55 protein-coding genes and 1 pseudogene (2 of these 56 running past the window's edge) are annotated in these 55,150 nt (G+C 65.3%); 25 read left to right on the top strand and 31 right to left on the bottom strand.

Going from position 1 to position 55,150, the window contains the following annotated elements; translation table 11 throughout:
- The 4 genes in view from AC25Z0_RS14035 to AC25Z0_RS14020 are tightly spaced (at most 37 nt apart) and all read right to left on the bottom strand, a layout consistent with a single transcriptional unit that may run on beyond the window.
- Positions 1 to 1,568, bottom strand: partial view of a ribonuclease J gene (locus tag AC25Z0_RS14035; RefSeq protein WP_488120271.1) — the 5' portion only. The gene continues 109 nt to the left of window position 1, outside the view; 1,568 of the gene's 1,677 nt are visible here — the first part of the coding sequence; its start codon is at positions 1,566 to 1,568; its stop codon lies beyond the left edge, outside the window.
- Positions 1,569 to 1,600: 32 nt separating this feature from the next.
- Positions 1,601 to 2,578, bottom strand: a complete 978-nt coding sequence (gene dapA, locus AC25Z0_RS14030; RefSeq protein WP_488120270.1) for a 4-hydroxy-tetrahydrodipicolinate synthase — start codon at positions 2,576 to 2,578, stop codon at positions 1,601 to 1,603.
- A 37-nt stretch (positions 2,579 to 2,615) separates the two neighbouring features.
- Positions 2,616 to 3,488 (bottom strand): SDR family oxidoreductase, encoded by an 873-nt coding sequence (locus AC25Z0_RS14025; protein ID WP_488120269.1) that lies wholly within the window; start codon positions 3,486 to 3,488, stop codon positions 2,616 to 2,618.
- The gene (locus AC25Z0_RS14020) at positions 3,485 to 4,066 is read right to left on the bottom strand and encodes a dihydrofolate reductase family protein (RefSeq protein WP_488120268.1); all 582 of its coding nucleotides are present in this window, start codon (positions 4,064 to 4,066) and stop codon (positions 3,485 to 3,487) included. Before AC25Z0_RS14020 ends, AC25Z0_RS14025 begins: the two co-directional genes overlap by 4 nt.
- Before the next feature lie 201 nt (positions 4,067 to 4,267).
- Here AC25Z0_RS14020 and AC25Z0_RS14015 point away from each other — a divergent pair, with 201 nt between their 5' ends.
- A complete protein-coding gene (locus AC25Z0_RS14015; protein ID WP_488133595.1) occupies positions 4,268 to 5,359 on the top strand; it encodes a DUF2510 domain-containing protein in 1,092 nt (363 codons plus the stop codon).
- 183 nt (positions 5,360 to 5,542) lie between these two features.
- On the opposite strand, the gene AC25Z0_RS14010 is transcribed toward AC25Z0_RS14015, so the two are convergent.
- Complete coding sequence (locus AC25Z0_RS14010) at positions 5,543 to 6,190, bottom strand: TetR/AcrR family transcriptional regulator (protein WP_488133594.1); 648 nt, start codon at positions 6,188 to 6,190, stop codon at positions 5,543 to 5,545.
- Positions 6,191 to 6,269: 79 nt separating this feature from the next.
- Here AC25Z0_RS14010 and AC25Z0_RS14005 point away from each other — a divergent pair, with 79 nt between their 5' ends.
- From AC25Z0_RS14005 to AC25Z0_RS13960, 10 genes are all read left to right on the top strand, one after another.
- Positions 6,270 to 7,772, top strand: a complete 1,503-nt coding sequence (locus AC25Z0_RS14005) for an APC family permease (RefSeq protein WP_488133593.1) — start codon at positions 6,270 to 6,272, stop codon at positions 7,770 to 7,772.
- Complete coding sequence (locus AC25Z0_RS14000) at positions 7,765 to 9,414, top strand: amidohydrolase (RefSeq protein ID WP_488133592.1); 1,650 nt, start codon at positions 7,765 to 7,767, stop codon at positions 9,412 to 9,414. The genes AC25Z0_RS14005 and AC25Z0_RS14000 overlap by 8 nt, the downstream gene beginning before the upstream one ends.
- Complete coding sequence (locus tag AC25Z0_RS13995; RefSeq protein WP_488133591.1) at positions 9,414 to 10,436, top strand: nitrilase-related carbon-nitrogen hydrolase; 1,023 nt, start codon at positions 9,414 to 9,416, stop codon at positions 10,434 to 10,436. Before AC25Z0_RS14000 ends, AC25Z0_RS13995 begins: the two co-directional genes overlap by 1 nt.
- 26 nt (positions 10,437 to 10,462) lie before the next feature.
- Positions 10,463 to 11,479 (top strand): agmatine deiminase family protein, encoded by a 1,017-nt coding sequence (locus tag AC25Z0_RS13990; RefSeq protein ID WP_488133644.1) that lies wholly within the window; start codon positions 10,463 to 10,465, stop codon positions 11,477 to 11,479.
- Positions 11,480 to 11,516: 37 nt separating this feature from the next.
- Positions 11,517 to 11,765: a LapA family protein gene (locus tag AC25Z0_RS13985; RefSeq protein ID WP_488133590.1), complete on the top strand. Its 249-nt coding sequence runs from the start codon at positions 11,517 to 11,519 to the stop codon at positions 11,763 to 11,765.
- A gap of 84 nt (positions 11,766 to 11,849) precedes the next feature.
- Positions 11,850 to 13,094, top strand: a complete 1,245-nt coding sequence (locus AC25Z0_RS13980; RefSeq protein ID WP_488133589.1) for an amidohydrolase — start codon at positions 11,850 to 11,852, stop codon at positions 13,092 to 13,094.
- A 51-nt stretch (positions 13,095 to 13,145) separates the two neighbouring features.
- Positions 13,146 to 13,724: a thioredoxin family protein gene (locus AC25Z0_RS13975; protein ID WP_488133588.1), complete on the top strand. Its 579-nt coding sequence runs from the start codon at positions 13,146 to 13,148 to the stop codon at positions 13,722 to 13,724.
- Positions 13,705 to 14,301 (top strand): DUF4395 domain-containing protein, encoded by a 597-nt coding sequence (locus AC25Z0_RS13970; RefSeq protein WP_488133587.1) that lies wholly within the window; start codon positions 13,705 to 13,707, stop codon positions 14,299 to 14,301. The genes AC25Z0_RS13975 and AC25Z0_RS13970 overlap by 20 nt, the downstream gene beginning before the upstream one ends.
- Positions 14,302 to 14,409: 108 nt before the next feature.
- On the top strand, positions 14,410 to 14,835 hold the full coding sequence (locus AC25Z0_RS13965; protein ID WP_488133586.1) for an OsmC family peroxiredoxin: 426 nt from the start codon (positions 14,410 to 14,412) through the stop codon (positions 14,833 to 14,835).
- A gap of 77 nt (positions 14,836 to 14,912) precedes the next feature.
- Entirely contained in the window at positions 14,913 to 15,803 is an 891-nt protein-coding gene (locus AC25Z0_RS13960) for a TIGR01777 family oxidoreductase (RefSeq protein WP_488120257.1), read from the top strand.
- Between the two features lie 328 nt (positions 15,804 to 16,131).
- Here AC25Z0_RS13960 and AC25Z0_RS13955 read toward each other — a convergent pair whose 3' ends face one another.
- A complete protein-coding gene (locus AC25Z0_RS13955) occupies positions 16,132 to 16,407 on the bottom strand; it encodes a hypothetical protein (protein WP_488133585.1) in 276 nt (91 codons plus the stop codon).
- Positions 16,408 to 16,483: 76 nt separating this feature from the next.
- Here AC25Z0_RS13955 and AC25Z0_RS13950 point away from each other — a divergent pair, with 76 nt between their 5' ends.
- The 3 genes from AC25Z0_RS13950 to AC25Z0_RS13940 are packed head-to-tail and all read left to right on the top strand — an operon-like array spanning position 16,484 to position 18,668.
- On the top strand, positions 16,484 to 16,930 hold the full coding sequence (locus AC25Z0_RS13950) for a GntR family transcriptional regulator (RefSeq protein ID WP_488133584.1): 447 nt from the start codon (positions 16,484 to 16,486) through the stop codon (positions 16,928 to 16,930).
- Positions 16,927 to 17,835, top strand: a complete 909-nt coding sequence (locus tag AC25Z0_RS13945) for an ABC transporter ATP-binding protein (RefSeq protein WP_488120254.1) — start codon at positions 16,927 to 16,929, stop codon at positions 17,833 to 17,835. Before AC25Z0_RS13950 ends, AC25Z0_RS13945 begins: the two co-directional genes overlap by 4 nt.
- Positions 17,832 to 18,668 carry a hypothetical protein gene (locus AC25Z0_RS13940; protein WP_488133583.1) on the top strand — a complete coding sequence of 279 codons (837 nt, stop codon included), beginning with the start codon at positions 17,832 to 17,834 and terminating at the stop codon, positions 18,666 to 18,668. The genes AC25Z0_RS13945 and AC25Z0_RS13940 overlap by 4 nt, the downstream gene beginning before the upstream one ends.
- Positions 18,669 to 18,784: 116 nt before the next feature.
- Here the strand turns inward: AC25Z0_RS13940 and AC25Z0_RS13935 are convergent, their stop codons facing one another.
- From AC25Z0_RS13935 to dapB, 3 genes are all read right to left on the bottom strand, one after another.
- Entirely contained in the window at positions 18,785 to 20,425 is a 1,641-nt protein-coding gene (locus AC25Z0_RS13935) for an acid phosphatase (RefSeq protein ID WP_488133582.1), read from the bottom strand.
- 243 nt (positions 20,426 to 20,668) lie between these two features.
- A complete protein-coding gene (locus AC25Z0_RS13930) occupies positions 20,669 to 21,118 on the bottom strand; it encodes a tetratricopeptide repeat protein (protein WP_488133581.1) in 450 nt (149 codons plus the stop codon).
- Positions 21,115 to 21,879, bottom strand: a complete 765-nt coding sequence (dapB, locus tag AC25Z0_RS13925) for a 4-hydroxy-tetrahydrodipicolinate reductase (RefSeq protein ID WP_488133580.1) — start codon at positions 21,877 to 21,879, stop codon at positions 21,115 to 21,117. The genes AC25Z0_RS13930 and dapB overlap by 4 nt, the downstream gene beginning before the upstream one ends.
- A 60-nt stretch (positions 21,880 to 21,939) precedes the next feature.
- Between dapB and AC25Z0_RS13920 the strand changes: the two genes are divergently transcribed.
- Both AC25Z0_RS13920 and AC25Z0_RS13915 read left to right on the top strand, forming a co-directional pair.
- The gene (locus AC25Z0_RS13920; RefSeq protein WP_488133579.1) at positions 21,940 to 22,449 is read left to right on the top strand and encodes a GNAT family N-acetyltransferase; all 510 of its coding nucleotides are present in this window, start codon (positions 21,940 to 21,942) and stop codon (positions 22,447 to 22,449) included.
- 44 nt (positions 22,450 to 22,493) lie between these two features.
- Positions 22,494 to 22,694, top strand: coding sequence for a hypothetical protein (locus AC25Z0_RS13915; protein ID WP_488120248.1), 201 nt, complete (start codon positions 22,494 to 22,496; stop codon positions 22,692 to 22,694).
- A 69-nt stretch (positions 22,695 to 22,763) separates the two neighbouring features.
- Here the strand turns inward: AC25Z0_RS13915 and AC25Z0_RS13910 are convergent, their stop codons facing one another.
- Positions 22,764 to 23,366, bottom strand: a complete 603-nt coding sequence (locus tag AC25Z0_RS13910; protein ID WP_488120247.1) for a histidine phosphatase family protein — start codon at positions 23,364 to 23,366, stop codon at positions 22,764 to 22,766.
- A 112-nt stretch (positions 23,367 to 23,478) separates the two neighbouring features.
- Entirely contained in the window at positions 23,479 to 24,870 is a 1,392-nt protein-coding gene (locus AC25Z0_RS13905) for a M16 family metallopeptidase (protein ID WP_488133578.1), read from the bottom strand.
- Between the two features lie 148 nt (positions 24,871 to 25,018).
- On the opposite strand from AC25Z0_RS13905, the gene AC25Z0_RS13900 reads away from it, so the two are divergent.
- The gene (locus tag AC25Z0_RS13900) at positions 25,019 to 25,609 is read left to right on the top strand and encodes a TetR/AcrR family transcriptional regulator (RefSeq protein ID WP_488133577.1); all 591 of its coding nucleotides are present in this window, start codon (positions 25,019 to 25,021) and stop codon (positions 25,607 to 25,609) included.
- Positions 25,610 to 25,638: 29 nt separating this feature from the next.
- On the opposite strand, the gene AC25Z0_RS13895 is transcribed toward AC25Z0_RS13900, so the two are convergent.
- Complete coding sequence (locus AC25Z0_RS13895; RefSeq protein ID WP_488133576.1) at positions 25,639 to 26,682, bottom strand: aldo/keto reductase; 1,044 nt, start codon at positions 26,680 to 26,682, stop codon at positions 25,639 to 25,641.
- A 170-nt stretch (positions 26,683 to 26,852) separates the two neighbouring features.
- Here AC25Z0_RS13895 and AC25Z0_RS13890 point away from each other — a divergent pair, with 170 nt between their 5' ends.
- The gene (locus AC25Z0_RS13890; protein WP_488133575.1) at positions 26,853 to 27,413 is read left to right on the top strand and encodes a glutathione peroxidase; all 561 of its coding nucleotides are present in this window, start codon (positions 26,853 to 26,855) and stop codon (positions 27,411 to 27,413) included.
- Here the strand turns inward: AC25Z0_RS13890 and AC25Z0_RS13885 are convergent.
- Genes AC25Z0_RS13885 through AC25Z0_RS13865 form a run of 5 tightly spaced genes read right to left on the bottom strand, consistent with a single transcriptional unit; the run spans position 27,410 to position 33,875 of the window.
- A complete protein-coding gene (locus AC25Z0_RS13885; protein WP_488133574.1) occupies positions 27,410 to 28,222 on the bottom strand; it encodes an HpcH/HpaI aldolase/citrate lyase family protein in 813 nt (270 codons plus the stop codon). The two genes, AC25Z0_RS13890 and AC25Z0_RS13885, sit on opposite strands and share 4 nt — an antisense overlap.
- Positions 28,219 to 28,731, bottom strand: coding sequence for a MaoC family dehydratase (locus tag AC25Z0_RS13880; RefSeq protein WP_488133573.1), 513 nt, complete (start codon positions 28,729 to 28,731; stop codon positions 28,219 to 28,221). The genes AC25Z0_RS13885 and AC25Z0_RS13880 overlap by 4 nt, the downstream gene beginning before the upstream one ends.
- Entirely contained in the window at positions 28,728 to 30,023 is a 1,296-nt protein-coding gene (locus tag AC25Z0_RS13875; protein WP_488133572.1) for an acyl-CoA dehydrogenase family protein, read from the bottom strand. Before AC25Z0_RS13875 ends, AC25Z0_RS13880 begins: the two co-directional genes overlap by 4 nt.
- Entirely contained in the window at positions 30,020 to 32,260 is a 2,241-nt protein-coding gene (locus AC25Z0_RS13870) for an acetyl/propionyl/methylcrotonyl-CoA carboxylase subunit alpha (protein WP_488133571.1), read from the bottom strand. Before AC25Z0_RS13870 ends, AC25Z0_RS13875 begins: the two co-directional genes overlap by 4 nt.
- A 7-nt stretch (positions 32,261 to 32,267) precedes the next feature.
- Complete coding sequence (locus AC25Z0_RS13865) at positions 32,268 to 33,875, bottom strand: carboxyl transferase domain-containing protein (RefSeq protein WP_488133570.1); 1,608 nt, start codon at positions 33,873 to 33,875, stop codon at positions 32,268 to 32,270.
- An 87-nt stretch (positions 33,876 to 33,962) separates the two neighbouring features.
- Between AC25Z0_RS13865 and AC25Z0_RS13860 the strand changes: the two genes are divergently transcribed.
- The gene (locus tag AC25Z0_RS13860; RefSeq protein WP_488120237.1) at positions 33,963 to 34,631 is read left to right on the top strand and encodes an SACE_7040 family transcriptional regulator; all 669 of its coding nucleotides are present in this window, start codon (positions 33,963 to 33,965) and stop codon (positions 34,629 to 34,631) included.
- 17 nt (positions 34,632 to 34,648) lie between these two features.
- Here AC25Z0_RS13860 and AC25Z0_RS13855 read toward each other — a convergent pair whose 3' ends face one another.
- The 4 genes from AC25Z0_RS13855 to pdhA all read right to left on the bottom strand — a co-directional run bounded on the left by AC25Z0_RS13855 (position 34,649) and on the right by pdhA (position 38,912).
- Positions 34,649 to 35,308 carry a VOC family protein gene (locus tag AC25Z0_RS13855; protein ID WP_488120236.1) on the bottom strand — a complete coding sequence of 220 codons (660 nt, stop codon included), beginning with the start codon at positions 35,306 to 35,308 and terminating at the stop codon, positions 34,649 to 34,651.
- A 48-nt stretch (positions 35,309 to 35,356) separates the two neighbouring features.
- On the bottom strand, positions 35,357 to 36,601 hold the full coding sequence (locus AC25Z0_RS13850) for a dihydrolipoamide acetyltransferase family protein (RefSeq protein WP_488133569.1): 1,245 nt from the start codon (positions 36,599 to 36,601) through the stop codon (positions 35,357 to 35,359).
- A complete protein-coding gene (locus tag AC25Z0_RS13845; RefSeq protein ID WP_488133643.1) occupies positions 36,601 to 37,560 on the bottom strand; it encodes an alpha-ketoacid dehydrogenase subunit beta in 960 nt (319 codons plus the stop codon). Before AC25Z0_RS13845 ends, AC25Z0_RS13850 begins: the two co-directional genes overlap by 1 nt.
- Before the next feature lie 128 nt (positions 37,561 to 37,688).
- Entirely contained in the window at positions 37,689 to 38,912 is a 1,224-nt protein-coding gene (gene pdhA / locus AC25Z0_RS13840) for a pyruvate dehydrogenase (acetyl-transferring) E1 component subunit alpha (RefSeq protein ID WP_488133568.1), read from the bottom strand.
- A 315-nt stretch (positions 38,913 to 39,227) separates the two neighbouring features.
- Here pdhA and AC25Z0_RS13835 point away from each other — a divergent pair, with 315 nt between their 5' ends.
- The 3 genes from AC25Z0_RS13835 to AC25Z0_RS13825 are packed head-to-tail and all read left to right on the top strand — an operon-like array spanning position 39,228 to position 41,255.
- Positions 39,228 to 39,986: a TetR/AcrR family transcriptional regulator gene (locus AC25Z0_RS13835; RefSeq protein ID WP_488133567.1), complete on the top strand. Its 759-nt coding sequence runs from the start codon at positions 39,228 to 39,230 to the stop codon at positions 39,984 to 39,986.
- Positions 39,983 to 40,732, top strand: coding sequence for an SDR family NAD(P)-dependent oxidoreductase (locus AC25Z0_RS13830; protein WP_488120232.1), 750 nt, complete (start codon positions 39,983 to 39,985; stop codon positions 40,730 to 40,732). The genes AC25Z0_RS13835 and AC25Z0_RS13830 overlap by 4 nt, the downstream gene beginning before the upstream one ends.
- Positions 40,733 to 40,778: 46 nt before the next feature.
- Positions 40,779 to 41,255, top strand: coding sequence for an Lrp/AsnC family transcriptional regulator (locus AC25Z0_RS13825; protein WP_488120231.1), 477 nt, complete (start codon positions 40,779 to 40,781; stop codon positions 41,253 to 41,255).
- A 180-nt stretch (positions 41,256 to 41,435) separates the two neighbouring features.
- Here AC25Z0_RS13825 and AC25Z0_RS13820 read toward each other — a convergent pair whose 3' ends face one another.
- Positions 41,436 to 43,715: a polyribonucleotide nucleotidyltransferase gene (locus tag AC25Z0_RS13820; RefSeq protein WP_488133566.1), complete on the bottom strand. Its 2,280-nt coding sequence runs from the start codon at positions 43,713 to 43,715 to the stop codon at positions 41,436 to 41,438.
- A gap of 436 nt (positions 43,716 to 44,151) precedes the next feature.
- Between AC25Z0_RS13820 and AC25Z0_RS13815 the strand changes: the two genes are divergently transcribed.
- Positions 44,152 to 45,171: a zinc-dependent alcohol dehydrogenase family protein gene (locus AC25Z0_RS13815; RefSeq protein ID WP_488133565.1), complete on the top strand. Its 1,020-nt coding sequence runs from the start codon at positions 44,152 to 44,154 to the stop codon at positions 45,169 to 45,171.
- Positions 45,172 to 45,251: 80 nt separating this feature from the next.
- Here AC25Z0_RS13815 and AC25Z0_RS13810 read toward each other — a convergent pair whose 3' ends face one another.
- The 9 genes and pseudogenes from AC25Z0_RS13810 to AC25Z0_RS13770 form a co-directional block, all read right to left on the bottom strand.
- Complete coding sequence (locus AC25Z0_RS13810; RefSeq protein ID WP_488133564.1) at positions 45,252 to 45,881, bottom strand: FMN reductase; 630 nt, start codon at positions 45,879 to 45,881, stop codon at positions 45,252 to 45,254.
- An 8-nt stretch (positions 45,882 to 45,889) separates the two neighbouring features.
- Positions 45,890 to 47,029: pseudogene (locus AC25Z0_RS13805) on the bottom strand (LLM class flavin-dependent oxidoreductase); the annotation flags it as partial.
- 61 nt (positions 47,030 to 47,090) lie between these two features.
- Positions 47,091 to 48,644 carry an amino acid permease gene (locus AC25Z0_RS13800; protein ID WP_488133563.1) on the bottom strand — a complete coding sequence of 518 codons (1,554 nt, stop codon included), beginning with the start codon at positions 48,642 to 48,644 and terminating at the stop codon, positions 47,091 to 47,093.
- A 54-nt stretch (positions 48,645 to 48,698) separates the two neighbouring features.
- Complete coding sequence (locus AC25Z0_RS13795) at positions 48,699 to 49,136, bottom strand: VanZ family protein (protein WP_488133562.1); 438 nt, start codon at positions 49,134 to 49,136, stop codon at positions 48,699 to 48,701.
- A gap of 81 nt (positions 49,137 to 49,217) precedes the next feature.
- The gene (locus AC25Z0_RS13790) at positions 49,218 to 50,270 is read right to left on the bottom strand and encodes an LLM class flavin-dependent oxidoreductase (RefSeq protein WP_488133561.1); all 1,053 of its coding nucleotides are present in this window, start codon (positions 50,268 to 50,270) and stop codon (positions 49,218 to 49,220) included.
- Between the two features lie 80 nt (positions 50,271 to 50,350).
- Positions 50,351 to 51,124, bottom strand: coding sequence for a fructosamine kinase family protein (locus tag AC25Z0_RS13785; RefSeq protein WP_488120223.1), 774 nt, complete (start codon positions 51,122 to 51,124; stop codon positions 50,351 to 50,353).
- A 319-nt stretch (positions 51,125 to 51,443) separates the two neighbouring features.
- Entirely contained in the window at positions 51,444 to 51,722 is a 279-nt protein-coding gene (gene rpsO / locus AC25Z0_RS13780; protein ID WP_488133642.1) for a 30S ribosomal protein S15, read from the bottom strand.
- A gap of 332 nt (positions 51,723 to 52,054) precedes the next feature.
- Entirely contained in the window at positions 52,055 to 52,546 is a 492-nt protein-coding gene (locus tag AC25Z0_RS13775) for an SRPBCC family protein (protein WP_488120221.1), read from the bottom strand.
- On the bottom strand, positions 52,543 to 52,899 hold the full coding sequence (locus AC25Z0_RS13770; RefSeq protein ID WP_488133560.1) for an ArsR/SmtB family transcription factor: 357 nt from the start codon (positions 52,897 to 52,899) through the stop codon (positions 52,543 to 52,545). The genes AC25Z0_RS13775 and AC25Z0_RS13770 overlap by 4 nt, the downstream gene beginning before the upstream one ends.
- Positions 52,900 to 53,078: 179 nt before the next feature.
- Between AC25Z0_RS13770 and AC25Z0_RS13765 the strand changes: the two genes are divergently transcribed.
- A complete protein-coding gene (locus tag AC25Z0_RS13765) occupies positions 53,079 to 54,302 on the top strand; it encodes a phosphotransferase (RefSeq protein ID WP_488133559.1) in 1,224 nt (407 codons plus the stop codon).
- A protein-coding gene (locus AC25Z0_RS13760; RefSeq protein ID WP_488133558.1) for an aspartate aminotransferase family protein crosses the window boundary here: on the top strand, positions 54,302 to 55,150 show its 5' portion. Its footprint extends 528 nt past the window's final position; the window shows 849 of its 1,377 coding nt (coding positions 1-849); the start codon lies at positions 54,302 to 54,304; the stop codon falls past the right edge of the window. Before AC25Z0_RS13765 ends, AC25Z0_RS13760 begins: the two co-directional genes overlap by 1 nt.

Below are 55,150 nucleotides of genomic sequence, written 5' to 3'. Positions count from 1 at the left end.
ACACCGTTGTGCGATGCCTCTTCGAGAGCAGCGGCGATCTTGGGGATGATCGCGTCGAAGACGGAATCCTGCTCGGCGAAGCCCTTAGCGTGGATCTCAGGGCCGGAGATGATCTTGCCGGTCTTGGCATCGACCACGACGATGATGGAGATGAATCCCTCTTCGGCGAGGACGCGGCGATCCTTGAGGTCGGCATCCGTTACGCCGCCGACGGTCGAGCCGTCAACGTAGACGAAGCCGAGGTCGAGCTGGCCGACGACGGTTGCGACGCCATCGAGCAGGTCGATGACGGTACCGTCTTCGGCGAGGATCGTGTTCTCGATCGGGATACCGCTCGAGACGGCGATCTTCTGCTGGGCGACCAGGTGACGGAATTCACCGTGAACCGGGAGCACGTTCTTCGGCTTCAGGATGTTGTAGACGTAGAGCAGTTCGCCTGCGGCAGCGTGTCCGGAGACGTGCACCTTGGCGTTGCCCTTGTGTACGACGTTGGCGCCGAGCTTCGTGAGGCCGTCGATGATGCGGTAGACCGCGTTCTCGTTGCCGGGGATCAGGCTGGACGCCAGGATGACGGTGTCGCCCTCGCCGACCTCGATCTGGTGGTCCTTGTTGACCATGCGGCTGAGCACTGCCATCGGCTCGCCCTGCGACCCGGTGGACATGTAGACGATCTTGTCGTCTGGGATGTCCTTGGCCTTCTTGAAGTCGATCAGCACGTTGGCCGGCACCTTGAGGTAGCCGAGGTCGGCAGCGATGGTCATGTTGCGCACCATCGAACGGCCGAGCAGGGCAACGCGGCGACCGTTGGCGTGAGCGGCGTCAAGCACCTGCTGCACACGGTGCACGTGGCTGGAGAAGCTGGCCACGATCACACGACGCGGCGCGCGGGCGATGACGTCATCGAGCACGGGGCCGATGGCGCGCTCGCTCGGCGTGAAGCCGGGAACGTCAGCGTTGGTCGAGTCGACCAGGAACAGGTCGATGCCCTCTTCACCGAGACGCGCGAAGTCGCGCAGGTCTGTGAGACGGTTGTCGAGCGGCAGCTGGTCCATCTTGAAGTCACCGGTGTGCAGCACTGAGCCACCATCGGTGAAGATGGCGACGGCAAGCGCGTCGGGGATCGAGTGGTTGACGGCCACGAACTCCAGCTCGAACGGGCCGATGATTTCTTCCTGCCCCTCCTTCACTGTGAGCGTGAACGGCTTGATGCGGTGCTCCTTGAGCTTTGCTTCGATGAAGGCGAGCGTCAGGGCAGAACCGATCAGCGGGATGTCGGCGCGCAGCTTGAGCAGGTAGGGAACCGCACCGATGTGGTCTTCGTGACCGTGCGTCAGAACGATGCCGAGCACGTCGTCAAGACGGTCACGGATCGGGCTGAAGTCGGGCAGGATCAGGTCGACACCGGGCTGGTGCTCTTCGGGAAACAACACTCCGCAGTCGACGATCAGAATCTTGCCGTCGATTTCGAAGGTGGTCATGTTTCGGCCGATTTCGCCGATTCCGCCGATCGGGGTGATGCGGAGTGTGCCCGGCTTGAGCTTGGGCGGATCGTATACGTCGTTGGGCATATGCCCTCCTCAGGTGATTATTTCGGGTGTGATTAGCGTGTGGTGCCCGCAACCTTCGGCAATGCGCCACCAGCGGCGGCGTTGCGGTCAGGGCGGAAGTTCGAGAAGTCGACGCCAGGAATGTCTGTGACCAGGTCGATCTCGTCTTCGATCTTCGCGGCCTCCCATTCCTCTGGGCCGACCAGGGGCAGGCGCACGCGCGGGCTGCTGATGCGGCCCAGGCCGTGCAGGATGTACTTGGCCGCGACGGTGCCAGGCACGTGGGTCATGACGGCGCGCACCAGCGGTTCGAGCTGCTGGTGCGCTGCGGTGGCCGTCGTCAGGTCGCCGGCGTTGACCGCGTCGATGATGACGCGGTACGGCCCAGCTGCGACATTGGCGGTGACGCCGATGAGTCCGGTCGCACCAATGGCCAGGTGCGGCAGGATGTTGGCGTCGTCGCCGGAGAAGTAGAGCAGGTCTGTCTGGTTCAGCACGCGGCTGGCCTGCGCGAAGTCGCCCTTGGCATCCTTGATGGCACGGATGTTGGGGTGCTTGGCCGCACGCAGGATGGTCTCGTATGCAATCGGAACTCCGGTGCGCCCCGGGATGTCGTACAGGATGACCGGCAGATCTGTTGCATCGGCGATCATCCGGAAGTGGGTGAGCACTCCCGCCTGGGTTGGCTTGTTGTAGTACGGCGTGACGATCATGTTGCCGTCGGCGCCGGCCTTCTCGCTGCGCTTGGCGAGCTCAATCGCGTGGGCCGTCTCGTTCGAGCCACCCCCCGTGATGATCTTGGCGCGCCCGGAGGCGACGGCCTTGCCGACCTCGACGAGCTTCAGCTTCTCCGGGTCAGTCAGGGTGGAGGTCTCACCGGTCGTGCCGGTGACGACGATCCCATCCGCTCCTGCGTTGATGACGTCGTCGATGTGCTTCTCGACGCCAGGCCAGTCCACTTCACCGTCCGCGGTGAAGGGGGTGACAAGAGCGACGAGAACCTGACCGAAGGGATTCAAAGACGTAGACACGTTTTACAGGGTATCGGGTTGAGACGCAATCAAACGCCTAACGATTGGCGAGCACGTCTTCCAATGTGCGCGGGGCGTGCCCGGTAATAGCCTGCACCTCGGTGGTGACCCGCGCCAGTTCACCATCTGCGATCGCGGTATACGTGCTGACCCACGCCTCAACCTGCCAGTCTGGTGCGCCGTAGTGGGCGCGGGAGGCGAACGCCTCCTCCAGCGTTTCATTGACGAAGGTAAATTCTTTTCCCGTTGCAGCGGATGCCCGACGCGCGACGTCTGCGAAGCTCAGGGCCTCTCCCCCGGTGAGTTCGTAGATGGTGTTCACGTGCTGGTCTGGATGCAGGAGAACGGTTGTCGCGACATCCGCCACGTCTGCCCTGGCGACAGCGGCCGTGACGCCGTCGCCGGCCGGACCCCGGATCACGCCGTTCTCGTCGGCGAATTCTGGCAGCAGGTCGAGGTAAAAGTTGTCGCGGAGGAACGTGTAGTCCATGCCGGTGTCGCGAATGGCGGCCTCTGTGGCGCCGTGGTCGCGGGCCAGCGTGAAGCCGGCGGCGTGCCCGGCTCCGACAAATGAGGTGTAGACGATGTGGCGAACGCCAGCCCTGGCGGCCGCGGTGATGAAGGTGACGTGCTCGTGCACCCGGTCTGCCGATTCGTGGGCCGAGACCATGAAGAGCACGTCGACCCCGTCGAGAGCTTTCTCGGCGGCGGCCGCATCGCGGTATTCGGCGACGCCGATCTCTGTGTCATTCGCCGCGCCGTTCTCTGCGCCGCCGAGCCGCGGTGCTCGTGCGGCGTCGCGCACGATCAGGCGAACGGTGAGTTCGTCGCTAGATGCCTGGTCAACCAGCCCCCTGGCCACGCGCGAGCCGATGTGGCCTGTAGCCCCGGTCACTGCGATGCGTGTCATGCTGCGCTCTCCTTCACTACCTCGTACGTTGACTGGGTGAATCCGGCACCGAGCTCCCGCGTTCCGGTGAGTGCGAGGGTGATGTCGTGATCCAGAGGGCCGAACAGCGACGCACCACTGCCGAGCAGCACGGGCGCCCTGGTGATGGTGAGGTCGGTGATGAGGCCGGCCCGAAGGAAGGACTGGATGGTCTGGCCGCCGTCAACGTAGACGCGGTGAGCGCCTTCGCTCGTGAGGGTGGCCACGGCGTCATCGAGGCAACCGTGCACGCTGGTGAGCGCTTCGAATCGTGGCCCCGCAGTCCCTGCGGCAGCCGCCGCCTCCGACTCGTGCGCAAGCCTGCGGCTGAGGACCAGTACGCGCTTGCCCTCATAGGGCCATTGCCCGAATCCGAGGATGGTCTCGTAGGTTGTCCGACCCACGACCAACGTGTCGATCGAGTCGAAGAATGCGTCGTATCCGGTGTCTCCGAGTGCGGCTGCGGAACTGGTCAGCCAGTCGAGGTCGCCGTTCTCCCTCGCGATGAATCCGTCGAGGCTGGTACCAATGAATACGGATGCTGCAAAGTTCACCGTCATACTTCGCACGCTACCACCGGGCACCGACGCCGCAGCTGGCCGGTGGCACAGCTGGCCGGTGGCGGATCTCACCGGCGACCCAGCCAGCCGGCGCCAGTCACTTCTTCGGGGCGTCATCGACCCCTGCACTGGGGTAAGCAACCGCAGACCGCTTCTGCCAGCCTCAATTTGCTTGTACTTCAACAATGGGGGGGCTCATTGGTGCGCGCAGAACCCGGCTTCGTCGTACCCGCTGGCTGGTACGTTGACCCGCAGCATGGCCGCCAGCTTCGCTGGTGGAGCGGGGCGTCCTGGACGGAACACCTCGCACCGCTCCCAGAGCTGATCAATACGCCGACGGAGGCCCCGGGAGCGGCATCGCCCGCCACCGCCACAACTAGTGCTTCTGCCCTGACGGCCAATCACGAGTCAACCACGACGGATGACTCCCCCACCGCTCAAATTCCCGCAGAAACGGATGCCCGCGACGCTGCGGCGAGCGCAGCGGCTCCCGAGCGGGCAGAATCCGCAGCACCCCTCAGCCGGCGTGAGCTGCGGGAACGCGCTGCCGACTCAGCAACTGCCCTCACTCCCCCTGTCCCGCGCATCGCCCCGGTCTCCAGCTACGGCTGGGATGACGAAACCGAGAAGGTCGACACGTTTCGATCCGCTGTCATACACGCACCGGTCACCGCCTATCGCGTTATCCCCAGTCGCTGGAACACTCTTTCGGTCTGGCTGATCGCCTTCACGCCGTGGATGACACTCGTCTGCATGGTCTTGTGGTTCATGGTGAGCGCCCAGCACAGCAGTATCTGGGCGCAGCTTCGTCTGCTCGTACTTCCGCTTCTCCTCACGCTCACGTGGGCGGGGCGAGACCGCAAAAGGCTGAGCACGTGGGGGCACGACACCGTGCCCCATTGGGCATGGGCGCTCCTCGGACCACTCAGCTATCTCATCGCCCGTACCGTTGTGCTGCGACGGAACGCCGGCGTGGGTTCCGCACCCCTCTGGGTATGGATCATCAACCTGATCATTGTCGTTGGCAGCAGTGTGCTCCTCAGCTTCGCGGTGCTGGCTGCCTACGTGCCGGAGATGATGCGAGGCATCGAGCAGAGCATCAGCGCAGACCTCCAGTCGAGCGGCGCCACCTACACGGTCGAGTGCCCAGACACGCTGACATCGTTCTCACTCACGTTCACCTGCACGGCGACGGATGCCACGGGCACGACCCAGCCGATCAACGTCGAGATGGACGGATTCGACGGGGCGTACTACTACTCGGTTCCTGCGGCGCTTCCCGAGCAGGCGTGAACGGCCACGGCAACCACCTGCACCCGTAGTTCAGGCGGAGAAATTGTGAAACGCCGAGCAGACATGGCGTGTGTCGTCGGCGTGTCGCAAAAACTCCGCTCGAAGCGGTACGAGCGGCATGGCGTGCAGGTCTCGAGACGGCCCTGGCGGGCCTCCTCGACCAACGGGGGTGCGAGAGGAGGGTCAGGCCTGGAGCGGCATCCGCTGGCGCAAGCCGGCTATCAGCAGCTCGCAGCCGTACTCGAACGAGCGCTCCGCGCGGGTTGCAGCGTCGTTGGCTGCGATCGCACGCTGCAGCGGGCTGGGGGCAGCGGCATCCGCTCCCGGTGATTCGGGAAAGCGCCAGACCTCGCTCGGCGCGTGCGTGTCGAGCGCAGCGCCGAACGCGAAGCTGTCGAGCATGCAGATCATGGGGATGAGGTCGTCGTCTGGAACTCCGGCTTCGCTGAACTTCGTCGCAACGCGGTCATACACGTCGATGGCAGCTGGGTGCGTGATCGTTTGCCTGAACAACAGCGGCACAAGCGCCGGCACCTGTGAATAGGTGCGCCGCATGGCTCGTACCGTGGCCAGCACCAGAGCCTCCCAGCCGACGGGCGGGGAGGACGCCCCCAGCACTCCGACGTCAACGGGGTACTGCTCGAGCAGCTTGCCGCGCATGAGTTCGATGATCTCTTCGCGGCCGCTGACGTGGTTGTAGAGGGATGACGGCGTCACACCGAGACTCTTGGCGAGCCCCGGAATGGTGAACTCGCCCGTTGTCTGAAGCAGGCGAATGCTCGCGTCTGTGATGATGTCTACCGAAAGCAGGGCTACGTGGGGTCGAGGCATGACGTCCCTCCTGATCGAATTTACACAGCCGTCATATTTGGGTCTTGACCGCGTAATACGTGCTCAACATACTAAACGAATGACATTCGTTAACACAGGTAGTGCGGCGGAATCAACGTCGATCCCAGCCCCCTCTCCCAGCGGCACGCCCGACCCCAGCGGCACGCCCGCCGGCTTGAAGAAGAATGTCCTCGGCACAGCGTCGATCGCCTTCATCGTGGTCTCTGCCGCTGCACCGCTCACGATCATCGCGGGTGTCGCTCCGCTGGCGATCAGCATCGGCGGCATCGGCTCTCCGAGCGCGTACCTCATCGCCGGCCTCGTGCTCGCCCTGTTCGCCGTCGGGTTCATGGCCATGACGAAGCACGTCAAGGCGCTCGGTGGCTTCTACAGCTACATCGCCAACGCCCTCGGCAGGCACGCAGGCCTCGGCGCTGGTCTCGTCGCCGTCGTCTCGTACAACGCGCTCCAGATCGGTCTCTACGGCCTGCTCGGCGTACAGGCGGCCGGCGCGTTCACCGCGTTCACCGGCATTGACGTGCCGTGGTGGGTCTTCGCGGCCGTTGCCATCGGACTCGTCTACCTCCTCGGCTACCGCGGCATCGATATCGGGGCCAGAGTGCTCGTCGTGCTGCTCACCCTTGAGACCGCAATTCTGCTCGTACTGGCCGTCGCCGTCCTTGCCGCTGGCGGGGCATCCGGTTTCACGTTCGATTCGTTTGCACCTGAGAACGTCTTCGTTCCTGGCGTTGCCGCCATCCTTGGCTTCGCGTTCGCCGCGTTCATGGGCTTCGAGTCATCCGCGCTCTACCGTGAGGAAGCACGCAACCCCGACCGCACCCTGCCGCGCGCCACCTACATCGCCGTCGGCTTCATGGCCATTTTCTACACCTTCTCCGTCTGGATCCTCGTGCAGGCGTTCGGCAGCGCCGAGATCGTCGCGGTCGCCGGTGAGCACACCGCTGACCTGGCCTTCGTCGCCATGCAGCAGTACGTCGGCGACTGGGGCGTCGCCCTGATGTACATCCTCATCGTGACCAGCGTCTTCGCCTCGCAGCTCGCGTTCCACAACGCGATCAACCGCTACACGCTGTCGCTCAGCCGCGACGGAGTGCTGCCTGCACGCTTCGGAAAGCTGCACCCCGTTCGCCGCACCCCGTATGTCTCCGGAATCGTGCAGTCGGTCGTGGCCATCATTGTGGTCGCCTTCTTCGCCGTGCTCGGCCTCGATCCCTACCTGCAGTTGCTCATCTGGGTGAACACCCCAGGCGTGATCGGCATCACCATGCTGCAGGCGCTCACCAGCGCCGCCGTCATTGTCTTCTTCGTGCGTCACCGCGAGCTTGCCCGACGCTGGTACGTGGTACCGGCGGCCGTCCTTGCCACCATCGCGCTCCTCACGGTCACCATTCTCGTCACGTCGACCATGGAGCTGCTCACCGGCTCAACCGACGTGCTGTTCAACGCGATTCTCGTCGCCGTCACCCCCACGGTGTTCCTGGTCGGCGTCATCGCCGCCGCCGTCATCAAGCGTCGCCGCCCCGACATCTACGCCCGCATCGGAGGCCTGCGCAATGTCTGACGCCACTCCCCTCGACCTCGTCGTGCACGCCGCCCAGGTGCACACCATGACGACCGCTGACACCGACAGCACCCGCACAACGGATGCCGCCATCACCTCGATCGGCATCCGCAATGGCTCCATCGTCACCGTTGGCACGAGAGCGGATGCCGCCAGCTGGCAGGCAGAGACGTCACTCGACCTCGGGGACGCCACCATCACGCCGGGGCTCACGGACGCGCACATCCACCCGATCATGGGTGCCGCCCTGGCGAGCGGGGCCGACCTCACGAGCGCCAGCACCGTTGAGGAGGCCCGCGCCGTACTCGCGGCATACGCTGCCGACCTGTCGCGTGACGACTGGGTGCTCGGCTGGGGCCTGAACCTGAACGTGTTCGGCACAGACGACATCCGCGGGGATGTCTTCGATACCGTCACGCATGGCCTGCCGATGTTCCTGCGCCTGTTCGACGGGCACTCTGCATTGGCCAACCCGCGCGCCCTTGAGATCGCCGGTGTGACCGGGCCGCGCGATTTCGGCCAGGCCTCCAGCATCGCCTGTGACGAAACCGGCACGCCCACCGGCATGCTGTACGAGTGGGATGCCATGGACCTCGTCCAGCAGCACCTGCCGGAGGACGGGCCCGAAGTTCTGGCCGGTCGGTTCCTCGACATCCTCCACCAGATGTCAGCCACCGGCCTCACCGGCGGTCACGCCATGGACTTCACCGGCTCACCGGTCGACATGCTGCACGCCCTCGAAGCCGAGCTCGACCTGCCGCTGCGACTGCGTTTTGCACCATGGTGCAACCCCGGCGCCACGGAAGCCGACCTTCAGGAACTGCTCGCGCTGCAAGGCGAGTACGGCCGACGCTGGAGCGTCGAAGGCGTCAAGCTGTTCATCGACGGCACCATCGACAACGGAACCGCCTGGCTCGCCCAGCCGGACTCCCTCGGCCAGTCCCGCGACAGCTTCTGGCCAGACCCCGCCTCGTATCGCGCCGCCCTCAGCTGGCTCGACGCGCACGGCGTGGCCACTGCCACCCACTCCATCGGCGACGCCGGCATTGAGTACGTGCTCGACACCATGGCGATGCTCGAAAGAACGGTCACCCACCGCGTCGAACACATCGAAACGGCGCCCGCGGCAGTCGTTGCGCGGTTCGCCGCCCTCGGTGTCGCCGCGAGTATGCAGCCCACGCACTGCACGCACTACACGAAGCCAGATGGCAGCGACAACTGGTCGCGTCGCCTCGGGCCTGAGCGCACCGCTCGCGGTTTTCCGACCAGGGACATTCGCGACAGCGGCGCTATCCTCGCCCTCGGCTCTGACTGGCCGATTGCACCGTTCGACCCGCGCGCGATCATGGCCGATGCCCAGCTCCGCAGGCAGGTCGGCCACCCGGAGGCCGCGCCCTGCCAGCCGGAGCAGGCGCTCACGGCCCGGATGGCGCTGGAGGGCTATACGAGCCACGCCGCTGCCTCGATCGGGCAGCTAGATCGAAGCGGCACCATCGCACCTGGGCGGTACGCCGACCTCACCGTTTTCGGCGCAGACCCGCTGGCGCTCCGCGCAGACGACCTCGCCGATGTGCCCATCGTCGCCACCATCGTTGCCGGATCCCTGCAGTACCGCGGCAAGGACTACCAGGGAGAGATCTAATGGCAACGACGCCACGTGAATCGAACATCCGCGTCATCGAGTCGAGCGGCGACTTCCCCTCTCTGGCCCGCGTCGATCGTGCGCCGGCCGCTCCCCTGCGCGTCGCCCTGGTCCAGCACGCCTGGCAAGCGGATGCCGGGGCCCTCCGCTCCTGGCTGGACGAGGCCATCGACGCGGCAGCGGCCGCCGGCGCCCAGATCGTGTTCCTGCCAGAGATCACGCTGAGTCGTTACCCGGCCGACACCATTCCCACCGGCGTGGCCAGCGACCAGGCCGAAGACCTCGCGACGGGTCCGACACTGGAGTTCGCGGAATCGGCTGCCCGTCGAACCGGCTGCTACGTGCACGTGTCGCTGTATCGCACGGCACTGGGTGCCGATGGCCAGAGCGACGGACTCGGCCTCAACACGGCCATCATCGTCAGCCCCGCCGGCGACCTCGCCGCGGCAACGAACAAGCTGCATATCCCGGTCACGGCCGGCTACTACGAAGACAAGTACTTCCGGCAGGGCTCGGCCGACGAGCCGTACCCCGTCTATGCACTCGACGACCTGGCCGGCGCCCGCCTCGGCCTGCCGACCTGCTGGGACGAATGGTTCCCAGAGGTCGCCAGGGCGTACGCGCTGGGCGGCGCCAACGTCGTGGTCTACCCGACGGCGATCGGCTCAGAACCCGACCACCCCGACTTCGACACCATGCCGCTCTGGCGCCAGGTGATCGTCGGCAACGGCATCGCCAACGGCCTGTTCATGGTCGTGCCCAACCGCACGGGAGCCGAGATCAAGCCAGACGGCACGCCGGGCAACACCTTCTACGGCTCGTCGTTCATCAGCGATCCATACGGTCGCGTGCTCGTCGAGGCACCGCGCGACGAAGCCTGCGTGCTGGTTGCCGACCTCGACCTTGGCCAGCGGGACGACTGGCTCGACCTGTTCCCGTTCCTGGCAACTCGGCGTCCAGACACGTACGGCGTGCTGACCGCGCCGGTCGAGACGGGCCGATCGCGACGGCGTGTGCAGTGACGCTTTCACCATCAAGCGGATGGCGGATGCCCGCAGAGGGCGACCGTCACGAACGCCTGTGGCTGGCCTGGCCGACCAGCGGCTACACCCTCGGCGAGAGCGCGGCAGATGCCGAGACGGCCAGGCAGACGTGGGCGGCCGTTGCCAACGCGGCTGCTGCGTTCGAGCCGGTGTCAGTCGTCGTCGCCCCGCGCGACGCCGACCTCGCGCCGCGCTACCTCGACTCCTCGATCGAGCTGCACGTTCGTGAGCTCGACGACGCCTGGATTCGGGACAGCGGCCCCACCTTCGTGGTCAATGACGACGAACCAGGCCGGCTCGGCGCGGTCACCTGGGTGTTCAACGGCTGGGGTCAGCAGGAGTGGGCCAGCTGGGAGCACGACAGCACCCTTGGCCCCGCTGTCGCAGAGTGGGCCGGCGCAGAGCGCAACGAGTCCGCCCTCGTCAACGAGGGCGGCGGCATCCACGTCGACGGGCTCGGCACGGTGTTCGTCACCGAGACGGTGCAGCGGGACCCAGGGCGAAACCCCGGCGTCTCCCGTGCAACAGTGGAAGCCGAATTCGCTCGCACCCTTGGCACGACCAACACCGTGTGGCTCCCCCGCGGCCTCACCCGCGACTCAGCGGAATTCGGCACCAGGGGCCACGTCGACATCGTCGCCACCATTGCATCGCCAGGCCGAGTATTGCTGCACGACCAGCGCGACCCTGCGCATCCGGACTTCGCTGTCACCGCGCTCATCCGCGAGGCGCTCACCGCGGCAAGGGATGCTGCAGGGAACCCGTTCGAGATCATCGATCTGCCCGCCCCGACCGTGCTGCGCGACCCCGGCGGATTCGTCGACTACAGCTACGTCAACCACGTGCTCGTGAACGACGGCGTCATCGCCTGCTCGTTCGGCGACGATCGCGATGCGGATGCCGTCGCTATCCTTGGCGACGCATACCCAGGACGCCGGGTGGTCACCGTTGACGCCCGCCCGCTCTTCGAGCGCGGCGGAGGCATCCACTGCATCACCCAGCAACAGCCCGCCGTTCGCTAGGCTCTGCGGTACGTACCGCCAGTGAACGGAGTGCACAGTGTCGACATCCGCTGAAAACCGCCCCGAGAAGCGCAGTTTCCTGTCCCGGCTCACGCCGCTCAATTGGGTTGCCATCGTGTTGGTGATCCTCGCGGTGATCTTCATCGTGCAGAACACGAGCACCGCCTCTGTTGACCTGCTGTGGCTCACCGTTGCCGCCCCGCAGTGGTTGACCATCAGCATCGTCTTTCTGATCGGCTGGCTGGCCGGGTATTTCAGCAGTCGTCGCAGGAACGACAAGAAGTAGCGCCACGCTCCATCAATCACCCTCTGGTCAACCGGCGACCCTCTGGCTACCCTGACAGCGACAAGCAGAGGGGAAGCCGCAACCATGCGCCCACACGAGAACATCACCATTGATCCGACGCTGGCTGATCTGTATAAAGACATCCACAGCCATCCGGAACTTGGCTTTCAGGAGCATCGCACCGGCGACATCGTGTCGGAGCGGCTGCGTGCACTGGGCTTCGACGTCACGACAGGAGTTGGACAGACCGGGATCGTCGGGCTGCTCACGAACGGGTCAGGTCCAACGGCGCTGCTTCGGGCAGACATGGACGCCCTGCCGGTGAAGGAAGATACCGGCCTCGACTACGCCAGCACCGTCACGGCGACCGATGAGCATGGCAAAGTCGTGCCGGTCGGCCACGCCTGCGGCCACGACATGCACATCACCGCGCTCCTGGGTGCAGCTGAGGTGCTCTCCACCGACACCGCCAGCTGGTCTGGAACTCTCATGCTGGTCTTCCAGCCGGCTGAAGAACTCGGCGCCGGCGCGCAGGCCATGGTCGACGACGGCTTGTTCGAGAGGTTCCCCAAGCCCGATGTGGTGCTCGGCCAGCATGTTGCCCCGCTGCCGGCCGGCAAGATAGCCGGCCACCCCGGTCCGTCGTACGCGGGCTCCGACTCATTGCGGGTGCGCCTCGTGGGAAAGGGAGCACACGGGTCACGCCCTGAGGCCTCCATCGACCCCATCGTGATGGCCGCCGACACGGTGCTGCGCCTGCAGACCATCATCTCCCGCGAGATTCCGAGCACGGCGACAGCGGTACTCACCGTCGGCTCCATCCACGCCGGAGACGCCGCCAACGTCATCCCTGGCTCTGCCGAGCTGCAGTTGAACATCCGCAGCTACGACGACGCCACTCGGGAGCGCATCCTGAGCAGCGTCGATCGTATTGTGCGAGGCGAAGCCGCAACGGCCGGTGCGACAGAGCAGCCGACGATCACCGAGATTGAGCGGTTCCCGATCGTCGTGAACGACGCAGCGGCGTTGAAGAAGACCTTCGACGCGTTCGCGGCGTGGCTGGGTGCCGACAAGCTCCTCGATCCGGGGGCGGGGGCAGGCAGCGAGGACGTCGGCGTGCTCGCGACGAGCTCAGGCGCCCCGCTGTCGTACTGGCTGCTCGGCGGCACAGACCCTTCGCTGTTCACCACGGGTGACATGACAGACCCTGCCCTGCTCACCGTGCCATCGAACCACTCACCGCACTACGCTCCCGTCATCGAGCCGACGCTGTCGATTGGAGTCACCGCGCTCGTCACGGCGACGAGAACCTGGCTGCCACCCGCGTAATCTGCGGTCACAGTGGCCTGCAGGTGCCTGCCCGCGCGTAGCGTCGCTGGCATGCATCCGCTCCTCGCGCTGCTCGCCATTGCGGGCCTCGTTGCGATCGTCACCGCGATCGGCCTCGTGTGGCGCGCCCGCAACGGCCGGCTGAGAGTCGCAGCGGATGCCGTATCTCGCGCTCCGCAGGCGGCAACGGCTGGTGACGGCGCGGCTGGTCACGGCGCGGCTGGTCACGGCGCGGCTGGTCCCCGCGCGGCCGTCGACGACGCGCTCACTCCTGCCGACCTCGGCGGATCGGCACCGCTGGGCACAACCGCGACCCTCGTGCAGTTCTCGACCGAGTTCTGCGCCAGGTGCCCGGCCACCCGGCGTTTGCTCGGCGAGGTGGCATCGGAACGGGACGGCGTGGTTCACCTCGATGTCGATCTCACGCACAGGGCAGACCTCGCCAGGCAGTTCAAGATCCTCCAGACGCCGACCACCCTGATCCTCGGTCCAGACGGCGTGCCGACAGCCAGGATCAACGGGCTGCCCAGACGGCCAGAGGTGACCACTCACCTCGATGGGCTACAGAACGGCAGCGACCCCCGCCACCCGACTCCAGAAGGGAACAGCCATGCCACCGTCATCCGCTGACCACTCGGCTAACGCAGCGCACTCGGCTAACGCAGCGCACTCGGCAAACGCCCCGCACTCGGCCACCGCGCAACCCGCCGCAACGCAGCCCATCGCGACCCAGCCCGTCGGCCGGGCGGGCATCGACCCGCGCGGGCCGCGGTTCAGCGCTGGAGTCACTGCGGTGCTCCTGCTTGTCGTGGTTTTCCTTGCCCTGGTGGGAGCATCCGTTGCCGCGCTCGTGCTGCTCGGTGTGCTCGCTGCCCTGTTTGCCTGGGGCGCATTCGCCGGCGTCCGGGCGCACCCCTATGGGCTGTTCTTCGCCAGGGTGGTGCGGCCGCGCCTGCAGCCGCCCACAGAACTGGAAGACCCGGCGCCGCCCCGATTCGCGCAGGGGGTTGGGCTTGCGGTCACCGGCATCGGCGTGGTCCTCGGCCTTCTCGGCCTGCCCCTCGCGGTGCCGATCGCCGCGACGGCGGCGTTCATCGCGGCCTTCCTCAACAGCGCCTTCGGCTACTGCCTCGGCTGCCAGATCTATCTTGTTCTGGTGCGGGCTGGCATCCTCGGGCGCGTGCGCCCCGCCGTCACCCACGTCTGAGCTCTCCGAATTGAAGCGGCTGACAAGCTGGCTGTGCGTTCGCTCTTCAACCGTCGTCGACTCTGATCGTGCGGATAAGCTGAGCCCACAACTTCAGGAGGTTTCACCATGGCACTCACCAGCGAAGCAACCACAGTCTGGACCGGCTCCCTCGCGACCGGCAGCGGCACCACCACGCTCGACTCTTCGAACGCTGCAGAGTTTTCCGTCAATTGGAAAGCGCGTGCAGAAGGAGAAGCACACACAACCAATCCTGAAGAGCTGCTCGGTGCTGCGCACTCAGCGTGCTTCTCGATGGCCCTGTCGCTCGCACTCAGCGAAGCCGGACACGTTCCAGAGAGCATCCAGACCACGGCGGCCGTCACGTTCCAGCCTGGCAAGGGCGTTGTGGGCAGCCACCTGCTGGTGAACGCAACCGTTCCCGGTCTTGACCAGGAGCAGTTCCTCGCCTTCGCCGAGGATGCAAAGGTGAACTGCCCGATCTCGCAGGCCCTCGCCGGCGTCCCGATCACGCTTGAAGCCGAGCTGGCCTAAGCACCACGCAGGCTCAGGCCCGCGCGCCTGAGCCTGCGTCTCGCTCGTTGACTTTTTGGTCGGGAAGCCGGTTTCACATGCAGGTCTTGGTCTCTGGAGCCTCCGGGCTCATCGGCACCGAAGTGTGCCGCCAGCTCGAGGCAGCCGGGCACACCGTGCTGAGGCTCGTCAGACGAGAACCGCTGCGCCCAAGGGAGTATCGCTGGCAGCCCGCTGAACTCACGATCGATCCGACGGTGATCGATCGTGCTGACGCCGTCATCAACCTCGCAGGCGCGTCGCTGGCCAGGTTGCCGTGGACGCCCGGCTACCGGCGCACCATCCTCACCTCGCGTATCCACGCCACGCGCACGCTGACGGATGCCATGGCCACGGCATCCCGTCAGCCCCAGGTGCTGCTCAATGCGTCTGCCGTCGGGATCTACGGCAACCGGCCAGGGCAGGTGCTGACAGAGTCGTCGTCGCCGGCCACTGACTTTCTCGCGAACGTCGTCTCAGCGTGGGAACAGGAAGCGCAGCGTGCCCCTGCTGGGACGCGCGTCGTGATGTTTCGCTCTGGGCTGGTGCTGGCACGCGGCGGGGCCCTCAAGCCGCTCCTCCCCCTGACCTCGCTGGGGTTGGCCGGTCCGCTCGGCGGCGGCGAGCAGCACTGGCCGTGGATCAGCCTCCTCGATGAGGCCGCCGCGATCGTGCACCTGGTCGAATCCGCTGTGTCTGGGCCGGTTAACCTGGTCGGCCCAGAGCCCGCGACCGCCAACGACGTGATGCACACGCTGGCCGACGCTATGCACCGCCCGTACCGCCTGCCGGTGCCGCGCGCTGCGATCACCCTGGCGCTTCAGGACGCCGGTCGCCAGTTGCTGCTGGCCGACCAGCAGGTTCGCCCTGAGAAGCTGCTGGCCGACGGCTTCGTCTTCACGCACTCGACGCCGGCAGAGGCGATCCGCTGGATGCTGAGCGACTCGTAGCCCTCGCCCGTTGGTCGCGTCAGCTGTCTATTGAGTAACTGGAATCGGATCGCCTCCGAGATCCGCTCGCAAGAAATCGACCTAAAACTGTCGCTTTGGGTCGATTTCTTGCGAGTGGATGCCGATCAGGGGCCGTCGCGCGCATCGAACGCAGCCACGCTGCAACTGCAGCATGCGCGCAGCTGCGTACAACCCGCGCACCTCGAACTTCGGTGGTTGAGGGGCTGCCAACGAGGGAGCACTCACTTCACAGACGCTCGCCGGCGCTCGCTTCTGAGCGAACGGAGCCATCTACCTCGCAGATGCTCGAGGATATTTGTCTGCCGCGCTAGGTACTGCGTCGCCCGGCGATGTATCGGAGCAGCCACACGATGATGGCGATGATGAGCAGGACGATCCCCACCCACAGCAGCCATTGAACGGCCTGGACAAAACCGCCGAAAAGAATGAGCACAATCGCGGCGACCACGATGATGACAACCAATGCAGTCATTTCAACCACTTCCCATTGATCCAGTGCGAGGGTGCGAGTATCCGCTTCGGTCTTGACTCTTTCCCCTGGCACGTCCCCTGTCAAGCCGCAGGAGAAATTGAGGGTTGACATCCGCTCAGCCGGATGGTTGGTTAGTTACACAACCAACTAACCGGTGAACCCCGGATGCGCTGAAAGCAGGACACCCGTGATCGATGACGGCAAGCCGATCTTCGTTCAGATCGCCGAGCAGATCGAGAACGACATCATCGATGGCGTGATCGTCGAAGAGAGCCCGGTTCCCTCGACGAACGAGTTCGCCGCGTTCTATCGCATCAACCCCGCCACGGCTGGGCGCGGCGTCAATCGTCTGGTCGACGACGGCATCCTCTACAAGAAACGCGGCATCGGCATGTTCGTGGCCACCGGCGCCAGGGACAGGCTGCTGGCCCGTCGCTCAGAGGAGTTCCGCACCCGCTACGTGCGGCCGCTGCTCATTGAGGCCGCAAAGCTCGACATCTCACCGGCGCAACTGGTCGCCATGATCCAAGCGGATGCCGCGGCCGCATCCCTCCCACCCGCTCACCACGGCGCCTCAGAACACAGCTCTCCTGAAAACAACGGCACTTCGACGAAAGCGACGGTTACCTCATGACAAGCACCACCCTTGCCACTGCTGTGCGCGTGGAGGGACTCACCAAGCGCTTCGGTTCGTTCACCGCTATCGACAATGTCTCCTTCACCGTCGAGCAGAACAAGATCTACGGGCTGCTCGGCCGCAATGGCGCGGGCAAGACCACGATCATGCAGTTGCTCACTGGGCAGCAGTTCGCCACGAGCGGCGATATTGCCGTCTTCGGTGAGAAGCCGGTCGAGAATGCCGGCCTGCTGCAGAAGGTCTGCTTCATCAAGGAGAGCCAGCAGTACCCGAACAGCTTCAGGCCCAAGCACGTGCTGGCCAGCGCCCCCTGGTTCTTCGAGAACTGGGACGCGGACTTCGCAGACGAACTCGTCGACGAGTTCAGGGTGCCGCTGAATCGCGACATCCGGAAGCTCTCCCGCGGGCAGCTCTCCGCGGTCGGCGTCATCGTCGGGCTGGCCTCCCGCGCCCCGCTCACCTTCTTCGACGAGCCATACCTCGGCCTCGATGCCGTCGCCAGGCAGATCTTCTACGATCGTCTCCTCGAGGACTACGCCGAGCATCCGCGCACCGTCATCCTCTCCACCCACCTCATCGACGAGGTCAGCAATCTCCTCGAGCATGTGCTCCTCATCGACGAGGGCAAGATCCTGCTCGACCAGGATGCCGACGAGTTGCGGGGTAGCGCGAGCACCGTCGTCGGTCGGGCAACGGATGTCGACGCCTTCGTCGAAGGCCGCACCGTGCTGCACAGGGATGGCATCGGCGGACTGGCATCCGTCACTGTGAGCGGCCTCTCAGACGCCGATCGGCAGCGCGCACAGGCGGCAGGCCTCGAACTCGGCCCCGTGTCGCTACAGCAACTCATCGTTCGCAAGACCTCAGGTTCATCCGTCGAGGAATGGAGCGCCAGCTCATGACCACCGCAACCCCCGCCCACACCAGTGCCACACAACCGAGTGCCACCGAGCAGGAGACGACCATGACACGCCGAGCCCCTGAGACCACGCACGCGCCTGGCGGTATCGCCCGCGTTTGGAATGTGGTGCGCTTGCACCTCGTTGACCTGCGCACGTACGTGGGCATCCCCTGGATTATCGTCGGCGGGGCGTTCGTGATCACGCTGATCATCTCGCAGATCATCATCTACGCCTCAGGTTCCGACCCCAATAGTGCCGAAACCCTGGAGGGCCAGCGCTACAGCTGGGCCGTCGTCGCCCCGCAGTGGTATCTCGTCGTGGTGGCGGTGCAGGCCATCGGCCTCACCTTCCCCTTCGCCCTCGGATTCAGCGTCACCCGCCGAGACTTCTACCTTGGCACCTCGCTGCTGTTCGTGCTGATCTCCGCCTTCAACGCTGTGGCATTCGCGGTGCTGACCCAGGTGGAGATGCTGACGAACGGGTGGGGCATAGGCGCCCGCATGTTCAACGCGCTGTGGTTCGGCATTGACGGCTTCTGGGTTGACCTGCTGTCGTTCTTCTCGATGCAGACGTTCATCTTCTTCATCGGAGCCTCGGTGGCGACCATCTACATGCGCTGGCGGATGCCAGGCATGCTGGTCTTCTGGGTTTCCCTCGCCGTGCTCGCCCTTGGGGCACTCGCCCTCATCACGTACACGAACAGCTGGCCCGCTGTCGGAACGTGGTTCGCCGCCCAGGGAATTGCCGGCTTCTTCACCTGGCTGTTCGTGCCGACAGCACTGGCAGGTATCTGCGGCTTCCTCACGCTGCGGATGGCGACCCCGAAGAACTGACGGATGCGAGGGGAGGCTCCGATCTCGGAGGCTCCCCTCGCGCACGCCCCGCGCATGCGGAGCGAAGAATGGGCGCGGGGCCTTTCGGCACCCGCGCCCATCCCTCTGGTCGTGACCTAGCTCAGTGCAGTGAGCGTGATCGTGGCGGTGTAGGTGCCGTCGGTGACGTCGACCGGGATCTTCAGGTCCAGTCCGGCGTCGAACGTGGCCGACCCGAGTGCGTGGCCGGCGTCGGCGTGGCCGAGGGTGGACGACACTGACAGACCTTCCCCGCCGACGAACCCGGATTCGACCCGGGCGCCGCCCTTAGCGTCGCCGCCAGTGAGCACGACGGCGGGCGACCAACCCAGGTACTTGCCCGAGAATGAGGTGGTACCGGAGGTGAAGTCACTCACCTGGGCCGAGACCGACCATTCCGGAGCGGACGGTCGCGTGTCGGTGACACGGATGGGATTTATCGAACCGATGGCGGCGTAGTGGTCACCGGACTCGATAGCCGTGCCCATGTCGACCAGGGCATTTGTCCCGTCGATGTTCCACACGAACTCACCGGGTGCGGCCTGGGGAATGGTCACCTGAAGCTTCTGAGAGTCTGCGTCGGGAGTCGAATCGTCGATGAGCGAGACACTGCCGTCGGCGTTGATGCTGACTTCGGCGTCCATGGCGGCGGCCAGGTTCAGTCGCTGCCAGCTGCCGGCCTCGCCCTTGTCGAGCGGGTAGCCGGAGTCGCCAGCGGTCAGCTCGAGCACCTGTCGGCGCTGCGCGTCGGTGAGGTCGGGGTGGCTGGTGATGAGCAGAGACTCGGCGTTCTGGGGCACGGTGACCGGCTGGTCGACCGCGCCGATCTGCGGGAAGTCGTAGGTCATCCGCTGTTCGTAGACGGCGATGGCCTCGTCGTCGGTGAGGTAGGGGACATCGGCCGCAATGCAGGCGTCGAGGGTGTCACCGCAGGCCTGCTCGAGCACGGTGTGGAGTTCGGTGCTTGCGGCTTCGAACAGTACGCGGAACTCCGGGTCGGTCCAGCGGCGTTCGACGATGTGCTGGCCCATCATGCGGCCGCCCATCACGTCGAGCGGGTAGTGCGCGCCCATGACGATCCGGTTATTCCCGGCTTCGGACGTGCGTGCCAGGATTTGGGGAGCGAGCTCGGGCAGCAGTGTCGCCAGGGTGGTTCCCTGCCAGTAGGCCTGCGAGGTGTGGCCGCTCGGGAACGCGCCGCTGGTGGAGCCCCAGGCGTCGCCGCCCACCTTGTCGCGGTAGACCAGACTCTCGCCGAAACGGATGTACGGCCGGTCGTAGTCGAAGTGGTCCTTCGCCGGGTTCGACGACGAGAACCAGCCGACGAGGCCGCCCGACTTCGTCACGAGCGACTGGGTCTTGGGCAGATCGCCGTTTTCCATCGCGGTCTGGTACATCGCGCCCAGGTTCTGGCCAAGCCCGTCGGACATAGACAGGGACATGTCAGCGTACTGGTCGACGATCGCACGCTTGACCTCGGTCGAGGTCGCGTTGTTGTTGATGGCGACAGTCATGCTGTCGTTCAGGGCGATGATGTCGGGCCGGTCGGTGACGAGCGCGGAAAAGGAGTCGAGAATCGGTACGTAGTCGTATGCCGCATTCGACGGGTAGTTGTAGCTCAGTTCGTCAGGGGTGAAAGGCTCGGCGGCGTTGGCGGGTGCGGCAACTCCAGCGGAGATGAGCACCCCCAGACCTGTCGCAACGGCCAGCAGTGACGCGGATCGGCGTCTGTGGGTCATTCGGGTGGTTCCTTAACTCTAGATCGTGCGGTAATCAGATGCCCAAGCGACGGTAGTGACCCAGGGTGGCGCGGTCGTGTCTCGACAGTGAACACGAAGGGCCGACTCCCCCATCGATGCGCCGCACAGCTCACCTGTCGGATCGCCTTCGGCACCGTGGAAACACGAAAACCCCTGGTCTCCGAGGAGATACAGGGGTTAGTGCTTGGGTACCTGGACTCGAACCAAGAACAATTGAGAGAGCTACGCCGCTCCGGTGGTCTTCTCCAGCGCGATCGCACGCCGCAGGGCGGCACGCGCCCGGCGGCGATCACCGGAAGCGTCGTACGCCAGCCCGAGACGGAACCAGGCGCGCCAGCTATCTGGGTCGGCATCCACTTCGGCCTGGAACTGTGGGAACTGCGCATCCGCAGCCTCGCGCACCGGGCGACCGCTCGCCCGCACCGGGAGTTCTTCCTCTGGAAGGTTGCCCTCAGCGTCAAGCTGGCTCACCAGTCGCTGTGTCGCAGAGCCGAAGGTCAATTCCCTGACCAGCGCCCACACTCCGATGAGGGGAAGCACGATGAGAGCGACACCGATCGCGATTCCGATCGGCTCGCCACTCGCGATGAACAGCACGGCGCGCCAGCCGACCAGGGCCATGTAGAACACCAGCAACACGGCCATCAGGATGGCTGCGGCACGGGCCTTCATTCTGCAGCCGTTCCGGCGGCGGGTGCGCCGAAGCCGAGGTCAATGAGTTTGTCGAGGCCGACGGTCACCCCACGCGCCTCGCGCACCGCGTCGAGCGCCAGCAGGATGCCGCGCTCGTACGACGACGGCGAGAACGTGGTGTGGCTGATGGTGAGGGTCTCACCTGTGCCACCGAAGATGACGTCCTGCTTGGCGATGAGTCCTTCCATGCGCAGGCTGTGGATCGGGATGCTGGCCACCTGCTGCCCCCTGGCACGCTGGTCGGTGTGCGGCGCGATCACCGGGCCGCGCTCAGCGCGCGCCTCTCCGATGAGTTCTGCGGTGCGCACGGCGGTTCCCGACGGGGAATCAACCTTGGTCGACCGGTGCCCCTCGATGATCTCGATCGAATCGTAGAAGCGCCCGGCCATCGTCGCGAATGCGGTGCCGAGCACAGAGCCGATGGAGAAGTTGGGGATGATGACGACACCCGTGTCGTCGCGGTCACGCAGCGTGGCACTGAGAGCGTCAATGCGCTCCTGCGACCAGCCTGAGGTGCCAACGAGCACGCGGAGGCCGTTGTCGACGGCAAAGTCGACCACGCTCTGGCTGACGCCTGGCACAGTGAGGTCGATGACGACATCCGCTCCCAGCATCTCCGAAAGCTGGCTGCGGGAGTTCAGCCGCGCGACGATCTCGTAGCCGTCCTGGGCCTCGACGAGCCCCGCGACCAGGCGCCCCATCTTTCCTGTTGCACCGACGATGGCCACCCGTGTTGTCATGCGTCCCAATCTACCAATCGCGCGCGCCAGTACCGGGCGCACGCTACTAGCCTTGGGGCCATGCCTGTATTCACCGAAGTAGCTGCGTCAGACGTTGGGGCGCTCGCCCTGCTCACCCAGTACTTCGCCGACCGGGCATCCACCTTCCCCGCCTCCCAGGGCACGTACCGCACGACATTCCCCGACCCGGCCCAGTTCGTTCCGCCGAACGGCATCTTCCTCCTCATCGGCGAAGCGAAGGACGCGGACGCCACGGCAGGTGCTCCAGAAGTTATCCACGAGGGCTGCGGCGGTATCCGACGCATCGCAGACTCCCCCGACGGCGCGGTGCGCTTCGAGATCAAACATCTCTTCCTGAAGCCGGAGACACGAGGACGCGGATGGGGACGCCTGCTACTTGCAGAGCTGGAACGCCGCGCCCGTGAGTTCGGGGCAGACGAACTTGTCCTCGACACGAATTCGAGCCTCGCCGCAGCTGCCGGGTTGTACACCAGCGCCGGCTACGCGAGTGTCCCGCCGTACAACGACAACCCGAACGCCACTGTGTGGTTGCGTAAGGTGCTCGACTGATTCGCCACTGGCGCTGGCACCGGCATGCGGCTAGATTCGGGGGCATGTGGAACTCAGTGAAGACGCTCAGGCGCATTCGGTGGATTTCACTCACGGCCGGGCTACTTGGCTTGGCTGGGTTTTGGCTCCTGCCCGCCCCCTGGCGAATCGCCAGTCTCGTCGTGTGGGTCGTCAGCATGGCCATTTGCTTTGTCGCGTTCTATCGAGCGATGTGGCTCGCGGCCGCGGTGAAGCGCACCCGCTAGCACAAGCGGATATCACACCGACCAGAGCGTCAGAGCGTCAGAGCGTCAGAGCGTCAGAGCGTCAGAGCGTCAGACCATCAGGTTGTCTGGCAGGCCCGTCCGCAGCTCGAATGGCAGGTGCCCGAGGTCGTTGTGCGTCACCAAAGTCCACGGGCGACCCGGCTTCTGCTGCAACACAGTCAGCCCACAGTTGGCCTGGTTGATGCCCACCCAGCGCCAGTCTGGCGCACCGAGCACCTCGCGTACGAACCAGGCGATCACGAAGTTGTGCGTGATCAGCAGGTCGTGGCGGTCGCCGGGACGCGACTGCAGGAACTCAGCAACGGCGTCACCCATCTGGGCGCTGCCCGCATCGATCTCGGCCTCTGAGATTGACCCGAAAAAGGAATCGTACGCCGTTGGCGTGTCATGGCCCTTGCCTGACGGATAGCAGTCGAACAGCAGCGCCGACGACTCTGGGGTGAGCGATGGCAGGCGATCAGCGATGATCTCGGCCGTCTCTGCCGCTCGCTGCAGGGGCGAGTGCCAGGCACTGGTGAACGGCACTCCCCCGAGCCGCTCTGCGAGGAGCCGTGCTTGCCGCTTGCCGCGCGCAGACAGGGGGCCATCCGGCATGCCGTGCTCGGCATCCTGTTGCTCGCCGTGACGGACCAGGTAGATGTAGTGGGGCATCGTTGTCCCTCTCTCATTTCTCGCGTGACGCTGGGTTTCGGGTGAACAGGCTGGTGTCGGGCGCGGTTGCGCTCCGCTGTGGCGCACACGGCGCCACCCAACCGTCGAGCGGTTAAGGCTGCACAGCTGCTGCCCCGTCTGGGGCGGTGAATGCGGGTGTTCGTGCCGGGAGAATCGAGGCAAAGACATCGTCGTCCAACGCACCGACGGCCGCAATGGACAGCGGCCCAGACACGAGTTCGGCGGCGAGTGCCTGCACGTCGTCGGCCGTGACGATGTCGAGGCGTCGAAGCGCCTCATCGAGGTCGGAGAACTCGCCAAGGGTGAGTTCGGATCGTCCCAGGCGCGACATACGGGTGTCTGAGTCTTCCAAAGCCAGAGCGGATGCCCCCGACAGCTGACCAGACGCACGCTTCATTTCATCTGCGGTCACGCCGTGATCGGCGAGCCTGTGCAGTTCGGACATCATGAGCTCGGCGACCTGGCCGGCCTTGGCTGGCGTGCAGCCGGCGTACATGCCGAACATCCCGGCGTCGGAGTATCCCGGCGCGAACGAGTAGACGGAGTAAGCCAGCCCGCGCTTCTCGCGCACTTCCTGGAACAGGCGCGATGACATGCCACCGCCGAAGATCGAGTTGAGCACACTCATCGTGACGCGACGGTCGTCTGCGGCAACGAGTCCCGGCATGCCAATCAGCATGTTCGCCTGCTCGAGCGGCCGGTTCACGATGGACAGCGGCTGCCCCTGTGTCAGGAGTGACGAGCCGGCGCTCCGGCGCTCGACGGGTGCGGCGAACTCTTCGAGGTCCCACCCTGCGCGGGCCAGTGACCGTGTGACCTGCGCGACAAGCACATCGTGGTCGACGGCGCCGGCCACCGTGATGACGAGATCTTGCGGGCGGTAGTTCATGCGGTAGTGCTCGAGCACGGCTTCCCGGGTGGCGGCCTTGATGGTGCCGGGGTTGCCGCCGATGGGGCGACCGAGTGGGTGATCACCGAAGACAGCCTCGAAGAGACGCTCGTTGGCGACGTCGGCCGGGTCGTCATCGGCCATGGCCAGTTCTTCCAGGATGACGCCGCGTTCGTTGTCGAAGTCGTCAGGGTCAAGCCGCGACGAGGTGAACATGTCGGTCAGCACCTCAACGGCCATGGACAGGTCGCGATCCTGCACCTTGGCGTAGTAGCAGGTGTACTCCTTGGCGGTCATGGCGTTGTGCTCGCCGCCGACAGAGTCGAATGCCACGGCGATGTCCAGCGCTGACCGCGTTGTCGTGCCTTTGAACAGGAGGTGCTCGAGGAAATGTGTGGATCCGTAGTGCAGAGGAAGCTCATCTCGCGAACCAACTGCCACCCAGTAGCCGATAGTCAAGCTACGAGCCCCTGGCACGTGCTCACTCAGAATTCGCACCCCACTGGGAAGCACGCTGCGTCGGACGAGGGAATCACCTGCGGCGAAGAACGATAGTTCGGCCAGGTCTAAGGGGAACTCAACTGCACCGGTCATGTCCCCTCAACCTTACGTCACCACCGTTTGGAATGGGCTTTTGGCGTTTTGCGGGGGACAGACAGACCAGTCTGTTTGTCCGTATGCTACAGTCTGTCTACTGGGTCCCGGGGGGCCGTCAAACGTGAACACCATAGGAGTTGGCCGGATGGTCGCACTGCAAGAAACGTCGGTCAGGCCCACCACGCACGCGAAGGTGCGCATCCTGGAGACAGCAGACACCCTGTTCTATGGCGAAGGCGTACACACGGTCGGCGTTGACCGGATCATCGCAGAGGCGCACGTGACCAAGGCGACGTTCTACAAGTACTTCCGTTCGAAGGACGCGCTCATCGTCGCGTACGTCCAGGGACGCGACAAGCAGAGCCGTGACTTCATCGAGTCGCTCGAGAAGTCGTACGACACCCCAGACCGACGACTCCGCGCATTTGTCGCGTCTGTCTCAAACGATCTGATGAACTCCAGCTTCCAGGGTGGCGCCTTCATCAACGCCGCAGCGCAGTTCACCGACCCGATGCACCCTGTGCGCATTGCGGTGACCCAGCACCGCGAGTGGTTTGCGACGGTGCTTGAGAACATGTTCCGCGGAATGGGACACCCGCGCCCAGGTGACGCAGCCGATGACTTCACTCTCGCCAGGGACGGTGCCGTCTCCAGTGCCCACCTCGGCGACGCCATCGCAGCAAACGCGGCGCTCGGCCGTGCCGTGCAGCGCATCCTCGACGAGAGCACCCGCTAGCCCCTCAGCCAGCACGCTGCGGTCAGCGGTCAGCACGTCGCTGAGATGCGATCCAGTTCCATCCGGTCGCTGCGCGTCAGCACGATATGTGCCGCCGTCATCAGCGCCTCCACCTGTGCTGGGGAGCTGGCGCTGGCAACCGGTGCCACGATGCCCTCACGTGACAGCAGCCAGGCCAGGGCGATCGACGCCGGGGCCACATTGTGCTCCGCAGCGATGCGCTCCATGGTCGTGAGCACACGCAACGGCTGTCGATGCAAATAGTGCGCTGCCCGCACACCCCTGGCTGAGTCGACCAGGTCGGCCTTCGTGCGGTATTTGCCGGTGAGAAAGCCGTGCGCCAGCGCAAAGTACGGCATGACGCCGAGTCCTTGTGCCCGCGTCACCATGGAGAGCGACCCTTCGAACGCTTCCCTGTGTACGAGGTTGTAGTGGCTCTGCAGGGCAACGAAGCGCGGCAGGCCGTTCGCGGCCAGCACGCGCGCCTCCATAAGTCGCTCCGCCGAGAAGTCAGATGCCCCGATGTGCCGCACCTTGCCGCTTCTCAGCAGCAGATCGACGGCGCCCAGACTCTCCTCCATGGGCACGTCGCCGTCGTCGAGGTGGAAGTACAACAGGTCGATGTAGTCGGTTTGCAGCCGCTCGAGCGACGCGTTCACTGCACCGACGATACTGCGAGCTGTGAGTCCTGGGTGGTCGTGGTTACGCCCGATCTTGGTCGCGACGATCGTCGTATTGCGCGTGCCGCGACTGCGCATCCAGTTGCCGAGGATGACCTCGCTGAGACCGGCAGCGTAGCTGTCGGCCGTATCGACGAAGTTCCCGCCCAACCCGTGGTGACGGTCGAGGATCTCGTGGCTCGTATCGCCACTCGCTGTCCACCCGAACACACTGCCACCGAGGGCAAGCGGATAGACGTGGAGGCTCGTATCGGGCAGCGTGCGCAATGCAGTTGGCTCCGGCGCCTCTCGGCGTTTTTGCTCGTCACTGGCCGCCTCAACCTGCGACAGGTCAAGCTCGCCAGACTCTACGCCAGCGGTGCTTTTCTTCGTCAGTGCCCGATCGTGCAACATCCCGTTTCCCTTCCCCCTCGTCCGAGACTATGTCAGCGCTGCGGCACTATGTTGCGCCCATTACGGCAGTTGTCTGAAAGTTCTCGAAGCTGTACGACTATCGGCACCCGGTGCCCAGATAGTGAGCCGTCTCGCAGCCTAAAAGTGTTGTGCTGGCGTAGATTTACCGCATGACCACCTCAAACCTGTATGACGTTCCCCTCACGATGATCGATGGGAGCCAGAGCACGTTCGGCCAGTTCGCGGGTAAAACTGTCCTGGTCGTGAATGTGGCGTCTCATTGTGGATTCACTCCGCAGTACGAGGGTCTCGAAAAGCTGTACGAGCGCTTCGCCGGCGACGATTTCGTCGTGCTTGGCATGCCGTGCAACCAGTTCGGCAATCAGGAATCAGGTTCTGAAGACGAGATCGCGTCATTCTGTGAACTGAACTTCGGCGTCAACTTCCCGCTGACGGCCAAGATCGATGTGCGCGGCAAGAACCAGCATCCGCTCTATGCGCAGCTGACCAAGTTCAAGCACGGCATACTGCCTGGGCTGATCAAGTGGAACTTCGAGAAGTTCCTCATCAGCGCCGACGGCCAGATCATCGACCGCTTTGCGCCGACCGTCACCCCCGATTCACCAGACCTGGTGAACGCGGTGGAGCGCGCCCTGGCCTCTGCCAAGGCGGCAGCTGCGGGTCGAACGGATGCCGACACTGAGGCCGAGACGGCGTCAGAAGAGGTTTAGCTCGCAGCCCCTGCCCGACGCAACGTTGCCTCTGCCTGCCTGAGCAACGGCCTGTCGATCATGCGCCCATCGACGACGAACACGCCGCGGGAGCCCTTCGAGGCCGCAACGATCTCTCGGGATCGTGCCACGTCGTCCTCCGATGGGCGGTAGGCATCGCGGATCACCGGCACTTGGCTGGGGTGGATGCAGGCCGTGGCGCCGAACCCACTGGCGACGGCATCCGTTGCCTCGACTCTCTGCCCATCGAGGTCATCGATGGCCAGGTGCACGGTGTCGACGGCGACGATCCCGTGCGCACCGGCGGCAATCAGCACGCTGGCGCGGGCGAACCTGGCAACGTCGCGATACGTGCCATCGGGGAATCGGCTCGTCGACCCGCCCAGTGCCGCAATCAGGTCTTCAGCTCCCCACATCATGGCGACGACATTGGGTTCGGCGGCGATCTGCGGTGCGGCCAGCACGCCCTGCGCCGTTTCGCACAACGCGACCACCTCGTAGCCCGTCAGCGCAACGGCCTGTGCGCCTGAAGTCGCCTTCGGCAGCATCACCGTGCGGTAGTGCGTCTCGGCGAGCGCCAGCAGGTCATGCTCGAAGTCATCGCTGTCGACCGGGTTGACCCGCACGATGGTGCGCGCCGGATCCAGCCGACTGGCGGCGAGCGCCTCGCGGGCTGCCGCTTTGGCTGCGGGTGCGACGGCGTCCTCAAGGTCGATGATCACGGCATCCGCTCGAGTGATCGCCGTGTCGTAGCGATCTGGCCGGTCGCCAGGGCAGAACAGCAGGGCAGGTCCCATGGTGAATGTCATGGTGCGGCGTCCTTGCACCAGACCAGCACCGACCGTTCGGCGACCGCCACGACGGTGCCGTCCTGGTTGGTGCCGGTGTGGATGAGCGTGACGATGCCCTGGCCAGGACGCGAGGCCGAGAGCCGTTTGGCTGTGACGATGCTCTCTGAGTAGAGGGTGTCGCCGTGGAACAGCGGATGCGGAAACCTCACGCCGGCGAACCCGAGGTTGGCCACGATGGTGCCCTCTGTCAACTGCGCGACAGAGCTGCCGACCAGGGTCGAGAGGGTGAACATGGAGTTCACCAGCCGCTGGCCGAACGGCTGGGTGGCTGCCCACGCCGCGTCAAGGTGCAGCGACTGTGTGTTCATCGTCAGGGTGGTGAAAAGCACATTGTCGGCCTCGGTCACCGTGCGGCCTGGCCGGTGCATGTAGCGCGTGCGCTCATCGAAGTCTTCGTAGTAGAGACCGCGCTGCAGGGCGACGACGCGGTCATCCGTCGCGTGTCCTTGGTGGTCTCCCTGCGTCATGCCGCCCTCCCGTTCAGTGCGCCGTTCGCACCGCCGTTCGTGCCGTTGGTGGCGTTGGTGCTGTTCGCACTGCCCTCAAAAGAATTAAAGCCGATTTCGCGGGCAATGACCATGAGTTGCACCTCTGTTGTGCCCTCCCCGATTTCGAGCACCTTCGAGTCGCGATAGTGCCGGGCGACGGGAGTCTCGTTCAAGAAGCCGTATCCCCCGAAGATCTGGGTGGCGTCACGGGCGTTGTCCATGGCGGCTTCGCTGGCGATCAGCTTCGCCATGCTTGCCTCGAGCTTGAACGGCTTGCCGTGCTCAAGTTTGTGCGCCGCGTCGTAGTACGAGAGCCTGGCCGCGTGCACCCTGGCCTGCATGCGCGCGATGGTGAAGGCGATGTGCTGGTTCGACCCGATGGACCTGCCGAAGACATTGCGGGTCTTGGCGTAGCGCATGGCCTCCTCGAGGCAGCCCTGTGCGGCGCCGGTGCAGAGCGCGGCGAATGCCACGCGCCCTTCGTCGAGCGTCTGGATGAAGTTCGCGAAGCCTCGCCCGCGCTCCCCCAGCAGGTTGCCCTCCGGCACGTGCACGTCGTGCAGCGTGAGCGGATGCGTGTCAGACGTGTGCCAGCCCACCTTGTCGTACGACGGCTCAACTGTGAACCCAGGGGTGCCGTTCGGCACGAGGATGGCGCTCAGCTCCTTTTTCAGCGAGCCGTCTGCCCGGTGTGACTCTCCCGTCACCGCCGTGATGGTCACCAGGGCGGTGATGTCGGTGCCGGAGTTCGTGATGAACTGCTTGCTGCCGTCGATGACCCACTCGTTCCCGGCAGCACCGGACACCAGCCGGCCTGTGGTCTGGGTGCCTGCCGCGTCTGACCCGGCTTCGGCTTCGGTGAGGCCGAAGCCGGCGAGCGCCTTCCCCGCGGCGAGCCGGGGCAGCCACTCCTCTTTCTGCGCCTGATTGCCACTCCGGAAGATGGGCATCGCGCCGAGGCCGACGCCCGCCTCCAGGGTGACGGCGATGCTCTGGTCTGCCCTGGCGAGCTGCTCGACGGCGAGGCACAACGGGAAGTATCCCTGGTCGCTGCCGCCGTACTCACGCGGGAATGGCAGCCCGAAGAGCCCCATCTCTCCCATGGCATCGATGATGTCGTAGGGCAGGCTCCGCTTCGTGTCGTACTCATACGCGGCGGGAGCAACGACCGTGTCGGCGAAGTCCCGCACCTGGTCGCTGAGCTTCTGGTGTGCATCGCTCAACTCGTAAGCGCCGCTTCGGTTGCTGTTTGTACTGAGCTCGTGACTCATGATTGATCTCCACTCGTGGGGTTTCCAGGATTCTGAGGATTGCCGGGGTTGCCGGGGTTGCCGGGGTTGCCGGGGTTGCCGGGGTTTGGACTGTGGGATGACGCGGTAGGTGGGGAGCTTTCGATGGTGGCGAGCACCTGGCCGCGGGCGACCACGTCGCCGACGGTGTGTGCGATCCGGACGATCCCGGCCAGCGCTGCCACGAGCGTGTGCTCCATCTTCATGGCCTCAATCGTGACGATGGCGGCTCCGCTGTCGACGCTGTCACCGTCGGTCACGCTCACGTTCGTCACGGTGCCCGGCATCGGTGAGCGCAGCTGGGGGTCGGCCACGCCGGCCATCGGTACATCGCCGGATCTCAGGGCCGCGAGACGTTCTGCATCCGACACCACCCGAACGGATGCCGTGGCCTGCCCGTCCGCGATCCAGACGGTGCGCGGCCCGTTGATTGCTTCAACGAGCTCTGCAACGCGCACCACCCCCGCGACATCGACGGTGTAACGCCCAGGTTCGCCGTTCAGGCTCCGTATCCCCGCGGCCACCGGGGTTCCGGCGCCGATCGTGACACGCGCGTCGCCTGAATCCCCGGTCACCGAAACGGCAACCTGGGCATCGTTGATCTCCAGCAGGTAGCGCACCGCGCGGGGCTGGCCGAGACGCCAGCCGCTTGGTCGGTGCCAGACAGATTCCGCTGTCTCCCAGGCAGAGCGGTGCAGGAACAGGGCGACGGCTGCCAGCATCCGCTCGTGTCCTGTGCCCAGTCCGGCCAGCTGCTCTGCACCCGCAGCCACGCCCCCAGAGGAATCCGCACCCGCACCCGCACTCGCACCCGCCGCAGTACCAAGGCGTTGCTGGACGGCCGGTGTGGCCAGCATCCGTTCAATGAGTCCGGTGTCGAGTCGGCCCGCCACGACGTCGGGGTCGGCGAGCAGCGCACGCAGGTAAGCCACGTTGGTGGATACGCCCAGGATCAACGTTTCGGCGAGTGCGGTGTCCAGGCGGGACAAAGCGTCGGCCCTGCTCTCACCCCAGGCGATCACCTTCGCCAGCATCGGGTCATAGCGCGCGACGATCTCGAGCCCCGGCAGCAGCGCACTGTCGACCCTGATTCCCGGCCCCGTCGGCTCCCGCAGCGCAATCACCGTGCCGGTCGACGGTAGGAAACCGTGGGAGGGGTCTTCGGCGTACACCCGCGCCTCGATGGCATGGCCGGTGAAGCGGATGTCGTCCTGCCGCAACTTCAGGTGCTCCCCCGCCGCAATGCGCAGCTGCCAGGCGACGAGGTCGATGCCGGTGACCAGTTCAGTGACCGGGTGCTCGACCTGCAGCCGGGTGTTCATCTCCATGAAGAAGAACTCGTCTGGCGCGGCGTCTGAGACCAGGAATTCGACGGTGCCTGCCCCGCTGTACTCGACGCTGCGTGCGGCGGCGCAGGCTGCCTCTCCCATCCGGGCGCGCAGGTCATCGCCACCTGGCAGGCCGGCCAGCAGGGGCGACGGCGACTCCTCCACCACTTTCTGGTGTCGGCGTTGCAGCGAGCACTCGCGTTCACCGAGGTGAATGACCTGGCCGTGGTTGTCGGCCAGCACCTGCACTTCGATGTGCCGCGGCCGCTCGATCAATCGCTCAAGAAAGAGGGTGTCGTCGCCGAACGCCCGAGCGGCGACACGCCTGGCTGACGCGAGCGCCGCCGGCAGATCCTCCGGGGCGGTGACGACATACATGCCCTTGCCGCCGCCACCGGCTGAGGGCTTGACGAGCAGCGGAAACCCGACTGTCGCCGCCGCGTCGATCAGGGCGGCATCGCTCAACCCTGGCTCGGCGACCCCCGGTATCACCGGCACGTTCGAGCGCGCAACGTGAGTTTTCGCCCTGATCTTGTCGCCCATCACGGTGAGCGCCGTGACGCTTGGACCGATGAAGACGAGTCCGGCGTCGCCGGCCTGGGCTGCGAAGTCGGCGTTCTCACTCAGAAAGCCATAGCCGGGATGGATCGCCTCTGCGCCGGATTCCCGCGCAGCAGCCAGGACCGCCGCCCCGTCCAGGTAGTCGTCAACGCGGAGCGCAACGTCGGCCAGCTGCACGTGCAGCGCTCCCCGGTCTGCATCGCTGAAGACGGCCACAGAGCGGATGCCGAGCTCGCGCAGTGTCCGGATGATCCGGCACGCGATCTCCCCGCGGTTGGCCACCAGCACAATGGTGAACCGTCGGCCTGGTGTCTGCTGTTCGATGGGCATCCGCTTCTCACATCCTGAACAGGCCGAAGGCCGTGGCGGGCAACGGAACACGTGAGCAGACGTCGAGGGCGAGGCCGAGCACCGTGCGGGTTTCGGCCGGGTCGATGATGCCGTCGTCCCACAGGCGAGCTGTCGAGTAGTACGGGTTGCCCTGGCGTTCATACTGCGCGGTGATCGGAGCGGTGAACGCCGACTCGTCTGCCGCGCTCCAGCTTTCTCCCCTGGCCTCGATCTGGTCGCGTTTGACAGTGGCCAGCACAGCGGATGCCTGTGGGCCGCCCATCACGGAGATGCGGCTGGCCGGCCACATCCAGAGGAAGCGCGGCGAGTACGCCCGCCCGCACATGGAGTAGTTGCCGGCGCCGAACGAGCCCCCGATCACCACGGTGAGCTTCGGCACCCTGGCCGTGGCGACCGCGGTCACCATCGCGGCGCCGTGCTTGGCGATGCCGCCGGCCTCCGCGTCCCTGCCCACCATGAACCCGGCGATGTTCTGCAGGAAGACGAGCGGCGTTCCCCGCTGGTCGCAGAGTTCGATGAAGTGGGCGCCCTTTTCTGCCGACTCGCTGAACAGCACGCCGTTGTTGGCGATGATGCCCACCGGATGCCCGTGGATGCGCGCGAACCCGGTGATCAGCGTGGTGCCGTACTCGCGTTTGAACTCGTGGAACTGGCTGCCGTCGACCAGCCGGGCGATCACCTCGTGCACGTCGTATGCCGCCTGCACGTCGGTGGGGACCACCCCATATAGTTCGGCTTCGGACACCGCGGGATCCACGGGCTGCTGCACGTCCCAGGCAGGCAGGTTCGGTGCGGGCAGCGTCGCCACGATGTCACGCACGATCTGCAGGGCGTGATCGTCGTCGTCGGCCAGGTGGTCACTCACGCCGGAGACGCGGGCGTGCAGTTCGCCACCACCCAGCTCTTCTGCGGTGACGACCTCCCCGATCGCCGCCTTCACGAGGGGCGGGCCGCCGAGGAAGATCGTGCCCTGGCCGCGCACGATCACTGTCTCGTCGCTCATCGCCGGAACGTACGCGCCGCCCGCCGTGCACGAGCCGAGGACGGCGGCGATCTGCGGAATCTTGCGCGCAGACATGGTGGCCTGGTTGAAGAAGATGCGACCGAAGTGGTCGCGGTCGGGGAAGACGTCGTCCTGCATCGGCAGGAAAGCTCCCCCTGAATCGACGAGGTATATGCACGGCAGATGATTGTCGAGGGCGATCTCCTGCGCGCGCAGGTGCTTCTTCACCGTGAGCGGGTAGTAGGTGCCGCCCTTCACCGTTGCGTCATTGGAAATCACCAGCACATGGCGGCCGTGCACCAGGCCGATGCCGGCGATCAGGCCGGCGGCGGGCGACTCGTCGTCGTACATTCCGTTGGCGGCCAGCGGCGCGATCTCAAGGAACGGGCTGCCGGGGTCGAGCAGCCGGTCGATGCGCTCTCGGGGCAGCAGCTTGCCGCGGGCGATGTGCCGGTCGCGGGAGCTCGCCGTGCCGCCGAGGGCTGTCTGCTCCAGCCTCTGGCGCAGCTCCGCCACCAGGGCGTGCTGTTCGCTCGCGTTCTTCCGGAACGATGCATCACTCGCATCGATCCGGCTCTGCAGTGTCTCCATCGACGCATTCCCGCTCCGAGCCGGTGTTCCGACTCCCGGTTTCAAGTTAGTATTCACTAACTGGATTGTCTAGGGGTGGAGGGAAAGATGCGCGAGGTGAAGCATGACAGCGACGCCAACACCGACACCGAGCCGCGCCCGCTGACGCCGCGCAGCGTGGCCAAGGCCGAACGGCGGGCGTCGATTTTGGCGGCATCCGCTCGCCTGTTTGCCTCTGCCGGGTTCAACGGGGTGTCGATCGAAGACCTGGGCGCGGCCACCGGGGTGAGTGGGCCGGCGATCTACCGCCATTTCAGCAGCAAGCAGGCCGTGCTCGCGGCGCTGCTCATCGGGGTGAGCGAGGATCTCGTTGCAGGGGGCCAAGCTGTCGTCGACACCGCACCGGATGCCGCCACCGCGCTACGTGCGCTCGTCACCTTTCACGTTGATTTCGCACTGTCGCAGCCCGATGTGATCCGCGTGCAGGATCGGGATCTCGACAGCCTGGGCAAAGCGGACAGCCACCAGGTGCGTGCGCTGCAACGCCGCTATGTGGAGCTGTGGGTGGGCATACTCAGCGAGTTGAATCCGCACACGGAGACCGAGTTGCTGCGGATCAGGGCGCACGCCGTGTTCGGTCTCATGAACTCCACTCCGTACAGCACGAGCGTGACGACTGGCGCTGCGACTCGGAGGGGGAAGGGTTCCTCCAGAGACACAATCCGTGCCCTGCTGGAAGCAATGGCGCTCGGCGCCCTCACCGTTAATCCGGCTTGATCTGACCCGATCCCTCGCTAGCTGGTGGACGTGCAGACGCACATCTCGTTGCCCTCGACATCGGCCATGACCCACCAGTCTGGCGCGAACTCGTCGGTGACCAGGGTGCCGCCGGCTTCAATGATGGCGGCGACGCGCTCCTCGGCATCCGCTTCGGTCACGTAGGCGTCGAGGTGAATGCGGTTGCGGTCGGTGCGCGCGATCTCCATGTGCTGGAACCAGATCCGCGGGCCAACACCAGCCGGATCAACGAGCTCAATGCCGTTCTCGCCCGTCGTCTCGACGTAGCCGAAGGCCACCAGCCAGAATCCCTTGATGGCGTCCACGTCGGTGCAGTCGATCGCCACGTCGTACCGGCCGGGCACGACGCCCGTTGTCGAGATGTCCAGCTCCCCGGCGATGGCGGCGATGGTGCCGGCCAGCTGGAGGTCGCGGTCGGTGACTCCGCCGGCATCGTGTGAGCTCAGCGTTACCCCGACGCTGCCATAGCCGAGGCGCACGTCCGGGTGGTGATTGGCATCCTCTGCCGCCAGGCCGATGCGATTGACCAGTTCGAGCCCGCGCGCGAACGTGCCGGTGGCGAACTCCGCCTCCAGGCTGCCGTTGAAATGCACGAAGCCAGTCTCGGCCAGCGCGGATGCGGTCTGCATCGCGGTCAACACGGTCGGAGGAGTCATGGTCTCACTCTCCCCCACCGCCCGCGGCCGGTCAAGCGAGGGCACGCGCTACACGAGAGCCAGCGTCACCCCAGGATTCGACAGCATCCGGCCGATGTCGACCAGGAAGTGGGATGCCTGCTCACCATCGACCAGCCGGTGGTCGAATGTCAGCGTGAGCGTCATCACGGAGCGCAGCGCAATCCCACCATGGTGCTCCCACGGCACGCGGCGCACCGCTCCCATCGCCAGGATCGCGGCCTCACCCGGATTGAGGATGGGCGTGCCAGCATCGACCCCGAAGACTCCGATGTTGGTGATGGTGATGGTTCCCCCGATGAGGGACGACGGCTGGGTGGTACTCGCCCTCGCCTCCTCGGCCAGCGCGGTGATCGCACCGGCCAACTCCGTGAGGCTCATGGCGTCGGCCCGTTTGATGTGGGGCACCAGCAGACCCCGCGGCGTGGCCACGGCAATGCCGAGGTTCACGGCGTGAAACTCGACGATCTCTCCGGCGGCGTCATCCCAGCTGGCGTTGAGCGCCGGGCTGCGCCGCACGGCGAGGCACAGCGCTTTCGACGCCGCGGCCAGGATGCCGATGCTGCGTCCGCCGTTCACCGGCCCGAGCGACTCCAGCAGCTCAAGCGTCGGCGTGACGTCGACAGTGAGTGACTCGCTGGCCTGGGGTGCTGTGAATGCGCTCTGCACCATGGCTGCCGCTGTGCGACGGCGCACTCCGGTCACCGGTGTGCGCGTCTCGGTTGCGGTCTCGGCTCCTCCGGCCGTCGGCTCGGTCACTGCAACGGATGCCGGTGGCACGGTCGCGATCGGCTTGCGCGGTCGCCGCACTGGACGCCCGCCGCGCTCCGCCTCTGCTCCGTAGCCGACCAGAACGGGTTCACGTTCTGGAGAAGAGTCGAGGTCGTCTGCCCCTGACTCTCGCTCTGGTCGCGGCCGTGGTTCGGTCTCCGGTTCTGGGACGGGGAGCGGTTCAGGCACGGGATCCGTCACGGCTTCGGTCGTCACGGCTTCGGTCATCGCAGCTTCAACCGCAGCGCCTTCGACCACCCCAACTTCAACGACCTCGAAGCTCACAATCGGCTCGCCCACCTGCACCACATCGCCCGGCTCGTGATGCAGCTGCCGCACGATGCCGGCGAACGGCGACGGCAGTTCGACGGTCGCTTTGGCCGTCTCCACATCGGCCAGCGGCTGGTTGAGCGTGACCGTGTCGCCAGACGCCACGAGCCAGGTCACAATCTCCGACTCGGTGAGCCCTTCGCCGAGGTCTGGCAGCGTGAACACCTTGATCATCAGCGGCGTCCCATCACTCGGTCGACCCCGTCGAGCATCCGGTCAAGGTCGGGCAGGTGATGCCGTTCCATCCTGGCCGGCGGATATGGAATATCGAATCCGGTCACCCGAACCGGCGCTGAGGTGAGGCTCGAGAAGCAGCGCTCGATCACCCCGGTCACGATCTCCCCGCCGATGCCACCGGAGAGGGCAGCTTCGTGGCTCACCACCAGGCGTCCTGTCTTACGAACGGATGCCGTGATGCAGTCAAAATCGATGGGCGCCAGCGACCGCAGGTCGATGACCTCGATCGAGATGCCGTCGTCGGCGGCGGCACTGGCCGCATCCTGCGCGACCGCGAGCAATCCGCCGTACGTGACGAGGGTGACATCCGTTCCCTGCGTCGTCACGACGGCGTCGCCCATCGACGTACCGAGCGTCTCGTCGACGTGGCCCTTGACGTGATAGCGGCGCTTGGGTTCGAAGAACAGCACAGGATCGTCACTCTGGATCGCCTGTCGCAGCAGACTGTAGGCGTCTTGCGGGTTGGAGACGGCGATGACGCGCAGCCCTGCGGTGTGGGCGAAGTAAGCCTCAGGAGACTCGGAGTGATGCTCGGCCGCGCCGATCCCGCCCCCGAACGGCACCCGGATGGTGAGCGGCATCCGCACCGCACCCTGCGTGCGATAGTGCAGCTTGGCCACCTGGCTGACGATCTGGTCGAAGCCTGGGTAGATGAATCCGTCGAACTGGATCTCGCACACCGGCCGATAACCGCGGTACGCCAGACCGACCGCGGTGCCGATGATCGCCGACTCCGCGAGCGGGGTGTCGATCACCCGCCGTGGACCGAACTCGCCCTGGAGTCCGTTCGTCACCCGGAAGACGCCGCCGAGGGCACCGATGTCCTCACCGAGGAGCACGACCTTGTCGTCGTCGTGCATGGTGCGGCGGAGCGCCGCGTTGATGGCGTTCGCCATCGTCAGTGTGGTTGGTGGCGCAGTCGGCAGTGCGGACGACGGCGAAGTCGGCCCTGCAACTGCGGCAGCCGGAGCAGCGGCCGGTGCCCCCACCGGCGATGCCGTTGGCGTTGATTCGGTCGTGATGCTCATGACTGCGCCTCCCCGTCAGTGCCGTCGATGTCGGAGCTTTCGACATCAGCGCTGTCAACGTCAGCGCTGTCAACGTCAGAGCTGTCAACGTCAGTGCTGTCAACGTCAGTGCTGTCGACGTCAAAGCTGTCGAGGTACTCGGCATACGTTGCCCGCTGCGCGTCGATCCCCCGGTGAGCGGAGGCGAACACGTGGTCGAAGAGCCGCAGGGGTTCCGGTGCCGGGTCATTGACGCACCCGGCGCGCATTTCCGCTGCGACGGCATCCGCTTTCTTGGCCGTTTCTTCATCGAAGGCCGACGAGAATTCACCCTCACGTTCCAGGAGGCGGCGAAGCCGCAGGAGCGGATCCTTCGCCTTCCACGCGTCAAGTTCGGCGGCATCCCGGTAACGGGTGGGATCGTCGGCAGTCGTGTGCGGACCGATCCGGTAGGTGACGGCCTCGATGAAGGTGGCTCCCCCGCCCGACCGCGCACGCTCGAGCGCGATGCGGGTGGCGGCCATCACCGCGAGCACGTCGTTGCCGTCGACCCGGAGGCTGGGGATGCCGAAGCCGGGTGCGCGGTCGGCGATATGCCGCACCGCCTGCAATCCGACGGGCTCTGAGATGGCCCACTGGTTGTTCTGGCAGAAGAAGACCACGGGGAGGTGGAAGCTTGCCGCGAAGACCATGGCCTCGCTCACGTCACCCTCGCTGGTCGCGCCATCGCCGAAATAGGCGACGGCCACCGAATCGACGGCATCGAGGTCGCAGCCCATGGCGTAGCCGACCGCGTGCAGCGTGTGCGCTCCGATGATGATCGACGGGGTCGCCATGCCAACGTCGTACGGGTTCCAGCCGGACGGCGCCGTTCCACGCCACGACCGCACGAGATCGGTCAGCCCCACGCCGCGGCAGTAGGCAACCGCGTTCTCTCGGTAACTGGTGAAGACGAAGTCATCCGCTCGCAACGCCCGCGCGGAGGCGACCTGCGCCGCTTCCTGGCCGAGCAGCGGCGGCCAGAGCCCCAACTCGCCCTGCCGGGCAAGCGCCGTGGCTTCACTGTCGATCCGCCGCACCACCACCATGTCCTGGTAGAGCGCTCTGAGGTGGTCCGGCGTGACATCCGCTATCCACGGGTCGAGCACCGGATGGGCCAGCCGGTCACCCGAGGGGGTGATCAGCTGGAGGACGTCGTCGATATCGGGCCGAACCCTGGCATCGGGAGCTTCTGTGAACACGTCTGCACGCAACCTTTTCTGTCACGATCAGGACCGGGGTGCTTGTGGCGTCCGGCCCTCTGCGGCGCCATTGCCGAGATACAGCGAGACTACGCTCGGACAACACCCAGCACAATCACTTCGTTCTCGCTTGTGCACATTGCGTCATTTGTGCGGGTGTGGGTGTGCAATCACTCAAACGGATGCCGCAAATCAGCCCGATCGCCGCCCACGCCAGGTCGCGGCTTCGCCCGTATCAACCGAGTTCCAGTCGGGGCGATCGAGGCTCGCCCCGGCGCACGGTTTCTTCACACTCGTCGCGTATACACTGTAAACATGCCCACCCCCGCCGCCCCACTCACCGCGGAAGCCATCGTGGCCGCTGCCATTGTGATCGCAGACAGGGATGGCCTCGACGCCGTCTCCATGCGGCGGGTTGCCGGGGCGTTCGACGTGTCGGCCATGGCGCTCTACCGGCACGTGGACGATCGCGACGCGCTTCTCTTCCAGATGGCAGGGGCGGCCGTCCGCGACTTCCCCCTGCTGCCGGCCGGCGACGCCTCCTGGCGCGAGCTGCTCGTGCATATGGCCGACGCCAACTGGGGATCGTTCGAGGCCCACCCCTGGCTGCTGCGGATCGTGCTGACACCCGATCGTTTGCTCAACATGGCAACGCTCGACCAGCTCGAAACCCTGCTCGGCAAGCTACACGCCGCAGGGCTCCCCCTCGACGAGTGCTTCGACTGCCTGCTCGGCATCTCAGCGCTGGCCATCGGCGCGGCGAGCATCGTGTTCGCCGCCAATCCCGGCAGCCCAGAGACCGGCAGCACAGAGACGGCCAGCCCAGAGACGGGCTACGCAGAAACGGGCACCGAGACCGGCCGCACGAGTCGGGTCATCGACGGCTGGTCAGCGGATGCCCGCAGCTCACACCCCATCGCCGCCCGCTTCCACGAGCGCGGCATCACTCGTACCTCGACGCATCGGGCGCTGGACTTCACGGTTCAGAACTTCCTCGACGGCGTCGAGTTGCGCATCATAAACCTCCGGACATCGACTGTTCACGACGCCGGACAATTGAAAGGTAAGCAATGAAACTCGACAACAAGGTAGCAATCATCACCGGCGGCGCCGGCGGAATCGGCCAGGGAATCGTGCGCCGGTTCCTCACTGAGGGCGCGAAGGTCGTCGTCGTCGACCTCAACCAGGCCCAGGGTGACGAACTCGTTGCCAACCTCGCAGACCTCGGCGAGGTGCACTTCATCGCCAAGGACATCTCCCTGGCAGAGAGCGCCACGGAAATCGTTGCAGAGACCGTGGCACGCTTCGGCAAGCTGGACGTGCTCGTGAACAACGCGCACGCCTCACGCCAGGCACCCATCCTGGAGACGACTCCCGAAATGTGGGACCTGTCCATGGGCACCGGTCTCATGGCCACCTTCAACCTGATGCGCGCCGCGCACCCTGAGCTCGTGAAGACCACCGGCAGCATCGTGAACTTCGCCTCCGGCGCCGGCATCAAGGGCCTCCCGACGCAGGCCACGTACGCCGCAGCGAAGGAAGCCATCCGCGCCGTTTCACGCGTGGCAGCCAACGAGTGGGCTGCCGACGGCATCCGCGTCAACATCGTGTCGCCGATCGCGCTGACCCCCGGCATCGAGCAGTGGAGTGCCGCATTCCCCGACGCCTACCAGGAAGTCGTCGACGGAATCCCGCTCGGCCGCCTGGGCGACCCAGAGACCGACATCGCACCGATCGTCGTGTTCCTCGCCAGCGAAGACTCCCGCTACATGACCGGCCAGACGCTGATGGCAGACGGCGGTTCGATCAAGCTGTACTAGTCGGCATCACCCATGATGGGCAGGCCCTAGCTGCTAGGGTCTGCCCATGATCACCGTCGATTCGACAGACATCCGCTTGTTGCGCGCACTCAGTGACGACCCGCGCAGCACCTTCGTCGCGCTCGCGAACCGGCTGGGGTTCTCGCGCAACACGATCCAGGCCCGCATGTCGAGGCTCGAAGAGTCGCACGCATTCCTGTCATTTGATCGCCGCATCAGTCCGGCCGCGATCGGGTATCCGCTCACCGCATTCATCGACGTGCACCTGCAGCAGAAGCGGCTTGCCGAGATCGTTGCGAAGCTGGCGCTCATCCCTGAGATCGTTGAGGCGCACGGCATGAGCGGTGACGCCGACCTGCAGATTCGAGTGGTGTGCACGGATGCCGACGACCTGTTCCGCATCGACGGCACCATTCTCGCGGTGGACGGTGTCGAACGCACGGCGACGTCGCTGGCCATGAGCGAGCTCATCCCCTATCGCGTGCAGCCGCTGCTGGATCGCGGCCTGGAGTCCGTCGACTGATCTCCCGCCGCGCATCGTGGTAGGCACGGCGGGTTTCGAGACGCGACCTCGTTCCTCGGGCGCTCCTCAACCAGCGGGATTGGTGCATCAGGGAATGCGAAAGGGCCCGCCTGCCGAAGCAGGACGGGCCCTCCGTCTCACCGGCAGCCTGGCGAGAGGCGTACCGGGAGATCTATATGACTAGCCTTCAGCCGGAGCGTCAGCGTGCTCTCCAGTGGCGCCACGGCCTTCCGTGTCAGCACCTTCTTCAAGCACCGGGGCGAGCGACAGCTTGCCACGGTCATCAATCTTGGTGATCTCAACGAGGACCTTCTGGCCAACGTTGAGTACGTCTTCGACGTTCTCGACGCGCTTGCCACCGGCGAGCTTGCGCACCTCAGAGATGTGCAGCAGGCCGTCCTTCCCAGGGAGCAGCGAGACGAAGGCGCCGAATGCGGCGAGCTTCACGACAGTTCCGAGGAACTGCTCGCCAACCTCGGGGTTGGTCGGGTTCGCGATGGCGTTGACCTGCGCACGCGCAGCCTCTGCCGACGGTCCGTCAACGGCGCCGATGTACACGGTGCCGTCTTCTTCGATCGAGATGTCTGCGCCGGTCTCGTCCTGAATGGCGTTGATCGTCTTGCCCTTCGGGCCGATCAGCTCGCCGATCTTGTCGACGGGGATCTGGACACTGATCACGCGAGGCGCGGTCGGTGCCATCTCATCAGGAGCGTCGATTGCAGCGTTCAGCACGGCGAGGATCGTCGTGCGAGCGTCGCGGGCCTGCGTCAGTGCGCCACGGAGCACCGAGGCGGGGATGCCGTCGAGCTTGGTGTCGAGCTGGATCGCGGTCACGAATTCGGCGGTACCGGCAACCTTGAAGTCCATGTCGCCGAGTGCGTCTTCTGCACCGAGGATGTCGGTGAGGGCCGCGTAGCGGGTCTCACCGTCAACGGTGTCGGAGATCAGGCCCATGGCGATACCGGCAACGGGTGCGCGCAGCGGCACACCGGCGTTCAGCAGCGACAGGGTCGAAGCGCAGACAGAACCCATCGACGTCGAACCGTTGGAGCTGAGAGCCTCAGACACCTGACGGATGGCGTAGGGGAATTCCTCACGCGTCGGCAGCACGGGAACCAGGGCACGCTCAGCGAGCGCTCCGTGGCCGATCTCGCGGCGCTTCGGCGTTCCCACACGGCCGGTTTCACCGGTCGAGTATGGCGGGAAGTTGTAGTTGTGCATGTAACGCTTCTTGGTGACCGGGTTCAGCGAGTCGATCGTCTGCTCAAGCTTGAGCATGTTCAGCGTGGTGACACCCAGGATCTGGGTCTCGCCGCGCTGGAAGATTGCCGAACCGTGCACGCGCGGGATGACAGCAACTTCTGCATCGAGCGGGCGGATGTCGGCCAGGCCGCGTCCGTCCATGCGGATGCCCTCGTTGAGAACGCGGGTACGCACGACCTTCTTGGTGACCGACTTGTATGCGGCACCAACCTGGTTCAGTGCGGAAGCAGGAAGCTCGCCGGCTTCGACCTTCGCGGCGATGGCGTCCTTGACGCGAGCCTTGAGTGCGTCGTCAGCATCCTGACGCTCGACCTTGGCTGCGATCTGGTAGACGTCCTTCAGCTCAGCCTCTGCAAGAGCTGCGACTGCGTCGTAGGTCTCCTGCTCGTAGGGCGGGAAGAGCTTGAAGTCAGCGGTCGGCTTAGCTGCGGCATCCGCAACCTTCTGCTGGGCTTCGATGAGCTGCTTGATGAACGGCTTCGATGCCTCGATGCCCTCAGCAATGACCTCTTCGTTCGGCTTGATAGCGCCGGCCTTGATGAGGTTCCACGCGTTGTCGGTTGCTTCTGCCTCGATCATCATGATCGCGACATCCGCGCCACCGTCGATCAGGCGGCCGGCAACGACCATGCTGAACACGGCGTCTTCGAGCTGCGAGTGCTTCGGGAATGCAACCCACTGGCCGCCACCGTTCTCGTCAGGAATGAGGGCGACGCGAACGCCACCGATCGGTCCGGAGAACGGCAGGCCTGCGAGCTGGGTCGACATGGATGCCGCGTTGATCGCGAGCACGTCGTACAGCTCATCTGGGGCAATGGCGAGAACGGTCACGACGACCTGGATCTCGTTGCGGAGACCGTCGACGAACGACGGGCGCAGCGGCCGGTCGATCAGACGGCAGGTGAGGATCGCCTCGGTGGAGGGGCGTCCTTCGCGACGGAAGAAGCTGCCCGGGATGCGGCCAGCAGCGTACATACGCTCTTCGACGTCGATGGTCAGCGGGAAGAAGTCGAAGTTGTCCTTCGGCTGCTTGCTCGCGCTGGTGGCGGAGAGCAGCATTGTCTCTTCGTCAATGTAAGCGGCGGCAGAACCCTGCGCCTGCTGGGCAAGACGCCCAGTTTCGAAGCGGATGGTGCGCGTTCCGTACTTGCCGTTATCGATAACGGTTTCGGCGAACGTGATTTCTGGACCTTCCAAGAGGTCTACTCCTTTGTTTAGACTCGTTTGCCCGTATGGCGCGCGAGTGGATACATCGGAGCAGGGAACAGGCAGAAACTTCAGCCACGGTGACGTTGCGTCCCATGTTGTGCTGGCCACCAGTAGAAATTCACCAACCGAGTTCTACGACCCTGTTGGGAAACCACCACCGAGGACCAGCTTCCTGCCAGCCTGCTCCACCAGCACTCCGTGAGCGCTAGTAACGATCAATCATCACGATTGATCATGCCGAGTCTAACAGAGCACACCCACACAAGTCTGGTAGCGGCGCAGTCGCCGTGCCGCGTGCTGTCACCTCGTGGCGCGGGTCGTGGCGCATCGACGAGTTCACTCCGGCTCGCACTCCCCAGATGTCTCCATCCGTGATCTTCTGGATGTGCGACAACAATCACACACACATGAAGGAGTAATTCGAATGCGTGGAGTCATCATGCACGCCCCCGGCGACGTCCGGGTCGAAGACCGAGACGATCCGGCAATCGTCGAACCCACCGACGCGATCATCCGCATCACGGCCACCTGCATCTGCGGCTCAGACCTGTGGCCGTACCGCGGGATCGAAGACGTCTCCGACGCCGTGATGGGCCACGAATATGTTGGCGTCGTTGAGCACATCGGCTCCGCCGTGAAGACGGTGAAGCCAGGCGACTTCGTCGTTGGCTCCTTCTGGGCCTCTGACAATACCTGTGAGATCTGCAGAGCCGGATACCAGTCACGCTGCATCCACGCAGTGCCCATGGGGGCGATCGGCACCCAAGCCCAGTTCGCCCGCATCCCGCTTGCGGACGGCACGCTCGTCTCAACTCCTGGTCAGCCAACGCCCGACCTCATCCCGTCGCTGCTGGCATCATCCGATGTACTGGGCACTGGCTGGTTTGCCGCGGTTGCCGCAGAAGCCGGACCAGGCAAGACAGTCGTTGTCGTCGGGGACGGGGCTGTCGGGCTCCTTGCCGTCCTCGCCGCCAAGCAGCTCGGTGCAGAACGAATCATCGCGATGAGCCGCCATGCGGATCGGCAAGCCCTCGCCCGCGAATTCGGCGCGACCGACATCGTCGAGGCTCGTGGCGACGACGGGGTCGCGCGGGTCAGAGAACTCACGGGCGGACTCGGCGCTCACTCGGTTGTCGAGGCCGTCGGCACCCAGGAATCGATGATGCAGGCCATCCGCTCTACCCGCCCAGGCGGCCACATCGGCTTCGTCGGGGTGTCCCACGATGTGCAGCTGCCCGGTATCGAGCTTTTCTTTTCGACGGTGCACCTGCACGGCGGCCCCGCCCCCGTACGCCGGTTCCTGCCGGAGTTGATCCAGCTGATCTGGGACAGGAAGATCAATCCTGGCGCCGTCTTCGACCTCACCCTTCCGTTGGAGGATGCCGCAGAGGGATACCGGGCCATGGATCAGCGGCGGGCCATCAAGGTCCTTCTCCAACCCTGAGGCTCGGTATCCCCCGTGCATTTAACGCGCCAGATTCAACGCGCCGCGGACGGCGCGTTGAATCTAGTACCGCGTTGAATCTAGTACTCGGGCTGAAAGCCACCGGTCGGGCTGAACGACGCGTCGAGCGCGAAGGGATCGCGCACCTGGCTCGACCGGTCAGACACCGCAACCAGGGCGGCAAGCTCCCCGGCGGCCCTGTCGATGCGGTCGGGCAGGGTCTTCACCTTGTCTGCTCCGCTCCCCCAGTCTTCAGACGCCGCGAACACCGCAGTCGGAACGACGACTGAGTGCAGGTAGGTGAACATCGGACGGATGGCGTAGTCGAGCGCGAGCGAGTGGCGTGCGGTTCCGGCGGTTGCACCGATCACCACCGGCATGTCTGTCAGAGCCCTGTTGTCGATCACGTCGAAGAACGACTTGAACAGGCCACTGAAGCTCGTCGTGAAGATCGGCGTGACGGCAATGAGGCCGTCTGCGCCGGTCACGGCCTCGATGACCTCGTCGAGCTTCGGGCTCGGGAACCCGGTGAGCATGTTGTTCGTGATGTCCTGCGCGAAGTCACGCAGGTCGAAGCTCACGACCTCAGTCTCGATGCTGTCATCGGCCAGGCGGGCAACTGTCGCTGCCGCGATCTTGTCGGCCAGCATCCGAGTGGATGACGGCTGGCTGAGGCCTGCTGAGAGTACGGCAATGGTGCGGGTTGTCATTGTTAGGCCTCCTTCGTGCTGGTGACTGCTGCTGATGTCTCTACGCGCTTCTCGGCATCCGTGACCGCGGCGGCAGCTGCGGCCGCAGCCTTCAGGGATTCGTGGGTCGGGGCGTCTGGCACGGATGCCGGACGGTTCTTCGCGAATTCCTTGCGGAGCACGGGAACGACTTCCTCACCGAGAAGGTCGAGCTGCTCGAGCACGGTCTTCAGCGGCAGGCCGGCGTGGTCCATCAGGAACAGCTGGCGCTGGTAGTCACCGACGTAGTCGCGGAACCCGAGCGTGCGGTCAATGACCTGCTGCGGGCTGCCGACGGTGAGCGGGGTCTGCTCGGTGAACTCTTCCAGGCTGGGGCCGTGTCCGTACACCGGCGCGTTGTTGAAGTACGGGCGGAAGTCGTTGACGGCATCCTGCGAGTTCTTGCGCATGAAGACCTGTCCGCCGAGTCCGACGATGGCCTGCTCGGCCGTGCCGTGACCGTAGTGCTCGAAGCGCTGGCGGTAGAAGCCGACCATCTTCTGGGTGTGCGATGCCGGCCAGAAGATGTGGTTGGCGAAGAAGCCGTCGCCGTAGAACGCGGCCTGCTCTGCGATTTCAGGGCTGCGGATCGATCCGTGCCAGACGAACGGCGGCACGTCATCGAGCGGACGCGGGGTGGACTGGAACCCCTGCAGCGGCGTGCGGAACTCGCCAGACCAGTCGACGTACTCTTCGCGCCAGAGGCGGCGAAGCAGCGCGTAGTTCTCCAGCGCGAGCGGGATGCCCTGGCGGATGTCCTTGCCGAACCACGGGTAGACCGGGCCGGTGTTTCCACGGCCGAGCGTGAGGTCGACACGGCCGTCAGCGATGTGCTGAAGCATGGCGAAGTCCTCGGCGATCTTCACGGGGTCACTCGTCGTGATCAGCGTCGTTGCGGTGGAGAGGATGATCCTCTCGGTCTTGGCCGCGATGTAGCCGAGCATCGTCGTCGGGCTCGATGGCACGAACGGCGGGTTGTGGTGCTCGCCAGTGGCGAAGACGTCGAGGCCGACCTCTTCGACCTTCTGCGCAATGGTCAGGGTGGCCTTGATGCGCTCGTTTTCGCTCGGCGTGTGGCCAGTGGTGGGGTCGGTCGTCACGTCGCCGACGGTAAAGATTCCGAACTGCATGTCAAGCCCTCTTTTCAATGCGTTTGCATGTATATCGGACTCAACGGGCACTGTGCCATTCCTATTCCCGCAGCTCCGTACTATTTTTCTCGTTGCTCTTCTCCGGCGGTTCCGTGCTCTCCCTCACGGTCTCGTCGAAGTCTTCCTTGGCCTTCAACCCGACCAGTGCGTGGCGCCGGCCGTAGCTGAAATAGATAATGAGCCCCAGGGCCAGCCACACCAGGAATCGCACCCAGGTCAGCGTCGTGAGGTTCAGCATCAGCCAGAGGCACAGTACCGCGGACAGCACCGGGAGATACGGCGACAACGGAACCCGGAAGCCGCGCTTCAAGTCCGGCCGGGTGCGGCGAAGCACGATGACCGCGATGCTCACGAGCACGAAGGCCGACAGCGTGCCGATGTTGATCATCTCCTCCAGCACCCCGACATCCGTCAGCCCGGCGATCAACGCGACCAGCACGCCCACCATGATCTGAATGCGGGCCGGCGTGTGCCGTTTGTCGCTCGTGCGGCTGAGGCTGCGCGGCAGCAGGCCATCACGGCTCATGGCGAACAGCACCCGCGCGAGCCCGAGGAGCAGCACCATGATCACCGTCGTCAGGCCGATCAGGATGCCGACGGAGATCACCTGCGCCGCCCACGTTGCGCCCACAGCGATGAAGGCCGTGGCCAGCGACGCATTCGGGTCGTCGGCGAGCACCGTGTACGACACCATCCCGGTCAACACGATGCTGACCCCGAGATAGAGGAGCGTGACGACAGCCAGCCCGGCGAAGATGCCACGGGGCAGCGTGCGTTGCGGCTCTTTCACCTCTTCAGCGGATGTCGCCACCACGTCAAACCCGATGAACGCGAAGAAGACGAGCGCGGCCCCTGACAAGAGCCCGAATACTCCGTACTGGGCGGGCGCAGCCCCGGTCATGAAGGAGAAGAGTGACTGCGTCCAGACATCTCCGGTTCCGGGTTGGGTGGGGATGGCGGGTGGGATGAACGGCGTGTAGTTCGCCGGGTTGATGAAGAACGCGCCGACCACGATGACGAAGAGCACGATCGCGACCTTGATCACGGTGAAGACAGCGCCCACCCGCGCGGAGAGTTTGGTGCCGAGCACGAGCAGGGTGGTGAAGATCGCCACGATGACGAACGCTCCCCAGCTCACGTCGAGGCCGAGGATGTTGATGGTTGCCGGGATGTCCCAGTTCCACAGCGTGAACACGTTGCTGAGGTAGATGCCCCAGTACTTCGCGATCACGGCGCCGGCGGTGAGCATCTCCAGGATGAGATCCCAGCCAATGATCCAGGCGAGCAGTTCGCCGAGGGTGGCGTAGGTGAACGTGTATGCGGAACCGGCGATCGGCACGGTGGAGGCGAACTCGGCGTAACACATGATCGCCAGCGCGCAGGTGACGGCCGCCAGCACGAATGCGACGGTGACGGATGGCCCTGCGTAGCTTCCGGCGGCCTTGGCGCCGACCGAGAAGATTCCGGCGCCGACAGCGACGGCAACGCCCATGACCATGAGGTCGAAGACGCCGAGCGTGCGTTTCAGGCTGCGACCGGACTCAAGCGAATCCGCCATGGAGTCTTCGATGCTCTTGGTGCGCCAGAGGCTCATCAGCTGTGCCTTCCGATGAGGGCGAAAGCCGTGCCGACTCGCGCCGCAGGTAATTTATCGTACGGCGGAGCGTTCGCGTCGCACAGTGGCAAATCTCGCAATCATGAGCATGATGGCGATGCCCAGCATGGCGCCGAGACTGTTGGCCAGGATGTCGCGGAGGTCTGGCACGCGCGTCGGCAGGAACTGCTGGGTGAACTCGATGACGCAGGTGGTGGCGACGCCAAGAGCAAGGGCGAGCCACCACCGCTGGCGCCCGAGCAGCACGAGCAGGAGCGCACCGAGAGGAACGAACATCGCCACGTTGGCCAGGAACTCGACGAGATCGTAGGTAATCCAGGCGGTTGCCGGCGTGCCGGCGACGAAGTGCAGCACAGCGCTGAGCACGCCACTGTTGCTGTCATCGAGCGGCTGCGGGCCGAGCGTGACGCTGCCGATCAGCGCGAGGTACGCGACCGTGCCAGCGAGGACGGCAGCGCGGGAGCGGGACATCGTTCTATCGTGCCCTACTCCCGCTCCCGTTGGTCGAGGAGGCCGCCAGGCCGTCTCGAGACCCCCGACCGGAGTTGCGCGCTAGCGGCCGAGCAGCTGCTCTGCCAGAAGCTCGAGCGTGCGCATGCGAGCCGGTGACGTGGTGGCTGCGGCATCCTGGTGCGCGGAGGCGACGGGCTGCAGCATGACTTCGTCGACGCCGAACTTCTCGGCGAGCGACCTGACCTGGGCTGCGGCACCGGCGGCGTCGCCGATGACCCAGCTGGCCGACATCCGCTTCACGAGTTCTGCCTGGTTCGGATCCAACGTCGCGGCCTGCGCCTCTTCGACGGTGGCGAGTGGGCCGAGCGGCATTCCGCTGCGGAGCCTGGCCATCTGCTGCATCTGGGGCAGGGCAAGGGCGTGCGCCTCTTCGGATGTCTCGGCAACCGACGCATTGAGCGTGAGGAACGTGCGCGGGGTAGCCAGGGTCTCCGACGGCTTGAACTCACGGCGGTAGATCCTGAGCGCCTCGGTGGTGCTGTCGCCGGAGAAGTGATTGGCGAACACGTACGGCATGCCGCGCTCTGCGGCGAGGTGGGCCGAGTATTCGCTTGAGCCCAGCATCCAGAGCTGAGGCACAGAGGTGGCAACCGGGGTGGCATGCAATTCGTACGTGCGGCCGCTGGTGAGGTCGAGGGTGGCGCCGTCGGGGTGCAGCAGTGCCGTGATGTCGCCGATGTTGCGCGGGAACGCCTCGACTTCGCTGACCGCTCCGCTTGCGCGCAGCAGCGCGCTGATCACGGGGTCACTGCCGGGGGCACGGCCGAGGCCGAGATCGATGCGGCCGGGGAATGCTGCCTCGAGCAGCGCGAACTGCTCGGCGATGATGAGCGGTGAATGGTTCGGCAGCATGACGCCGCCGGAGCCGACCCTGATGCGCTCTGTGCGCGAGGCGAGGATACCGATGAGTACCGGCGGGTTGGTCGATGCCACCGCTGCCATGTTGTGGTGTTCGGCGACCCAGTAGCGCTCGAATCCCAGCGCGTCTGCGCGTTGGGCGAGGCTGATCGACGCGGTAATGGCGTCTGAGGAGGTCTGGCCGGTACGAACCGGAATGAGGTCAAGTACGGAGAGCGCAAGCGGAGTAGTCATCACGGAAGTGAACCCTCCGCGGTGCGGAGTTATTCCGGTCTGGGCCATTCCGGCTTTGGCAGGTCCTGGCCTGCTGCCACCTAATCCGCGAGAGCGAGCACCTTCTCTGCGGCCTCCGCCAGGGCGAACCCGTATGAGGGCCCGTGTCCGGCCGCGTGCACGGCGAGCGGATGCAGCTGGTGCAGCGGGATCCGCTCGCGCCAGAGCGCGCGGAGCGGCAACACCGACTCGTATCCGGCCAAAATGACGTTCAGATGTGGGCATCCAAACAGGGCGAGCATGGCGAGGTCGGTCTCCCGGTGTCCGCCGTGCGCCGCTGGATCGATGAGCACGACGCCGTCTGCCGACCAGAGCACGTTGCCGTTCCAGAGGTCGCCGTGCAGTCGTGCCGGCGCGTCTTCGTCGTCGAACTCACCCCGAGCAATCAGGTCGCAGGCATCGCGAACGAGCTGCTCCCCCACCGCGGTGATCGACCCGACCTTCACCGCGACATCGAGGTATGGCAGCACGCGGTCGCGGGCGTAGAACACGCCCCAGCTCGTCTCGTGGGCGGCCGGCAACGAGCGGTTGCCGATGTAGAGCGGTCCGTCCCAGCCATCTGGCGGAGCACCGAACGCGGCGGCCCCAGCGGCATGCGTCACGGCGAGGGCCGCGCCGAAGTTGCGGGCGGCATCCGCTGTGGGCGCCACGCTCTCGATGTGCTCGATGACGAGGTGGCCAGGCTTGACGTCGATGACGGATGCGACGCTCGCGCCATGCGCGGCAGCCAACCAGGCGAGGCCCGCGGCTTCAGCCTCGAAGAACTGGGGCGGCGGATCGGTGCGCCTCTTCACAAACTCCAGCCGTTTGTTCATGACTTCACTCTGCACCGGGCGCTGCGCCTTGTCGAGGTTTCCGGACTCTGCCAGCCCGTCAGGTGCGCCCGATCTGCATAACTTGCGCCCGGTCTGCATAACTCCTGCACATTGCTTCTTCCGCCAGAAACCGCCCCGGGATTCCGGGGCAGCTGCCGAGTTCGGCAGCGAATTGCAGGAGTTATGCAACTAGGCGGCGGCGAACTGTTGCCCTCGGGGCCGAATTGCAGCCCGACAACGCACAAACGGGCCGCCACCCGAAGGTGACGACCCGTTTCAAGAAGTTCGCGTTGTCAGCGAAGATCCGTTTCGGATGCGACTAGCGACGCAGTCCGAGACGCTCGATGAGCGTACGGTAACGGCTGATGTCGACGTCGGACAGGTATCCGAGGAGACGACGACGCTGACCAACCAGCAGAAGCAGGCCACGACGCGAGTGGTGGTCGTGCTTGTGCTCTTTGAGGTGCTCGGTGAGGTCCTTGATGCGCTGCGTGAGCATTGCAATCTGGACCTCGGGGGATCCGGTGTCACCTGGGTGGGTAGCGTATTCTTCGATGATCGCCTTCTTAGCATTAGCTTCGAGTGCCTTAGATGGGATCCCCTTTCTCTCACTGCGCGGTGCCCGGGGCGGAATGCCTGGGCTCTCTTTATCCGCGGCCGATTAGACGGCAACTTCATGAGTTTAGCAGAGTTGCAACCGCGCGTAAGACTTCTGACGAGATGCTCGTGTACGCCATTGTGGCGTCGGCGACCCGAACGCCGACGCCACGGCATCCAGCTTCGGTTGGGGAGGGGGGAACCTCAACTGAAGGGGTCTGCAGCAATTCTTGTCGCGATATGGGACAAGTGTGCTCCTTTGCGGCAAACCGAGAGCGGATGCCGAGCAAACGTGCATTTTCGCCGTCCCCCCTGCCCTGTGGAGGAGTTGGTCTAGCGAACGGGTGCCGCGGCCAGCAGCTCGTCGAGCCGCTCGTATCCTTCCGAAAGGCCGCCTTCCATCCCACTGGCGATCATGCCGTCCCGATCCTCCTGCAGTTGGTACACGGAGTGCACGCTGACGCGTGTGCGGCCGTTGCCGAGGTCTTCGAAGGAGGCCGAATCCAGGCTGACGTGGCCGGGATATCCGTCGAATTCGAAGGTCTGCACGATTCGCTCCTCTGGCTGGACGCTGTGAAAGACGCCACTAAATCCGTAGACACCGCCCTCCGCGTCTGTGTGGGTGTATGCCCAGGCGCCGCCGGGGCGCACGTCGTATTCCTTGAGGTCCATGGTGAGACGCCTCGGCCCTAGCCACTGGGCGACGAGTTCCGGTTCTACGTGTGCCCGGTAGACATCTGCCAGCGGAGCGTCGAACTCGCGCACGATGTCGACAAATGGAACGCCGGGCTGAGCCGTGACGGTAACGGGGTTGTGGGTAGTCATTTCTCTCCTGCTTTCATGGTGTCGAGCACGGCGTCGAGGCGGCGGAACTGTTGCTCGGCGACGAGCCGGTAGTTGTCGATCCATGCGGTGAGCGATTCGAGCGCAGCAGCGTCCAGATGGCAAGGGCGGCGTTGGCCGTCTCTCGTGCGGGTGATGAGCCCGGCACTTTCGAGGACCTGAATGTGCTTTGACACGCCCTGCTTGGTCATGCTGAACGGCTCTGCGAGCTCATTCACCGTGGCCGACCCCCGAGACAGTCGAGCAACAAGCGCCCGCCTGACCGGATCTGCCAGGGCCAGGAATGCGCGGTCCAGCTGCTCATCCTGCTCGTGCCGGCCATCACTCTGTAGCATCAATCAACCTTTTCGTTTATCAACCGTTTAGTTGACTCTTTCACGATAGGAGCATGCACTCGTGCCGTCAAGGGTGAGATCGGTAAAACTGCACGCGGGTGCAATCACGCTGATCGCGGCACGGCGGCATGTTTGCCGAAGTCCTCGATTCACCGAGCCGCTCCTGCTTGACTGGTGCTGTGACCACGACCGACGCCACCGGCACTCCGGAATCGACAGAGTCAAACAGTGCTGCAAGCACAATCGGTACACGATTCGAGCGGCTGAGCACAGAGTCGGCGAGCGCCATCCTTGAACAGGTATGGGGCATCCGTGCCGCCGCGCTTTCCCGGCTCGATACCGAGAATGACGACACCTTTCACGTCCACTTGGCGCACGCGATTTCAGCGTCCGCAGTAACCGCGGTCACGCAGGAAACAGTTCCCGCTCACGCCGCCGACTTCGTGCTCAAGGTGGCGCACCCCGCCGAACCAGCAGAGCAAATCGAGCTGCAGAGTGCGGCTCTCCTGCACGCTGCGGCTCGCAACCCCCTACTGCCCCTGCAAAAGATCATTCCGGCGCTCACTGGCGAACTCCACCCCCGGGTATCAACGCCGTTCGGCGGCAGTCACGACGGCAGCAGCAGCGGCGAAAGTGGCAGTGGCCACGGCGCCAGCCGCCTCGGCCGCCTCCTCACGTACATTCCAGGGCGGATGCTGCAGGACACGTCGCCCACGCTCCCCCAGTTGCACGCGTGCGGGCGCAGCCTCGCCACCCTTGCGGCAGCCCTCGCCGACTTCGAGCATCCTGCGGCTCACCGCGCGCTCCCCTGGGACCTGCAACAACTCGGAATGCTCAGGGACAAACTGCCGGCCGTCGCCGACGACGCCCTGCGTGCCGAACTAGACGGTGCACTCCGCACACTGTTGCGCGACACCCTCCCCCGGCTTCACCGCACCCGTCGCCAGGTGATCCACAACGACTTCCATGGCGGAAACGTTGTGGTGGATCCGACCGACCCGGCATTCGTCACCGGGATCCTCGACTTCGGCGACACCGTCGCGAGCTTCCTGGTGGCCGACCTGGCCGTGGCCATGTCCTATGTCATCGGCCCCACGGGCGGCAACACGACCGGCGCCGACACGACAGGCATCGACACGACGGGCACCGACCCGACCGGCACCGACACAACAGCCGCCGACCCCTGGCTCGCCGCAGACGCCCTCCGCGACGGCTACCGGGAGATCACGCCACTCACCGACGATGAGCTGGCCATGCTGCATCCGCTCGTCGTCGGCCGACTGGTGCAGCGCCTCGTGCTTGGCAGCTGGCTGGCCGAGTCGGACCCGGCCAATGCGGCATACACAGCCCGCAACCTGCGGACGACCCTCGACCAATTCGCCAGCGTGAAAGGAGCGCTGTAATGGCCGGACCGAGCAGCTATTTCAACCCCGATCGCCAGGGAGAGCTCGCCGCAGACCAGCGCGAATTGGTCGCACAGCGGGAGCGCCTTCTCGGCCGCGCGTACCGCTTGTTCTACGAACAGCCGATCGAGATCGTGCGCGGTGCCGGCACCCGCCTCTACGACGCAGACGGCACCGCGTATCTCGACGTTTACAACAACGTGCCATCCGCCGGCCACTCCCACCCGCGGATCGTCGACGCCATCGCGACCCAGGCGGCCACCCTCAACACGCACACCCGCTACCTCAGCCGCGGCATCCTGGACTATTCGGCCGACCTGCTCGCCACCTTTCCGGCCGGCATCGACAACGTCATGTTCACCTGCACAGGGTCGGAGGCCAACGACCTGGCGCTGCGGCTGGCCAAAGCGGTGACCGGCAACGAGGGCGTGATCGTCACCCGCAACGCGTACCACGGGATCACCACGGAGGTCGCGGCCATCTCCCCCTCCCTCGGCGGCCTGGGCTCCATCGCCCCGTGGGCACGGGTCATCGACGCACCGACCGGCGACGGCGCCGCCTTCATCCACGATGTGATGGATGCAGCAGACGAGCTGGGTCAATCCGGCCACGGGCTTGCCGCGGTCATCGTCGACACGATCTTCGCCAGCGACGGCGTGATCCCCGGCGACAACACTCCAGGCGCTCCCGGGTTCCTGGCTGGTGTCCTCGCCATGACGCACGCCGCGGGCGGCCTCTTCATCGCCGATGAAGTGCAGCCGGGGTTCGGTCGACTCGGCAGCTGGAGCGGTCACACGCATGCAGCGGATGCCGACACCCGCGTCCCCTTCGGTACCCCTGCGTCCGGC

It is taken from the genome of Leifsonia sp. Y862 (genome assembly GCF_057669585.1).
The sequence above is the reverse complement of the archived record's forward strand: the minus strand, read 5'-3'. Positions and strand labels throughout refer to the sequence as shown.

What these genes read in the sequence shown, in the direction of transcription:
- AC25Z0_RS14025 (WP_488120269.1), bottom strand. Translation starts at nt 3,488, where the DNA reads ATGACACGCATCGCAGTGACCGGGGCTACAGGCCACATCGGCTCGCGC.
- AC25Z0_RS14020 (WP_488120268.1), bottom strand. Translation starts at nt 4,066, where the DNA reads ATGACGGTGAACTTTGCAGCATCCGTATTCATTGGTACCAGCCTCGAC.
- AC25Z0_RS14010 (WP_488133594.1), bottom strand. Translation starts at nt 6,190, where the DNA reads ATGCCTCGACCCCACGTAGCCCTGCTTTCGGTAGACATCATCACAGAC.
- AC25Z0_RS14005 (WP_488133593.1), top strand. Translation starts at nt 6,270, where the DNA reads ATGACATTCGTTAACACAGGTAGTGCGGCGGAATCAACGTCGATCCCA.
- AC25Z0_RS14000 (WP_488133592.1), top strand. Translation starts at nt 7,765, where the DNA reads ATGTCTGACGCCACTCCCCTCGACCTCGTCGTGCACGCCGCCCAGGTG.
- AC25Z0_RS13995 (WP_488133591.1), top strand. Translation starts at nt 9,414, where the DNA reads ATGGCAACGACGCCACGTGAATCGAACATCCGCGTCATCGAGTCGAGC.
- AC25Z0_RS13990 (WP_488133644.1), top strand. Translation starts at nt 10,463, where the DNA reads ATGCCCGCAGAGGGCGACCGTCACGAACGCCTGTGGCTGGCCTGGCCG.
- AC25Z0_RS13980 (WP_488133589.1), top strand. Translation starts at nt 11,850, where the DNA reads ATGCGCCCACACGAGAACATCACCATTGATCCGACGCTGGCTGATCTG.
- AC25Z0_RS13975 (WP_488133588.1), top strand. Translation starts at nt 13,146, where the DNA reads ATGCATCCGCTCCTCGCGCTGCTCGCCATTGCGGGCCTCGTTGCGATC.
- AC25Z0_RS13970 (WP_488133587.1), top strand. Translation starts at nt 13,705, where the DNA reads ATGCCACCGTCATCCGCTGACCACTCGGCTAACGCAGCGCACTCGGCT.
- AC25Z0_RS13965 (WP_488133586.1), top strand. Translation starts at nt 14,410, where the DNA reads ATGGCACTCACCAGCGAAGCAACCACAGTCTGGACCGGCTCCCTCGCG.
- AC25Z0_RS13960 (WP_488120257.1), top strand. Translation starts at nt 14,913, where the DNA reads ATGCAGGTCTTGGTCTCTGGAGCCTCCGGGCTCATCGGCACCGAAGTG.
- AC25Z0_RS13955 (WP_488133585.1), bottom strand. Translation starts at nt 16,407, where the DNA reads ATGTCAACCCTCAATTTCTCCTGCGGCTTGACAGGGGACGTGCCAGGG.
- AC25Z0_RS13945 (WP_488120254.1), top strand. Translation starts at nt 16,927, where the DNA reads ATGACAAGCACCACCCTTGCCACTGCTGTGCGCGTGGAGGGACTCACC.
- AC25Z0_RS13940 (WP_488133583.1), top strand. Translation starts at nt 17,832, where the DNA reads ATGACCACCGCAACCCCCGCCCACACCAGTGCCACACAACCGAGTGCC.
- AC25Z0_RS13935 (WP_488133582.1), bottom strand. Translation starts at nt 20,425, where the DNA reads ATGACCCACAGACGCCGATCCGCGTCACTGCTGGCCGTTGCGACAGGT.
- AC25Z0_RS13930 (WP_488133581.1), bottom strand. Translation starts at nt 21,118, where the DNA reads ATGAAGGCCCGTGCCGCAGCCATCCTGATGGCCGTGTTGCTGGTGTTC.
- dapB (WP_488133580.1), bottom strand. Translation starts at nt 21,879, where the DNA reads ATGACAACACGGGTGGCCATCGTCGGTGCAACAGGAAAGATGGGGCGC.
- AC25Z0_RS13920 (WP_488133579.1), top strand. Translation starts at nt 21,940, where the DNA reads ATGCCTGTATTCACCGAAGTAGCTGCGTCAGACGTTGGGGCGCTCGCC.
- AC25Z0_RS13915 (WP_488120248.1), top strand. Translation starts at nt 22,494, where the DNA reads ATGTGGAACTCAGTGAAGACGCTCAGGCGCATTCGGTGGATTTCACTC.
- AC25Z0_RS13910 (WP_488120247.1), bottom strand. Translation starts at nt 23,366, where the DNA reads ATGCCCCACTACATCTACCTGGTCCGTCACGGCGAGCAACAGGATGCC.
- AC25Z0_RS13905 (WP_488133578.1), bottom strand. Translation starts at nt 24,870, where the DNA reads ATGACCGGTGCAGTTGAGTTCCCCTTAGACCTGGCCGAACTATCGTTC.
- AC25Z0_RS13900 (WP_488133577.1), top strand. Translation starts at nt 25,019, where the DNA reads ATGGTCGCACTGCAAGAAACGTCGGTCAGGCCCACCACGCACGCGAAG.
- AC25Z0_RS13895 (WP_488133576.1), bottom strand. Translation starts at nt 26,682, where the DNA reads ATGTTGCACGATCGGGCACTGACGAAGAAAAGCACCGCTGGCGTAGAG.
- AC25Z0_RS13890 (WP_488133575.1), top strand. Translation starts at nt 26,853, where the DNA reads ATGACCACCTCAAACCTGTATGACGTTCCCCTCACGATGATCGATGGG.
- AC25Z0_RS13885 (WP_488133574.1), bottom strand. Translation starts at nt 28,222, where the DNA reads ATGACATTCACCATGGGACCTGCCCTGCTGTTCTGCCCTGGCGACCGG.
- AC25Z0_RS13880 (WP_488133573.1), bottom strand. Translation starts at nt 28,731, where the DNA reads ATGACGCAGGGAGACCACCAAGGACACGCGACGGATGACCGCGTCGTC.
- AC25Z0_RS13875 (WP_488133572.1), bottom strand. Translation starts at nt 30,023, where the DNA reads ATGAGTCACGAGCTCAGTACAAACAGCAACCGAAGCGGCGCTTACGAG.
- AC25Z0_RS13870 (WP_488133571.1), bottom strand. Translation starts at nt 32,260, where the DNA reads ATGCCCATCGAACAGCAGACACCAGGCCGACGGTTCACCATTGTGCTG.
- AC25Z0_RS13865 (WP_488133570.1), bottom strand. Translation starts at nt 33,875, where the DNA reads ATGGAGACACTGCAGAGCCGGATCGATGCGAGTGATGCATCGTTCCGG.
- AC25Z0_RS13860 (WP_488120237.1), top strand. Translation starts at nt 33,963, where the DNA reads ATGCGCGAGGTGAAGCATGACAGCGACGCCAACACCGACACCGAGCCG.
- AC25Z0_RS13855 (WP_488120236.1), bottom strand. Translation starts at nt 35,308, where the DNA reads ATGACTCCTCCGACCGTGTTGACCGCGATGCAGACCGCATCCGCGCTG.
- AC25Z0_RS13850 (WP_488133569.1), bottom strand. Translation starts at nt 36,601, where the DNA reads ATGATCAAGGTGTTCACGCTGCCAGACCTCGGCGAAGGGCTCACCGAG.
- AC25Z0_RS13845 (WP_488133643.1), bottom strand. Translation starts at nt 37,560, where the DNA reads ATGGCGAACGCCATCAACGCGGCGCTCCGCCGCACCATGCACGACGAC.
- AC25Z0_RS13835 (WP_488133567.1), top strand. Translation starts at nt 39,228, where the DNA reads ATGCCCACCCCCGCCGCCCCACTCACCGCGGAAGCCATCGTGGCCGCT.
- AC25Z0_RS13830 (WP_488120232.1), top strand. Translation starts at nt 39,983, where the DNA reads ATGAAACTCGACAACAAGGTAGCAATCATCACCGGCGGCGCCGGCGGA.
- AC25Z0_RS13825 (WP_488120231.1), top strand. Translation starts at nt 40,779, where the DNA reads ATGATCACCGTCGATTCGACAGACATCCGCTTGTTGCGCGCACTCAGT.
- AC25Z0_RS13815 (WP_488133565.1), top strand. Translation starts at nt 44,152, where the DNA reads ATGCGTGGAGTCATCATGCACGCCCCCGGCGACGTCCGGGTCGAAGAC.
- AC25Z0_RS13810 (WP_488133564.1), bottom strand. Translation starts at nt 45,881, where the DNA reads ATGACAACCCGCACCATTGCCGTACTCTCAGCAGGCCTCAGCCAGCCG.
- AC25Z0_RS13800 (WP_488133563.1), bottom strand. Translation starts at nt 48,644, where the DNA reads ATGAGCCTCTGGCGCACCAAGAGCATCGAAGACTCCATGGCGGATTCG.
- AC25Z0_RS13795 (WP_488133562.1), bottom strand. Translation starts at nt 49,136, where the DNA reads ATGTCCCGCTCCCGCGCTGCCGTCCTCGCTGGCACGGTCGCGTACCTC.
- AC25Z0_RS13790 (WP_488133561.1), bottom strand. Translation starts at nt 50,270, where the DNA reads ATGACTACTCCGCTTGCGCTCTCCGTACTTGACCTCATTCCGGTTCGT.
- AC25Z0_RS13785 (WP_488120223.1), bottom strand. Translation starts at nt 51,124, where the DNA reads ATGAACAAACGGCTGGAGTTTGTGAAGAGGCGCACCGATCCGCCGCCC.
- AC25Z0_RS13775 (WP_488120221.1), bottom strand. Translation starts at nt 52,546, where the DNA reads ATGACTACCCACAACCCCGTTACCGTCACGGCTCAGCCCGGCGTTCCA.
- AC25Z0_RS13770 (WP_488133560.1), bottom strand. Translation starts at nt 52,899, where the DNA reads ATGCTACAGAGTGATGGCCGGCACGAGCAGGATGAGCAGCTGGACCGC.